The sequence below is a fragment of the Polaromonas jejuensis NBRC 106434 genome, assembly GCF_001598235.1.
Taxonomy (GTDB): Bacteria; Pseudomonadota; Gammaproteobacteria; order Burkholderiales; family Burkholderiaceae_C; genus Polaromonas; species Polaromonas jejuensis.
Window position 1 is genome coordinate 1 of the sequence record NZ_BCYO01000014.1, and the last position, 56,291, is coordinate 56,291.

Below are 56,291 nucleotides of genomic sequence, written 5' to 3' on the forward strand. Positions count from 1 at the left end.
TTCCTTGTTTTGTGCATGGGCGCTGCCCAGTGCGAGGGTGAGAAAGCCGGCCGAAGCCACGATTTTGTGCAGGAGATTCATGGGGTGCATCCAAAAACTAAAGGGGGAAGCGCTTGAAATGTCCCGCCAGGGGACGAAGAGCGTCGAGGTCTGAATTTTAGCGCCTGCAAGAGTCATGCCCGCTTGCTATGATAAATATAGCTGCTTGCGCCATCGCTGATCGGATTGAAGCCGGTTTCATTGTCAGATCTCAGGGCATCTTTTGGCGCAATTCCTGCTTTCGGCAGTGCGGCTACAGTGAGGCGCAGGGCCTGCCGGGCAAGCCTCTGTCAATGCAACACAGGAGCGCTCAGTCGCTGAGTATCGAGATGGGAGTCATTGATGCCTCGAGCCGTCGCCAGCTTCTGCAGCTGGCCGCCGCCAGCGCCGCCTCCCTGTGGCTGCCGCGCCGCGCCTGGAGCCAGGCCCCCTTCAGCCGCCACCCGTTCACCCTGGGCGTTGCCAGCGGCTCGCCCACGCAGGACTCGGTGCTGCTCTGGACCCGGCTGATGTCGCCCAGCCTGCAGGGCCAAGCCGTGACGGTACGCTGGGAAGTCGCGCATGACGAGCAGTTCAAGCGCATCGTGCAAAGCGGCCAGGCGCAGGCCCTGGCCGAACTGGCGCATTCGGTGCATGTGGAGGTGCAGGGCCTGGCACCGGACCGCTGGTATTTTTACCGCTTCATGGCGGGCGACGCCGTCAGCGCCATAGGCCGCACGCGCACCTTCCCGGCGCCGGACGCCGTGGTGGCGCGCATGCGGCTGGCCTATGCCTCGTGCCAGAACTGGCAGCACGGCTACTTCAGCGCCTACCGCCACATGCAGGATGAAAACCTCGATGCGGTGCTGTTTCTCGGCGACTACATCTATGAATACCCGAACAGCAAGACTTCGGTGCGGCCGGCCACCGGCGGCTGGGTGCTCACGCTGGATGATTACCGCGAGCGCTACGCCCTGCACAAGAGCGACCCCGATTTGCAGGCCATGCACCAGGCCTGCCCCTGGCTGCTGACCTGGGACGACCATGAAGTGCAAAACGACTATGCGGGCCTGCAGGAGGGCGACAGCGGAAGCGGCGTCCCTGACTTTGCCGCGCGCCGCGCCGCGGCCTACCAGGCCTTTTATGAGCACATGCCTATCCGCGCCTCGGTGCTGACGCAGGCCCTGGCGGGGCTGGCCACGGGCGCCGAAATGCGTATCTACAGCCGGCTGCACTATGGCCAGCTGGCCTCGTTTTACCTGCTGGACGCGCGCCAGTACAAGGACCCGCAGGTGTGCACGCGCGGGGCTAAAAAAGGTTCAAGCACCGTGAACCCGGCCAACTGCGCCGTCTGGAATGACCCCGCTCGCAGCTTGCTGGGCGCGCAGCAGGAAGGCTGGCTGGACGCCGAGTTCGGCAAAGCCGGCAGGCAATGGAATGTGCTGGGGCAGCAGTCGCTGATGGGCCAGCGGGATTTCCGGCCCGGTCCGGGCCAGCTTCTCTGGAACGACGGCTGGGATGGTTACAGCGCCGCACGCACACGCCTGACAGACGCATTGCGTAAAAATGCCGTCGCCAACCCGGTGGTGCTGGGCGGTGACGTGCATGAGAACTGGGTCGGCCATGTCAAGGCCGACTATGCCCGGGCGGACAGTCCCAGCATAGGCGTCGAGTTTTGCGGCACCAGCATCAGCTCGCGTTCGGCCGGCCATGAAAAGACCGCAGAGCGCCTCGCCGAGAACCCTCATTTCGTGTTTGCCGATGCCGAGCGCAAGGGCTATGGCGTGGTGGAGTTCACGCCCAAAGGGCTGACCACCCGCCTGCGCGTGGTAGACGATGTGAGGCAGGCAAAAACCGCCGTTGAAACCCTGGCCAGTTTCACCGTCCAGGCCGGGCAGCCCCATGTTGAACGGGTGTGAGGCGGGCGCCTGAAAATGCTGACGGAACCGGGCACTTGCACAAAGGTGGAATTGACAAAATATCTGTTCTGTGACTCACTTGTGGCTGTCTGGAGAGTGGCGCCGTACAGAGGCCAGACCCCCAAAAAAGTCTGAAGGAAAAGCCAAAAAAGAAGAGCCAAAGAGAAGGAGGGAAGACGCTTCATGAACCTGATGACATTGCTGATGACCGTGCTGGGTGTGTCCATTGGCGTACTGGCGGGCGCGCTGCTCAATGCCTGGTGGTTACGGCGCAAAGCCCGTGAAAAGCTGCTCATCCCCCCTCGATGGCCGCTGGCTGCGCGCGGTGTGGTGACGACCGACGAGCATCTGGTCTGGCATTGGCTGCGCGACACCTTTTATGACCATATCGTGATGGTCAAAATCCCGGTCCAGCGTTTCACCCTGCCGATCGAGAGGGAAAGAGGCCCTGACAGCAGTGAGCGGTGGCTGGATCTGCTCAACGGGGTTTACACGACCTTCACGGTTTGCAACACCGACGGCAAGGTGGTGGGCTGCGTGGACGTGCCCACCAAACGCGGCTTTAGCCGGGCCAACCGCGAATTGAAGGAAACGCTGCTGTCGGATTGCGCAATCGCCTACACCGTGGTCCGCAGCGATCGCCTGCCCGCCGGCAGCGCCATGCGGGCGGCCTTTCTGGGTGAAATTCCGGCGGCGCCGGTGCAGACGGTGCAGGAAGCGTGCGTTGGCGTCGACACCAGTTTTTACGCGGAAATTGACGCCTTTACCAGGCAGAAAATGAAAGCCGCCAGAGAGGCGGCGCTCAAAGAACTCAACCGGGACAACCAGGAGGCCGTTCCGCCGGCCAAAAACCGCAACGTCGGGTTTAACCCGGACGGCACGGGCACCATTCGGGACCTGGACAAGCCGGACCCGTTTGCCAAGCCCTGGGAAGATTCCTTTATCTATCCCGCCGACACCCGGCCGGCCCGGCTTGAGTAAGGGCCGCCCATGCACGCCCTGTGGCCCTACAAAGGGCCGCCAGCAAGGGCAGGCCATCGATTCCGGTCTTCCTGCCAAGGGGCTGCCGTCGTGAGCCGCTTGGGTCACACCCGGGACAAGATTTACAAGACCGTGGCGCGGCAGCTTCACGGAGTGGTGCCTTGCTGGGTGTGCGGCGAACATGTGGCGCCTGAGGCGGCGACCCTGGAGCATATCCGCCCCCTGAGTGAGGGCGGCAACAGCCACGCGGAGAACCTGGCCATCAGCCACGAGGTCTGCAATGGCCAGCGACACGCGACCGGTCGGGTGCCCACTTCGGCGACGTCACCGGGACAGGTGCTCAGGCGCAAGGCCACCGACCCTCTAGCGGGGCCTCCTTCATCTGAGGCCTTGCTGCCTCCTGCGGCGCCCTGATCTAAAAGCTAAAAGGCCGGGGGCTTACTTCAGCACTTCCAGCAGGCGGTCGAGCCCGCCCTCATTGATGGCGACCATGGCCTGCTCGCGCACCCTGGGCTTGGCGCGATAAGCCACAGAGAGGCCCGCCACGCCCATCATGGGCAGGTCGTTGGCGCCGTCGCCCATGGCAATGGCCTGCAGCGGATTGATGCCCAGCTTGCCGCAGGTTTCCAGCAGCATCTTGCGTTTTTCTTCGCCATCGCAAATGTCGCCCCAGGGCTGGTCCACCAGCTTGCCTGTGAGCCGGCCGTCGCTGATTTCCAGCACATTGGCGCGGGTGTAGTCGATGCCCAGTTCGTCGCGGATACGGTCGGCGAAAAAGGTGAAGCCGCCACTGACCAGCAGCACCTTCATGCCGACGGCCTTGCAGGCGTGCACCAGCTCTGCGGCGCCGGGGTTGAGCTTGAGGCGCTGGTGATAGACCTCGTCCATCTGGCTCAAGCTCACGCCCTTGAGCAGTGCCACGCGGCGGCGCAGGCTTTCCTTGAAGTCGGCGATATCGCCGCGCATGCTGGCCTCGGTAATGGCCGCAACTTCGGCTTTGCGGCCTACGGCATCGGCGATTTCATCCACGCACTCGATGTTGATGAGCGTGGAGTCCATGTCAAAGGCAATCAGCTTGAAGTCGCTGAGTTTCAGGTCTGGCGTGGCGACGCTAACGACGAGGCCGGGGGAGATTTCAGCAGGAGTCATGCGGGAGTGGTTTCCGTGGTGGGTTGTCCGAGTGAACGCAAGACATCGCGCACCATTTGCGCGCGGTCCTTGGGGTTCTCCAGCGCGCGCTCTATGCGCAGCTTGTCGTTGCCGGCCAGTTTGATGTGCCGGTTTTTCTGGATCAGATGCATGATGGCCATCGAGTCGATGGGCGGGTCTTTTTTGAACGTGATGTTGATCGCCCCTGAAGCGGCATCGACCTTGACCACGCCATAAGGCTTGGCAATCACGCGCAGGCGGTGCACGTCGATCAACGTCTGCGCCTGCGGCGGCAGCTTGCCGAAGCGGTCGACGATTTCTTCGAGCAGGTCGTCGATTTGCTCGGTCTTCCTGGCGGTTGCCAGCTTCTTGTAGAAGGAGAGGCGCAAATGCACATCGCCGCAATAGTCGTTGGGCAGCAGGGCCGGGGCGTGCAGGTTGATCTCGGTGGTGACGCTGAGCGGCGACAACAGATCGGGCTCGCGGCCGGCCTTGAGCGAGGCCACGGCCTCGCTGAGCATCTCGTTGTAGAGCTGAAAACCGACTTCCAGCATGTTGCCGCTCTGGTTTTCGCCCAGCACCTCTCCGGTGCCGCGAATCTCCAGGTCGTGCATGGCCAGGTAAAAGCCCGAACCGAGTTCCTCCATTTGCTGGATCGCCTCCAGGCGCTGGCCGGCCTGCTTGGTCAGGCCTTCGATGTCGGGCACCATCAGGTAGGCATAAGCCTGGTGGTGGCTGCGGCCGACGCGGCCGCGCAGCTGGTGCAGCTGCGCCAGGCCGAACTTGTCGGCGCGGCTCATGACGATGGTGTTGGCGCTGGGCACGTCAATGCCGGTTTCAATGATGGTGGAGCACAGCAGCAGGTTGTAGCGCTGGGCCACAAAGTCCTTCATCACGCGTTCCAGTTCGCGCTCAGGCATCTGCCCATGGGCAATCGCAATGCGCGCCTCGGGCAGGATTTCCTCGAGTTTCTGGCGCCGGTTTTCAATGGTTTCCACCTCGTTGTGGAGGAAGTAAACCTGTCCGCCGCGCTTGAGCTCACGCAGCACGGCTTCGCGGATCACGCCGTTGCTTTCGCTGCGCACAAAGGTCTTGATGGCCAGGCGGCGCTGCGGCGCGGTGGCAATCACGCTGAGGTCGCGCAGGCCTTCCAGCGCCATGCCCAGGGTGCGCGGAATCGGCGTGGCGGTCAGCGTGAGCACATCGACCTCGGCGCGCATGGCCTTCATGGTTTCCTTGTGGCGCACGCCAAAGCGGTGCTCCTCGTCAATGATCAAGAGGCCCAGGCGCTGAAACTTCACGTCCTGGCTCAGCAGCTTGTGGGTGCCCACCACGATGTCCACGCTGCCGTCGGCCAGGCCCTTGATGGCGGCGTTGATTTCCTTGCCCGAACGGAAGCGGCTCATCTCGGCCACCTTGACCGGCCATTTGGCAAAGCGGTCCACCAGCGTCTGGTAATGCTGTTCGGCCAGCAGGGTCGTCGGCGCCAGCAGGGCGACCTGCTTGCCGCCGGTGATGGCGATGAAGGCGGCGCGCAGGGCGACTTCGGTTTTGCCGAAACCGACGTCGCCGCAGACCAGCCGGTCCATGGGGCGCGGGCTGATCATGTCCTGGATCACCGCGTGGATAGCGGCGCGCTGGTCGGCGGTTTCCTCAAAGCCGAAGTCGTTGGCAAAGGCTTCATAGTCGCCGGGTGAGTAGCGGAAGGCATGGCCCTCGCGCGCGGCGCGGCGGGCGTAGATGTTGAGCAGCTCGGCGGCGGAGTCGCGAATCTGCTCGGCGGCCTTGCGCTTGGCTTTCTCCCACTGGCCGCTGCCCAGCTTGTGCAGCGGCGCCTCTTCGGCGCTCACGCCGGTGTAGCGGCTGATCAGGTGCAGCTGGCTGACAGGCACGTACAGCGTGGCCTTGTCGGCGTATTCCAGGTGCAAGAATTCTTGCAGCGAGGGCGTGCCGTCGGCGTTCTTCTCCTGTCCCAGGTCCATGTTGATCAGGCCGCGGTAGCGGCCTATGCCGTGGGCGCTGTGGACCACCGGGTCACCGACGTTGAGTTCGGAGAGATCCTTGATCAGCGCCTCGACGTCGCTGACCTGTTCCTGCTTTTTGTTGCGCCGGCGCGTGGTGACGCCTGCGGCAAACAGTTCGGTCTCGGTAACGAAGTCAAGGCCTTCTTCAAGCCAGCTGAAACCGGTGTTCAGCGCGGCGGTGGCAATGCCGAGTTTTTCTTCGCTGGCCTGGAAGTCTTCGAGGGAGTCAAATGCCGGCGGGCTGACGTTGCTGGCGCGCAGGAAGTCGAGCAGGCTTTCGCGGCGGCCATCGCTTTCGGCGAGCAACAGGACCCGATGGGCGGTATTGCCCACGTGGCTTTTGAAGCGGGCCAGCGGGTCTTCGGCGCCGCGCACCACGGCCATCTCGCCGAGTTTTTGAAACTGTGCGTTGTCGCCAATGTCTTGCACCGTGCTGCGGATCGCCAGTTGGGCGTAGTCGTTGGCGCGTGCATAAAACTGCTCGCTGCCCAGAAACAGCGCTTCGGGCGGCAGGGCGGGGCGGTCGGGCGCATCCTTGACCAGCCGGTAGCGGTCCCTGGTGTCCTGCCAGAAGCGCTGGAAGGCCGGCTCCAGCTCACCATGCAGCACCACCATCGCCTGTCGGCCCAGGTAGTCAAACACGCTGGCGGTTTCTTCGAAAAACAGCGGCAGGTAGTACTCGATGCCGGCCGTGGCGACACCATTGCCCATGTCCTTGTAGATGCGGCTTTTGGTCGGGTCGCCTTCCAGCAGTTCGCGCCAGCGCTTGCGGAATTTGGCGCGCGCGTCGTCGTCCATCGGAAACTCGCGGCCCGGCAGCAGGCGCACTTCGGGTACGGGGTAGAGGCTGCGCTGGCTGTCCGGGTCAAAGGTGCGGATGCTGTCGATCTCGTCGTCAAAAAGATCCACGCGATAAGGCACCGGGGAGCCCATGGGAAACAGATCAATCAGGCCGCCGCGCACGGCGTATTCGCCCGGGCTGACCACCTGCGTGACATGGCTGTAGCCGGCCAGCGTGAGCTGGGCTTTCAGCTTGGCCTCGTCCAGCTTTTGCTTGACCTTGAACTCGAAGGTGTAGCCGGCCAGAAAGCCGGGCGGCGCGAGGCGGTACAGCGCCGTGGTCGCCGGCACGATGACGACGTCGGCACCGGTTTCCTTGTCGCGCTGCTGGATCCGCCACAAAGTGGCCAGCCGTTCGCTGATCAGGTCCTGGTGCGGCGAGAAGGTGTCGTAGGGCAGGGTTTCCCAGTCGGGAAACAGCGCGCAGCGCAGGTCAGGCGCAAAAAAAGCGATCTCCTCCATCAGGCGCTGGGCCGTGGCGGCGTCCGACGTGATGATGGCGGTGAGCTTGCCGGCGGCTTTCTCGCGCTGGCCCAGGCGGGCCAGCAGCAGGGCATCGGCGGAACCGGCAGGCTGCGGCAGTGTGTAGCGTTTGCCGGAAACGAGTGTGGGTAGATGCATTAATCAGTGCGCCGTGAGGCTCGGTCAGGAGTCGGATCGGAGTCGAGTCAAGGGAGGAACAATCTCAAACCATTCGGAAAGTCGTGCGGCAAAAGCCCGGCACCCCAAACCATCCGGCGTGGGGTGCCTTCGCGGCTCAAAGGCTGATTTTAGAATCTATGATCAAGTCATGACGACAAGCCGCGCCAATATCCGCTCCGATGCCCGTTTTTTTGCCTTGATTCCTTGCGCCGGGCAGGGCAGCCGCGCCGGGGCGCCCTTGGCCAAGCAATACCAGGTGATCGCCGGCCAGGCCATGGTGTTGCACACGCTGGCTGCTTTTCAGGACGTTCCTGACTTGTCGCTAACGCTGGTGGTGGTCGCGTCCGGCGATCATTTCTTTGACCAGTTACCAGATCCATCATTTGATGTCGCCGCCTGCGGGGGGGGCAGCCGGGCCGAGAGCGTGCGCAATGGACTTGACGCATTGCTCCGGGCGGGTGCCGAGCGCCATGACTGGGTGCTGGTGCACGACGCGGCGCGCTGCCTGATCACCGCCGCGCAAATCCGGCAGTTGATTGAGGCCTGCGAACACGATGAGGTGGGCGGGCTGCTCGCGCACAAGCTGCCCGATACGCTCAAGCGCGAAGGCACAGTCGATAGGCAGGGGCGTGTCGCCGCCACGCTGGACCGCAGCGACAAATGGCTGGCCCAGACGCCGCAGATGTTCCGCATCGGCACCCTGATGCAGGCCCTGGAGGTGGCAGGCGGGGCCGTCACGGATGAATCCAGCGCCATGGAGGCCCTGGGCCTGGCGCCCAAGCTGGTGGCGGGCAGCGCGCAAAATTTCAAGGTGACCTACCCTGAGGACTTTGCGCTGGCCGAGGCGATCCTGCTGAACCGGCGCCGCGCGGGCTGATACCGCCGATCTGCTGAAAATAACGAACAACGCTTCCCATTTACGCGAAAGTCCTGTCATGAATGCCGTCCAGCCCACCCTTCAGCGCCCACCCTTCAGTATTGGCGAGGGCTGGGACACGCACGCGCTGGTGCCCGGGCGCAAGCTCGTCATTGGCGGGGTCGAGATTCCGCACCGCGCGGGCCTGCTCGGGCATTCGGATGCGGATGTGCTGTTGCATGCGATCACCGATGCGCTGCTGGGGGCGGCGGGGCTGGGCGATATTGGCAGCCATTTTCCCGACACGGATGCGCGCTTCAAGGGCGCGGATTCCGTCGTGCTGCTCAGTGAGGTCGGCCGCCTGCTGGCCGAGCGCGGCCTGCGCATCGGCAATATTGACAGCACCGTCGTGGCGCAGGCCCCCAGGCTCGCGCCACATATTGCGGCGATGCGCGCCCGCATTGCCGGGGCGCTGGGCCTGAATGAGGCCCAGGTCAATGTGAAAGCCAAGACCGCCGAGAAGCTGGGCCCGGTCGGGCAGGGCCTGAGCATGGAAGCCCGTGCCGTGGTATTGCTCTATTGACGCTACGTTTTTGATAGCTACTTGCGCTTGATCCGGCTGGGCCAGGGGCTTGTTTTTCCTGAATATCCGGTTTGGGGCGTGGTGCGGCGCCTCGGCGCGGCGCCCTCCGGTGACGCCTACGCCTTAACTCCTGCGCAGCTTGATATGGGCCGCCAGCCCGCCCGAGCCGGTGTTGGCCAGGCTGAACATGCCGCCCATGCGGTGAATGGTTTTTTCGACAATCGCCAGCCCCAGGCCGGCACCGGTGGCTGCCGTGCGCGCCGTGTCGCCGCGGAAAAACGGGCGTGTGAGCTTGGACAGCGCTTCCGGTGCCACGCCCGTGCCATGGTCGCGTAGCTTGACCAGCACCCATTGGTCGCGGCCCTTGGCGACGATATCGACCCGGGCCACGCCGGTTTCGGGCGTTTTGCCGTAACGCCTGGCGTTTTCAAGCAGATTGGAAATCACGCGGGACAGTTCGACCTGATCGGCCAGCACCATCATGCCATCCGGGATGCTCACTGCAACGCGCATGTCCTCGTAGTCGCCCACGGCGTACACCGCGGCGTCCACCACGGCATTGAGCGACACGGGCTCAAGCTGCGGCGGCTCGGGCCGGGCATAGTCCAGGAACTTGTCGATGATGGCATCGAGCTGGGCGATGTCGGCCGCCATGTGCTCGCGCGCGTCGGCGTCTGTCACGCTCATCTCGGTTTCCAGGCGCAGCCGGGCCAGCGGCGTGCGCAGGTCGTGCGAAATGCCTGCCAGCATGATGACCCGGTCCTGCTCGATTTTGGAGAGCTGCTCGGCCATGCGGTTAAAGCCGATATTGACCTCGCGAATTTCGCTGGTCGCCACTTTTTCATCCAGCAGGCTGGCGTCGAAGTCTCCGTCACGCATGCGGCTGGCCGCAAACGAGAGCTGCTTGAGCGGCCGGTTGATCAGGCGCGCGATGAAGGCCGCTCCGGCGAGCGACAAGGCGGCGGCGGTGATGAGCCAGATCACCCAGGTGCTGTTGCGCGTGGGGCCGACCTTGGACGGGTCGGTCAGCAGCCAGTAGGCGTCTCCATCAATGGCAAAGCCAACCCACAAGCCTCTCTCGCCATTGACGACGCTGGCGACAACGGTGCCACTGCCCAGCCGGGCCTTGAGTTCCGCGGAGATGCGCTCGCCCAGTTCATCACTCTCAAACAGCTCGAACTTGTCCTTGGGTTCGCGCGGCGTGATGCGCACGCGCTCTTCGTCGGCCAGGGTCTTGATCAGCGATACGCGGGCGATGGAGTCGGAGTAGCGCAGTGCGGCGCGGCTCAGATTGACGAGCGAGGCCAGTTGCTGCGCGCTCTGGATGGCCCGTGGCTCCGACTCCAGTGCACGGAAGGTTTGCAGCCAGGCCACGATGGAGCCGAACAGCAGCAGGGCCAGAAAGAAAAAGGTCCGCCAGAACAGGTTAAAGCCCCGGCGCGGGCGCATTTCCAGCGGCGCGGGAGCGGTTTCAAGTGGAATCGGGTTGGTGGCGTCCATAGGAGTAAGGTGCGGGCCTGACAGGCGGGAGGATGGACGTGGTTGCCGCGGGGCACTGGTTCAGCGGGGGCTCAATTACCCAGTCATTAGACAAGCTGGAGGGGAAGGCTTACCGCGCGGCCGGCAGAATGGCCAGGACCCTGGCTCAGTTCGTTCCGTCCGGCACAAAGACATAGCCAATGCCCCAGACGGTCTGGATGTAGCGGGGCACGGCAGCGTCCACCTCAATCAGCTTGCGCAGGCGCGACACCTGCACATCGAGACTGCGGTCAAAGGGCTCGAACTCGCGGCCGCGCGCCAGTTGCGCCAGCTTTTCGCGCGACAGCGGCTGGCGCGGATGCCGCACCAGGGTTTTGAGCATGGCGAATTCGCCGGTGGTCAGGGGCAGTTCCTCGCCGTTTTTGTGCAGGGTGCGCAGGCCCATGTCAAACGAGAACGGACCGAAGGTAATCACTTCCTGGTCGCTTGACGGTGCGCCCGGTACCTCGGCAGTGGGTCGGCGGCGCAGCACGGCATGGATGCGGGCCAGCAGTTCGCGCGGGTTGAAGGGCTTGGACAGGTAATCGTCGGCACCGACTTCCAGGCCGACGATGCGATCCACGTCTTCGCCCTTGGCGGTGAGCATGATGATGGGGGTGCGGTCATTGGCGGCGCGCAGTCGGCGGCAAATCGAGAGGCCGTCTTCGCCGGGCATCATGAGGTCCAGCACGATCAGGTCGACCGCGTCGCGCAGCATGATGCGGTTCAGTGCCTTGCTGTCTTCGGCGAGGATGACTTCAAAACCCTCTTGCGCCAGGTAGCGGCGCAACAGGTCGCGAATACGGGCGTCATCGTCAAGAATCAGGATTTTGTCGGCGCGGGCAGTGGTTTGAGCTTGAGTCATGGTCGTCAGGTAATTTGTAACATGGCCATTTTGAGGGCTGAAATCGCCTGTTGTCTCTTTTTTCACTCACTTTGACACAGTGTTACAAAATTTGCGCTTCAATGCAAGTGAAACACAGTGCGGATGTGCACCCTGTTTAGTCTCTCGGCGTTGTTCAGCACAAACCTTGAATGAAAAACTCCCGAAAATGGGCCGCCGAAGGGCTGGGACGGCCTCAGACAACAAGGAAAACCGCCTTTATGAAGCTCCTTCAACACATCGCTTCGTTCACCGCGTCGGGTTTGCTGGCGCTGGCTGCGGCAGGCGCCCAGGCGGCTGTGCCGGTCCAGCTTTCGGCGGCCCAGGCCAGGCATTTGCTGGTGCGCACGGGGTTTTCGCCGGACCATGCCGAGGTCGATGCATTGACAGGGCAGCCCACCCGGCAGGCCATTTCGGGCTTGATTCGCAAGGCGCAAACGGCCGGGCCGATTTATCCCCCGCCCGATTTCAGCGCGCAGCCGCCGCCCATTCCGTACCGGCTGCTCAAGAGCAAGGAGGAGCAGCAGGCCCAGCGCCAGCAGCAACTGCGCGAGGGGCTGGAACTCAAGACCTGGTGGATGCGCGAGATGATCGAATCCCGCACGCCGCTGCAGGAGCGCATGACGCTGTTCTGGCACAACCATTTCGCCACCTCGCAGCAAAAGGTCAACAGCTCGCAAGCCATGTGGCGGCAGCACCTGCTGCTGCGCGCGCAGGCGCTCGGCAATTTCCGCAGCCTGCTGCACGCCGTGGCCAAGGACCCGGCCATGCTGGTCTATCTGGACGGCGCCAACAGCCGCAAGGAAGCGCCCAATGAAAACTTTGCGCGCGAGGTGATGGAGTTGTTCACGCTGGGCGAGGCGACGCAGGGCGGCAATTACACCGAGCAGGACATCAAGGAGGCAGCCCGGGCTTTCACCGGCTGGAGCGTGGAGCGCGATGACTTCAGCTTCAAGTTCCGGCCCGCATTCCACGACACCGGCGACAAGACCGTGCTGGGCCGCCGCGGCAATTTTGACGGTGATGCGGCGCTGGATATTCTGCTGGAGCAGCCCGCCGCCGCGCGCTTTATCGTGGGCAAACTCTGGAAGGAGTTTGTCTCGCCAGTGCCTGACAACACGCAGGTCGAGCGCATCGCCCGGCGGTTTCGCGCCAGCGGCTATGACATTGGCATGGCCCTGAATGAATTGCTGCTGACGGATGCCTTCTGGGCCGAGGGCAACCGCGGCAGCCTGATCAAGTCGCCCGTCGACCTGGTGGTTGGCACCGTGCGGCAGTTTGACTTCAGCTATACCGACGTGATGCCTTTTGCGCTGAAAGCCGCGCAGCTCGGCCAGAACCTGCTGGTGCCGCCGAATGTGAAAGGCTGGCCCGGCCAGAACGACTGGATCAATGCCACGACTTTGCTGGAGCGCAAGCGCTTTACCGAGCAGCTCTTTCGCGCGGTCGAGCTCAAGGGCGAATCCAAAATGGCGCCCGTCGCCATGGGCCCGGGCGGGCGCTTGATAGAGGAATCTTCGGCGATACCGGCCCAGCGGCCCATGCAGCGGATGCAGGCCGAGTTTGCGGGCGGGCAGGCGGGCCGCGGCAGCAACCAGCAGGCGCTCAGGCTGCTGGGGCGCGACGGCATCATGCGGGTCGCCGAAGGCATGGCCAAAATCACCTTTGACCCGGACCGGTGGCTGGCGCAATACGGGGGCTACACCGACCGGGAACCTTCTGATGAGCTGAAAGCGCGTCTGGCCCAGACGCTGCTTGCGGTGCCAGCTACACAAACGATAGCGAATGGGACGGTCGGGGTGGCCTACCTGCGCAGCCTCACGCTGGACCCGGCCTACCAGCTCAAATAAGAAAGGATGCACGCCATGCAACGCCGACATTTTGTCAGCCTGGTTTCCAGCCTCACGGGCGCGGCCCTGCTGTCCGCCCATGCACCGGGCTGGGCCCAGGCGACGGCCCAGCGCGCGGCTTCCGCGGCAGATCGCATCCTGATTCTGGTGGAGCTCAAGGGCGGCAACGACGGCCTGAACACCGTCGTGCCCTATGCCGACAACAACTACTATCAGTTGCGCCCGGTGATTGCCATCAAGCGCGAGGAAGTGATCAGGCTCGACGCGCAAACCGGCCTGCATCCGGAACTCAAGGCCTTGCTGCCGCTCTGGGAAAAGGGCGAGCTGGGCATCGTGCAGGGCGTGGGTTACCCGCAACCCAATCTCTCGCATTTCCGCTCCATAGAGATTTGGGAGACGGGTTCCAAATCCAGCGAATACCTGCCGGACGGCTGGGTGACGCGCGGCCTGAAAGGCATGGCCGGCGCCGCCAATTTCACAACCGAAGGCGTGCTGATTGGCGGCAACGAGTTGGGCGCACTGGCCGGCGCCCGCGCCGTGAGCCTGAACAACCCGGAAGCCTTCGTCAACCAGTCCCGTTTGGCCCAGGGCGTGGAAACATCGCTGGCCAAGGGCAATCCGGCACTGCAATACCTGCTGCAGGTGGAAAGCGACATCAATCAGGCGGCACAGGGCTTGCGCGCTGAAAAATACAATTTCACCACCCCGTTTCCGCCCGGCGCCTTTGGCAATGGCGTGAAGGCCGCGGCCCAGGTGGTGGCTTCGCAAAAGGGCAGGGGCGGCGTGCCCGTCATCACGCTCACGCTGGGCAGCTTTGACACCCACCAGAACCAGCTGGGCACGCACGCCAACCTGATGAAGCAGCTGGCCGAAGGCATGGCCGCGCTGAAGGGCGCACTGACAGAACTGGGCGCCTGGGACCGCACCCTGGTGATGACCTTCTCGGAGTTTGGCCGTCGCCCGCATCAGAACCAGTCGAACGGCACCGACCACGGCACGCTGGCACCGCATTTTGTGGCCGGCGGTGCGGTGCGCGGCGGGCTCTATGGGCAGGCGCCCGACCTGGGCCGGCTGGACAGCACGCAAAATGCCCGCTATACCACCGACTTTCGCCAGCTCTATGCCACGGTGGCCAAAGACTGGTGGGGTGTGAATCCCGAGACGGTCACACGCGGACACTTTGAGCCGTTCAGCTTCCTGAAGGCCTGAGTCTTTCCGCTGTTTTTTTCTCTTCCTGTTTTTTCCTGTTGACTACCCGAAAGGTAAACCGCTTGATGCGTACTATAAAATTGATAGCTTCTTGTGCCCTTGCTGCCTGTGCTACAGGTCTGTTTGCTCAAAATATGCCGCGAGATATGTCGCATGAGTCACTGCAGAACGTGGCCCAGCTCTCCGCCAGCGGCTCGGTGGAGGTGCAGCAGGATTTGCTGTCAATTTCAATGAGCACCACACGTGACGGCAGCGACGCCGCGACGGTGCAAACCCAGCTCAAGCAGGCGCTGGATAGCGCGCTGGCGCTGGCCAAACAGGCGGCCGTTCCCGGCCAGATGGACGTGCGCACCGGCAATTTCAGCCTGTACCCGCGCTACGGCAAGGACGGCAAGATCAATGGCTGGCAAGGTACGACCGAACTGGTGCTGGAAGGCAAGGATTTTCCGCGCATCACCAGCATGGCCGGCAAGATCCAGAGCCTGACCCTGGGCCATGTCAGCTTTGCCCTGAGTCGCGAGCAGCGCGCCAGGGTGGAGGGCGAAGCCCAAACGCTGGCGATTGAGCGCTTCAAGGCCAAGGCCGGCGAGATCGCCAAAGGCTTTGGCTTTGCCGGTTATTCCCTGCGTGAGGTGTCCATCCAGGCCAACGATCAGGGCGTCGGTCCCCGTCCGCGCATGATGGCGATGCAGGCCAAGGCGGAGATGTCGGACGCACCGGTTCCCGTCGAAGCCGGCAAGACCGCGGTGCTGGTGAACGTCAGCGGCTCCGTGCAGATGAAGTAGGCGCAGTCAACGCGATGGGAGCACCGCTAGATCAGGCAGTGGCCTGGCGCGCCCTGCGCGCCACCACGGTGGCGCGCACCTGGTCGTAAGTCCAGTTGAAGACAAAGGTATAGGGCAGAAAAAACAGCGCAATTCCAATGTCCAGTACAAAGGCCTCCCACTGGCCTATGCCCAGCCACCAGGCGGCCAGGGGGACCACGGCCAGGAGCAGGCCGACTTCAAACAGCACCGAATGCACCGCGCGGGCCACCAGGGTGCGTTGAAAGCCCATGCGCTGCTGGGCCCGGTCAAAGAGGGCGTTGAACACCATGTTCCAGCTCATCGCGACCAGCGAGATCATCAGCGTCAGCAAGCCCATGTGCCCCAGCGAATAGCCGAGCAGCCAGGCGCCCAGCGGCGCGCAAATGGCAATCGCCAGCACCTCGAAGCCGAGGGCATGAAAAAAACGTTCCTTGGCTGATTTCTGAAGACTCATGACATGGCTTTGAATGGAATAAGGCCCTATTTTTATCGTTATTTTGGATGGTATGAAATCAATTACCATCTAAAAAATAGATGAGTAAGGAGGTCATGCCATGCGCCATTCCCCGGAAGCCCTGACGGCCTTTGCCGAAGCCGCGACCCTGGGTTCGTTCTCGGCCGCCGCCCGCAAACTGGGCAAAAGCCAGTCCACGGTCAGCAGTGCGATTGCAAACCTGGAAATCGACCTGGGGCTGACGCTGTTCGACCGCAGCAGCCGCAAGCCGACGCTGACCGGGCAGGGCCGGGTGGTGCTGGGCAAGGTGCAGGAAATTCTCGCCGCCAGCGACCGGCTGGACCGCTCGGCCAGCCAGCTGAGCGGCGGCCTGGAGGCCAGGCTCAGCGTGGTGTGGTCGGACACCTACCAGTCCGACCGCTTTGAAGAGATGCTGATGGCTTTTGAGCAGCGCTTTCCGGACCTGGAGTTTGAATGCCTGATCGCCGAACATGGCGACCTGGTGTCGCTGGTGCAGACCGGGCGCGCGCAGATCGGCGTGGTGGCTGCGCAAAACCTTTACCCGCCCGATGTCGGTTCGGCCATGATTGCCGAGCAGTCGGAGATCACGCTGTTTGTGGCCAGCACGCACCCGCTGGCCCGCCTGAAAGACATCACCCCCGAGGTCCTGGCCAATTTCCGCGAATTGCGGCTGGACACCTATCTGGCGCGTACCGGTCAGGCCCAGCCTTCGGCGCGCCGTGCCTGGTCGGCACCCAGCTACCTCATGCTGCTTGAAATGGCGGTGCTGGGCTTTGGCTGGGCCGCCATCCCGCGCTGGATGGTCACACGCTTCGCCGCGGACCGTCTGCACGAGCTGGATGCGCGCGGCTGGCCCAGGCGCGTTCCGGTGGACGCGGTGTGGTCGCGCCAGCGCCCCCTGGGCCGCGCCGGCACCTGGCTGCTGCAGGAAATGCTGGCGCCGCCCGTAGCGCCGCATTCATAGGGGAAATCTGCTTCCAGCCGGCGCGTAGCGGGCGCAGTCGGCTATGAATTTTGTAGCGGGATGCATGGCCCATAAAAAAGGCCTGCAGACCCGATGGGACTTGCAGGCCTGGTTTGGCACGCGCGCTGAGCGCCTGGCCGATCAGAAGCGGTAGCGCAGGCCCACCGTGGTGGCGCCCACGCGGTCGCGGCCACTGTTGACAAATTTCAGGTCATGCGAGTCGTACTGCAGCACGGCAGACAGCTGGGGGTTGAACGCATATTCGGCGCCCAGGCCATAGGACACGCCAAAGCCGCTCTCACTGCCGGAAGCGATGCCCGATGCGGGAACAGCGGACACATCGGTCCGGCCATAGGTGGTCCCCAATTTGCCCAACAGGTTGAACTGCGAGCTGAGCGGTAATTTTCCGACCAGGCTCAGGTTGAAACCTTCGGCCTTGGTCTGGCCGCCAGCCCGGCTGACTTTGCCGAAGTTGGTATAGCCCAGTTCCAGGCCCAGATTGCTGGTGAAATAGCTGCCGCCATAAAGGTTGTAGACGGTGTCATGCTTGTCAAACGGAAATCCCACGCCGCTGTTCAGTGAGTAGTCGGACCGGCCCGCGTTGAAGCCAATGTAGCCAGCACCGGGTGAGTACCAGGACATGGTGCTGCCGCTGCTTTGAGCCTGTGCACCTGCGGCAGCGGCCAGGGCGGCGATTGCCAGAGCGCTTGCGCAAAGGGTTCGGGTCAATGATTGCATGCTGCTTCCTTCAGGATTGAATGTGTAAAACAATGCCTCAGCCAGAGGGACCGCTCTTATTGTGCGACTTCCTGTGGACTTCCGGCCCCCAATTTAAGTTCCCGCTGTTGGCCGGGCTGTGAGCGCAAAAAGTAAATTCCTGTAGGACAAACGGAAATATTGCGTTTCTGCGATGCGTGTCTTTGCAGGGTGTGCCGCCTTGCAAGGGGCCATCTGTTCCGGCGCGAAGCCTGCTGCTAAAGTCGGGTGATGCAGCTCATCACCCATCTGCCTGGAAGCAGCGCCCTGGTCTTCGATTCACCCCACAGCGGCACCAGCTATCCGCCGGATTTTTTATACGCCTGCGCGATGCCGACTTTGCGCCAGGCCGAAGACACGCATGTGGAAAAACTCTATGACTTCGCACCCGCGCTGGGCGTGCACTGGATAGAAGCGCATTTTCCGCGCAGCTACCTCGACGCCAACCGCAACACCACCGAGATGGACGTCACGCTGTTTGACGAACCCTGGCCCGGGCCGGTGGAGACCGATCCCAAAATACTGTCCAAGGTCCGCCTCGGCAAGGGGCTGATCTGGCGCACCACCGACGATGGCGTGCCGATTTACGATCGCAAGCTCAGCGTGGCGGAGGTGCAGGCGCGCATTGCGCAATGCTGGGAGCCCTACCACGCCGCCGTGGCGCAAGCCATTGATGCCGCGCATCTGGCGCATGGCTACAGCATCCATATCAATTGCCATTCCATGCCGGCCGTGGCTTCGAGCAGCGCTACGGATTTCCCGGGCGAAAAGCACGCCGACTTTGTGGTGGGAGACCGCGAAGGCTCCACCGCCAGCGTGGCCCTGTCCAGACTGGTTTGCGGGTATCTGACCGCACTGGGCTACCAGGTGGCCTACAACCATCCCTACAAGGGCGTGGAGTTGGTGCGCCGCTACGGCAATCCGGCCCAGCAGCGGCACAGCATACAGCTGGAAGTCAACCGCAAGCTCTACATGAACGAAGAGACGCTGGCGATAACGCCGGGTTTTGAATCGCTCAAGGCGCATTTGCGCTCGCTGGTTGATCTGCTGCTGAAAACCGACCCGCGCGTGCTTTGAGTTTTCAGACCGGCGGCATCCCGTGCAAATAGGGGTGTTTGCGGGACATCTTGGGGACCCGTGCGGTCCATGTGTTTGGCGGTTTTGAGAGGGCTTGGGTTCACAATGGACAAACTTGATTGCGTGGTGATTGGCGCCGGCGTGGTGGGGCTGGCGGTAGCGCGGGCCCTGGCTTTGCAGGGCCGGGAGGTCATGGTGCTGGAAGCGGCCGATGCGATTGGCACCGGCACCAGTTCACGCAACAGCGAGGTCATTCACGCCGGCATCTACTACCCGCAGGGCTCGCTCAAGGCCCGGCTCTGTGTTGAGGGCAAAGAGCTGCTCTACGCCTACTGTGCCGCGCGCGGCATAGGCCACAGTCGCTGCGGCAAGCTGATTGTGGCCACCGGCGATGCGCAGCTGGCGCAGCTGCAGGGCATCATCGCCAAGGCCGCCGCCAACGGCGTGCATGACCTGGTGCTGCTCACGCGTGAAGAGGCGAGGGCGCTGGAGCCGCAGCTCGAATGCGTGGCGGCGGTGCATTCACCCAGTACGGGCATTGTGGACAGCCATGCCCTGATGCTGGCGCTGCAGGGCGATCTGGAGAACGCCGGCGGTCTTGTGGTGCTGAATTCGCCACTGGCCCAGGCGCAATTTGCGCAAGATGCTATTATTTTGATAGCTGAAGACGGCACGGAACTGCAGGCCAGCACCGTGGTCAACGCTGCGGGCCTGCAGGCGCAGGCCCTGGCCAGTCGCTTCGCCGGGCTGGCGCCGAAATTTGTACCACCCAGCCATTACGCCAAGGGCAATTACTTCACCCTGTCGGGCCGCTCACCGTTCTCACGGCTCATCTACCCGGTGCCCGAGGCCGCGGGCCTGGGTGTTCATCTCACGATTGACTTGGGGCGCCAGGCCAAGTTCGGCCCCGACGTGCAGTGGGTCAACTCGCCCGACGACCTGGTGGTGGACCCGGCGCGTGGCGATGCCTTTTACGCCGAGGTGCGCAAGTACTGGCCTGCGCTGCAGGACGGAGCCCTGATTCCTGGTTATGCGGGTATGCGCCCCAAAATCCAGGCGCCCGACGAGCCGGCCAAGGATTTTCTGATCCAGGGGCCGGCCGAGCACGGCGTGGCCGGGCTGGTCAACCTCTTCGGCATTGAATCGCCGGGCCTGACCAGTTCGCTGGCGATTGGCGATTACGTCAGCCGGTTGCTGTAAAAAAGAACCGCTTACTGTGCGACCCAGCCGCCATCCATGTTCCAGGCCACGCCGCGCACGTTGTTGCCGGCCGGTGAGCAGAAGAACAGTGCCAGCGCGCCCAGTTCCTCGGGCGTCGTGAATTGCAGCGAAGGCTCTTTTTCACTGAGCAATTGCGCGGTGGCCGCTTCGTTGGAGATGCCACCCGCCGCGACCTTGGCGTCCAGCTGTTTTTGTACCATCGGCGTCAGCACCCAGCCCGGGCAGATGGCATTGCAGGTCACGCCGCTGGTGGCGTTTTCCAGGGCGGTGACCTTGGTCAGGCCCACGATGCCGTGCTTGGCGGCCACATACGCCGATTTTTCGGCCGAGCCGACCAGGCCGTGCACCGAGGCAACGTTGATGATGCGGCCCCAGCCCTTGCCGTTGTCGGCGGACTGCATGGCGGGCAGGGCCAGGCGGGTGGCATGAAAGGCGCTGCTCAGGTTGATGGCGATCACCGCGTCCCATTTTTCAACCGGAAAGCTTTCGATGCGGGCGACATGCTGGATGCCGGCGTTGTTGACCAGAATGTCGACCCGGCCAAACTGGACGGCGGCAAACCTCATCATGTCTTCAATCTCGGCCGGCTTGCTCATGTCGGCGCCGTGGTAGGCCACTTTCACGCCCAGCGCTTCAATTTCTGCCTTGGGGCCTTCCACATCGCCAAAGCCGTTGAGGACGATGCTGGCACCCTGTGCGGCCAGCGCCTTGGCGATGCCCAGGCCGATCCCGCTGGTCGAGCCGGTGACGAGGGCTGTTTTACCTTTGAGCATGAAGTTTCTCCGGATGATTTACGATGCCATCAGCGCGCTGCAAAGAGTGCGCCCCAAAAAATCTCAAGCAATTATCAAGCCTTATCCAGTCTTTTACGCGGACCACCTGCCCATGACCCAACCCAGCCTGAACCATGTCAACTGTCTGGATGCCGCCGGTGGCCACCGCATGGCCTATTGGCAGTGGGGCCAGCCCGAGAGTTCCCATGTGGTGGTGTGCGTGCATGGCCTGTCCAGGCAAGGGCGCGATTTTGACGTGCTGGCGCAGGCTTTATGCGAGCAGGCTGGCATGTCAGCGCAAGGCCCCGGCGGGATTCGCGTGATCTGCCCCGATATCGCCGGCCGGGGTGAAAGCGACTGGCTGAAAGACCCGATGGGCTACCAGGTGCCGGCCTATGTGGCTGACATACTGGCTTTGCTGGCGCAGTTGCACGCCGCGTCGCCCATCACCACGCTGGACTGGGTGGGTACCAGCATGGGCGGGCTGATTGGCATGGCGGTGTGCGGCCAGCCCGGCTTGCCACTGCCCGTTCCGGTGCGCCGGCTGGTGCTGAACGACGTCGGGCCCGCCATCGAGTGGCAGGCGATTCTGCGGATTGGCGCCTACCTGGGGGAGTCCGGGAATTTCAACACCGTGCAGGAGGCGGCGGATGCCATGTGGACCGTCTCCCAGGGCTTTGGCCCGCACACGCCAGAACAATGGCTGGCGCTGTCGCGCCCCATGCTCAAACCCGTGTCGCAAGCCGCTGGCAGCCCCTTGCGGCTGCACTACGACCCGGCGATTGCGGTGCCCTTCAAACTCGCGACCGAGGCCTCCGCGCGTGAGGGCGAGGCCATGCTCTGGCAGCTGTACGACAACATCACCGCCCGGACCCTGCTGATACGGGGCGCGCTATCGGACTTGCTGAGCCCGGAAACGGCCCGGGCCATGACAGGGCGCGGCCCGCATGCCCGGCTGATTGAGTTTGAAGGCATAGGGCATGTGCCCACGCTGATTGCAAAGGATCAGGTCGCGGCCGTGACGGAGTTTCTCCTGGCTTGATGCTGGATCAACTTGACTGAATTTTCATGAAAAGCAATATGCTGGGGCCAGACGCCCCAAGGGCCTCTCAGGGCGCTAGCGCCTCCATCGTGACGGCCACGGCAGACAGCCTGCCGGAACAGCCGCATGCGCTGGCGCGGGCGCGGGCTTTTGCCGAGCCGCTGATTGCCAGTGAAGCGCTGGACACCGGCGAGAACATCCTGGCCCACGCCGACGCGGTGGTGGGCATCCTCAAGGCGATTGGCGGCTCGGAAGCCATGCAGGCCGCCATCTACCTGGTGCATTCCTGCCAGCACCTGAACAAGCCGCAGGAGGTGATTGCCAAGGCCTTTGGCGCCAGCTATGCCGCGCTGGCGGTCGAAACCACCAAGCTGGTCTATGTGCAGCGCCAGGCCCGCGCGGCAGGCGCCGATGCGCAACTGCTGGACGATCCCGCCGCGCAGACGGAGAACGTGCGCAAGATGCTGCTGGCGTTCTCGCGCGATTTGCGGGTGGTCATGCTGCGGCTGGCCTCGCGCCTGCAGACCCTGCGCTATTACGCCGCCACACGGCAGTCCGCCCCGGCCGCGCTGGCCCACGAGTCGCTGCATGTGTTTGCGCCGCTGGCCAACCGCCTGGGCATCTGGCAGCTCAAATGGGAAATGGAAGACCTGGCCTTCCGTTTTCTGGAACCCGATACCTACAAGCAAACGGCCAGGCTTCTTGATGAAAAGCGCGTGGAGCGCGAAGGCTTCATGGAGGCCCTGCGCGCGCAACTGGAACGCGAACTGAACCAGAACGGCATTGCCGCCCTGGTGCAGGGCCGGCCCAAGCACATCTACAGCATCGTCAAGAAGATGCGCGGCAAGTCGCTGGACTTTGAGCAGGTGTTCGACATCCGCGCCCTGCGCGTGATCGCCGCTGATGTGAGCGGCTGTTATGCCGCGCTTGGTTTCGTGCATTCGCGCTTCACGCCGATTGAGGGCGAGTTTGACGACTACATCGCCAAGCCCAAGCCCAATGGTTACCAGTCCCTGCACACCGTGGTGCGCGATGAAGCGGGCAGGGCGGTCGAAGTGCAGATCCGCACACAGGCCATGCACGACCATGCCGAGCACGGCGTGGCGGCGCACTGGGCCTACAAGGAAGCCGGCACCAAGGGCTACAGCGGCGTCTCGGCCAGCAGCGAATACGACGCCAAGATTGCCGTGCTGCGCCAGTTGCTGGCCTGGGAGCGCGACCTGTCGGGCCCGGCGGCGCAGCGAGCGAGCGAGGCCAAGCAGGGCTTGTTTGAAGACCGCATTTACGTGTTGACGCCCGATGCCGCCATCGTGGAGCTGCCGCAAGGCGCCACTGCCGTGGACTTTGCCTACAGCGTGCACACCAGCCTGGGACACCGCTGCCGTGGCGCGCGCATTGATGGGGGCATGGTGCCGCTTAATACGCCGCTGCAAAACGGCCAGACGGTGGAAGTGATCACGGCCAAGGAAGGGGGGCCTTCGCGTGACTGGCTCAATCCCGAACTAGGCTTCCTGTCCAGCAATCGTGCGAAATCCAAGGTGCGTGCCTGGTTCAACGCCCTGGCCATGGAACAAACCGTGGCCAAGGGCCGTGAAGCGGTGGAGAAACTGCTCCAGCGCGAAGGCAAAACCGCCATGAAGCTGGATGACCTGGCGCTACAGCTGGGCTTCAAGGCGGCGGACGACCTGTTTGAAGTCGTGGGCAAGGATGAGTTGTCCCTGCGCACCATTGAAAACATGTTGCGGCCGCCCGAGCCCGTGCTGTCGCAGGACGACTATGTGCTTGCCAAAAAAGCGCGCCAGCCCGGCAAGTCCAGCCAGCGCGGCAAGGGCAATGTGCTCGTGGTGGGCATCGATTCGCTGTTGACCCAGCTGGCCCGATGCTGCAAACCGGCTCCGCCCGATGAGATCCTCGGCTTTGTGACCAAGGGCAAGGGCGTCAGCATTCATCGCAGCGACTGCAGCAATTTCCGCAACATGGCCAGCGGCAGCCCCGACCGGGTCATTGAGGTGGAGTGGGGGTCGCCGAAAACGCCGGACGGCGCGGTCTACCCCGTGGATGTGGCTGTGGAAGCGGCCGACCGGCAGGGCTTGCTGCGGGATATTTCCGAGGTCTTCACCAAGGAAAAAATGAACGTGATCGGTGTGCAGACGCAGTCGGTCAAAGACAACCGTGGCGGCACGGCGTGGATGACCTTCACGGTGGAAGTGGCGCAATCGGGCCGGCTCAATCAGGTGCTGGGCATCGTCGCCGACGTGCCGGGAGTGCGATCGGCCCGAAGACGCTGAGGGCCATGCGTTTATTTGCGACAATTTTTGCAGGCCGGGCAAGACCTGCGTTTTGCCCTGCTACAATAGCCGGATCGAACAGTATTTAGGCGCGTAGCTCAGCTGGTTAGAGCACCACCTTGACATGGTGGGGGTCGTTGGTTCGAGTCCAATCGCGCCTACCAAATGAACCCTTGTAATTCAATGAATTACAAGGGTTTTTTGTTGGCTGCTCATCCTCTGATCGAATGCAGAGAGGCGTTAGAAGGCGTTAGAACGGGCTGGTTTGTCACAGTAAGCTGTCATAGTTTCTAAGTTCTCAGATTGTCTTGTCGTGGCTGGTCATGCCTCGATAAATTCATAGCATGAGCACATGCCGACGAACACCTCTCCCAGCGCCTGCATGTGGCGCACGGTGGGGCCGAGGCGGGCGTCTACGATGGCCTGCATGGCCAGCGCCGTCTTCGATGTAGTCACTCTCGAAGTCGGGCAGCGCGTCGCGCAGGTACTTGAAATCGACCAGCCGGCCGTTGACGGCCGCGCCTATGGCGAAGCCCATGCCCATCCTGGTTAGGCCGTCCCGAACTTGGTATCGAATTCAATGCCGACTTTTTGAAGCAAAGGCGTTGGCAACAATCCGCCGGCGCAGACAATCACCGCATCATTGCGGTAGCGATGAACGGCGCCGTCGTGCTCGATCTCCACCTCGTGATCGGCAATGCGCTTCACTCTGGAACTCAACAGCACTTGTATGCGACCGGCCTTCTGCTGCTGCTCCAACAGCATGCGGTTCTTTTGCTTGACGCGTGAGAACGCCTCGCTGCGGTAGGACAGCTGCACATCGGTGCCCTCCTGCTCGGAGAGTGCGATGGCCGCTTCCAGTGCACTGTCGCCTCCGCCGACCACCAGCACCGTCTGGCCCTGATACTGAGCCGGATCAATGAGCCGATAGGTCACCTTGGCGGACTCTTCGCCGGGCACTTCCAGCTTGCGCGGCGTGCCGCGGCGTCCCATGGACAGCAAGACGCTGCGCGTGACATGGCGGCCGGTGCTCGTGCGCACCACGAAATTGTCGCCATCCCGTTCAATGCCCTCCAGGCATTCGCGGAAGGAAATCTGGAGATTGGTTTTCTTCACCACATCGAGCCAGAAAGCAAGCAGCTTTTCCTTTTGCACCTCATTGAACTTCACGTTGCCCACTAGGGCGAGCTTGACAGGGGCCGTCATGGCGATCTTGTGCCGCGGGTAGTGATAGACCGCCCCGCCCAGAGAGTCTTCCTGCTCGATCAGCTTATAGCGAAGCTTGTGCTGCATGGCCGAAAGGCCGGCTGACAGACCCGCAGGCCCGCAACCCACGATCACCACGTCGTGATCAGCTTGCCCGTTGGCTCTCTTGCGGATCGACTCCATGGCCTGCCGCCCCTGTTCCGCAGCCTTGCGGATCAAGCCCATGCCCCCAAGTTCGCCCGCCACGAAGATGCCGGACACATTGGTCTCAAACTCCGGGCTGATGTTCGGAATGTCAATGCCTCTTTTTTCAGTGCCGAACACCAGCTTGATCGCGTCGACAGGACAGGCGGCCAGACAGGCGCCATGTCCGATGCAGGCCGCCGCGTTCTTCAAAACGGCCTTCCCGTTGACAATGCCGAGCGCGTCCTCGGGACAAGCCTTGGCGCAAGCGCCCGACCCCATGCAGCGCGCCGGGTCAATGACGGGATGCAATGAGGGCGGCTCGTTCATGCCGCTGTCGATGGCCTGTTGCAATTCCTCGGCGTGCGCTACGTGAATGCGGCGATGCCGCAACAGGTACAGAACAATGAAAACGCCGACGACGGCGACATAAAGGTAGATATATTTCAAAACGAAGCATTCCCAACATGAGGCAGTCCCCACGGGGCCTGCCAATAGCCGCTACTGTGCAGCAATTTCCGAAATCTTGGGCTGAAGTGTCGATAAAACCCTCGAATTTCACCTGAAAACCAGAAGCAGTCCCTACTGCGCGACAATTTTTGAAATTTCGACCTTCAGGGCGGTCGCGCCGAGGTTGACCGGACCTGCCTCGCCCGACAAATCACCTTTCTGGGGCATCGCTTCCCCGGTTTTACTGATCCTGGCACCAATGACCACGCTGGTGGCGCCGGACAACCGGGCCACCGGCGACATGGAGAGGCTGTCATCCAGCGTGAAATGCAGCGGCAGGTCCTTGACCTTTTTACGCAGGATCGCCAGCGGCATGCCTCGCCCATCGGCGGCCCGCGCAAAGATGAATACCGTATCCTCAGGCGCGGCCTGGCGGCCCAGGGCAGGCGAGAGAAATACCGTGCCGCTGACCGTCTTGCCTGGCGGCGCCAGGGGAGGCTGCCCGGCGGCTGCGGCCTGGCTGGCCGCGAGGCGACCCAGTTCGCGTGCTTGCACGAGGCTGGACTGAGCCTGCAGCACAAGGTCGCTGTCGCCCGGCCCGAACGCCACCACCTGTTCCCAGTGCCTGACGGCGCCGGCGTAGTCCTTGCGGTTGAACGCATCGGTACCGGCCAGAGACAGCGCCTTGAGGTTGCGCGGGTCCAGCTTGAGCGCCTTGTCCACCCATTTCATCGGTTCCCCCGCCAGCGACCGGTCGTTGATCACCGCCAAGGCGTCGGCATAGTCGGCCAGCAGTTGGGCATGGTCAGCGCGCAAGGCGACGGCGCGCCGATAGGCGTTGAGCGCTTCGGCATGACGGCCGAGTACCGTGTACGAGCGGGCCAGCATGCCCCAGCCCTCCGCGTCCTGCGGCTGCGCCTCCAGCCGGGCCGCGAGCTTGTCGGTCATGGCCGCGATCTGGTCCGCATCCATGGGATGCGGCTGGCCGTCGGGGTCGGGGCTTGTCGCGGCCGGCTCCGACTGAACGACCGGCTCCCCGCCCCACCGGGCAGGCGAGCCCATCCACCAATAGCCCGCGCCTGCGATCGCCAGCACCAGCCCGGCCAGAACGGCCAGTGTTCGACGGGGGAGCCTTTCGGGCACAGGCGGCTGACCCGGCGGATTGCCCGCTCCCGCTGCGCCGGGGGCAACCTGGCCCGCGGCGTCCGAGGCAAGCACCAGGTCCAGCAGTCGGCGCTCCAGCGTCGCCTTGCTTTCCTCGTACTGGGGGGCCGGCAAGACACCGGCATCATGCAGCTCCTTGAGTTGCAGGAGCTGCCGTCGGAGGGTGAGGATGCTGTGGTTCATGAGGAACAAGCTGAAATGCGCGGGGTCAGCGCGTGGCACTGGGGCCGGGCGGCTCATCGGTGGCGTCGGTTTCGTCGGCCTCGAACAACTCGGGGGGCATGCGGCTGCGCCGCCGCAGAACCGCAAACAGCGCGGCCAGACCACCCAGCAGCAGCAGGGCGGGCCCGAACCACAGCAGCAGCGTGGCTCCCTTCAAGGGCGGCCGGTAAAGAACAAAATCACCATAGCGTGCCGTCATATAGTCGATGACCTGCTGCTCGCTGTCGCCGCGCCTGAGCATCTCGCGCAACTGATCGCGCAAATCCACGGCCAAGCCGGCCTGGGAGTCGGCGAGGGTCTGGTTCTGGCAGACAAGGCATCTCAGTTCGGCGGCGATCCGCAGCATGCGCGCCTCGAGGACCGGATTGTCAGCAGCCGGCAGCGCCTCCTTGGCCGCGGCAACGCCAAGGAAAAGGGCCAAGACCAGCAGCGCAATCAGCTTAGCCATTGAGTTGCCTCACCAGCGGTTCGACGCGGGTGCGAATCACCTCGGGCGTCAGGGGCCCGATGTGTTTGAGGCGCACCACCCCCGCGCGGTCAATGATGAAGGTCTCCGGCACGCCGTATACCCCCCAGTCAATCCCGGCGCGCCCATCCTGGTCAAAGAGCGAGGCCTCGTACGGATTGCCGAAACGCGCCAGCCATTGCTGCCCCGCCGCGCGGCCATCCTTGTAATTGAGGCCATACACAGGCAGCAGCCTGCGCCCCGCGAACTCCACCAGCAGCGGATGCTCCACGCGGCAGGCCACGCACCAGGATGCCCACACGTTGAGCATCCAGACCTTGCCCAGCAAGTCATTGCGCTGGATGACCTGATGCGGGTCATCCAGCCGGCTGAGCGAAAAACCGGGGGCGGGCTTGCCAATCAGGGGGGAGGGGACTTCCTTGGGATCGAGCCTCAGTCCGGCTGCCAGTAAAGCAACCAGCCCGAAGAAGATGCCCAGCGGAATGAGGAACTTCAGACTTTTCATGCGCTCGTCCCCGGCACCAGCCCAGCCGGCTGCACCTGTTCGCTGCGCTTTTTGGCGCGGTAGCGGCGGTCGGTTGCGGCCAGCAAGCCGCCCATCGCCATCACCAGACAACCGCCCCAGATCCAGTCAACGAAAGGCTTGACATAGACCCGCACAATCCATGCCCCCCCTTCCACAGGTTCGCCCAGCGAGACGTAGAGATCACGCGTCAGGCCGGTGGCGATGGCGGCCTCGGTCATCGGATTCTGTTGCACCCGGTAAACGCGCTTTTCCGGGCGCATGTCCTTGAGCCGGTGGCCGTTTCGGCTGACCTCCACCAGACCCTGCATGGCCGTGTAATTGGGCCCGGCGATCTCCCGCACGCCCCTGAACACAAAGGTGTAGCCGCTGACCGTGGTGCTGTCGCCCACGTCCATCTTCACGTCGCGCTCCATCTCGTAGGTCTTGACCATGACCACGCCGAAGCAGAAAAACGCCACGCCCAAGTGGGCCAGCATCATGCCCCACCTGGCACGCGGTATCTGGACGAGGCGGCGCGGCACATCCTTGAAGGCGCCGCCAGTGGGGCTCACTGTCTCCCACAGATCCGTGAGGATTGAGGCGACGATCCAGAAGGCCATCCACAAACCCAGGGTGGCCACCAGCGAGATGCTGCCCGCCAGCCAGCCTGTGGCCAGCGCGACCACCACGCTGACGCCAGCCGCCCAGCGAAGCCGTCGAGCCAGATCCGGCAGTTCGGCCTGCTTCCAGCGTGCCAAGGGACCAATTCCCATCAGGAAAACCGTGGGCGCCATCAGCGGCATGAACACCGAGTTGAAATACGGCGGCCCCACTGAAATCTTACCCATGGCCAGCGCATCGAGCAGCAGGGGATACAGGGTTCCGAGCAGAACGGCCCCAGCGGCCACCAGCAGCAGCACGTTGTTGCCCAGGAGCATCGTCTCGCGTGAAGCCACTGCAAAACGGGCTCCCAGCCCCACTTTGGGCGCACGCCAGGCATACAGCGCCAGCGAGGCCCCCACGGTCACCGTCAGGAAGCACAGGATGAAGAGCCCCCGCCGGGGATCAGTCGCAAACGCGTGGACCGACGACAGCACCCCCGAGCGAACGAGGAACGTCCCCAGCAGCGATAGCGAGAACGCCATGATGGCCAGCAGCACCGTCCACGATTTGAAGCTCCCGCGCTTCTCCGTCACCGCCAGTGAATGGATCAATGCCGTACCGGTCAGCCAGGGCATGAAGGAGGCGTTCTCCACCGGGTCCCAGAACCACCAGCCGCCCCAGCCCAGCACATAATAGGCCCACCAGCTGCCCAAGGCGATGCCAATCGTCAGAAACATCCAGGCCACGGTGGTCCAGGGACGTGTCCAGCGGGCCCAGGTCGCGTCCAGGTTGCCACCGATCAGGGCCGCGATGGCAAACGCGAAAGCCACCGAAAAACCCACGTACCCCATGTACAGCAAAGGGGGATGGAACACCATGCCCGGATCCTGCAGCAGGGGATTCAGGTCCTGGCCGTCGGCCGGCACGGGGAACAGGCGCTCAAACGGGTTGGATGTGGCCAGCGTGAACAGCAGAAAACCGACGCCCACCAGTCCCATGACCGCCAGCGTCCGGGCCAGCACCGGCAGCGGCAGATGGCGGCTGAAACTCGCCACCGCCACCATCCAGGTGCACAGCATCAGCACCCACAGCAACAGGGATCCCTCGTGTCCGCCCCAGACGGCCGCGACGCGGTAGGCCAAGGGCAGGGCTGAGTTGGAGTTGGAGGCGACATAGAGCACCGAAAAGTCGTGCCGCACAAACGAAGCCGTCAGGCAGGCAAAGGAGAGCACCACCAGCGTAAATAGCAGGTAGGCCGCCGGTCGCGCCAATGCCATCCATGCCACGTTCGAGCGGGCCGCTCCCGCCAGAGGCAAAGTGCTCAGGATGACCGCGACGCCCAGCGCAAGCCACAGCAGGAAATGGCCGAGTTCAGGAATCATCGGCCTGGCTCCGTCACCGTCGCCGCCTGGGCGTTGACCTTGGTGGCGCGCCGCAGCGCTTCGACCGCTTCGGGCGGCATGTAGTTCTCATCATGCTTGGCCAGCACTTGGCGGGCCTCAAACACGCCGTCACGCAGCTGGCCCTGCGCTACCACGCCCTTGCCCTCCTTGAACAGGTCCGGAAGGATGCCCTGGTAGCGCACCCGCACCGACTTCGCGGTATCGGTCACGACGAAGCTGACAGCGACGCCCTCGCGCTTCACACTGCCTGCCTCCACCAGCCCTCCCACGCGAAACGTCCGCCCCGAGGGGACTTCACTCGCAGCGATCTGGGACGGCGAGTAAAAGAAAATCAGGTTGCTTTGAAAGGCATTCAATACCAGCGCTGCCACTGCGCCCAAGGTGGTGATCACGCCAACGGCGATGGCAAGGCGCCGATGACGGGGTTTCATGTCACGCGCCCCTCTGGATGGGAACCGCCGGTGTCACCCAGGGCCCGCCGGTGCCGGCGCAGCGCCAGTAGCGGCTCGCACACCATCAACACCAGGACCATCGCGTAGGCGCCCCAGACATACAACCCGTAGCCTCCCAAGGCCAGAAATTCGCCGACGCTGTTCCAGTTCATGCCGACACCTCCCGGGATTGGCGCCCCAGTTTGGCGACCCACTCGGCCTCTCCCTCTCGTTCCAGAACTATGGCGCGTGTTCGCTGGAATACAACCGCGAAGGCATAAGCCCAGCAAGCCGCGGCCATGAGCAGCAAGGCGTTGAGCATGGTATCGGCCATCCTGGGGGCGGCCGTCACGCTGATGGTGGTCCCCTGGTGCAGCGTGTTCCACCAGCGCACCGAGAAATAAATGATGGGCACGTTGATCGCGCCAATCAGAACCAGCAGAGCCCCGGCATGATCACCCCTGCGCACGTCGTCGATCGACTCCGTCAGCGCCATGTAGCCAGCATACAGGAACAGCAGGATCAATTCCGAGGTCAGCCTGGCATCCCAGACCCACCAGGTGCCCCAGGTCGGCTTGCCCCACAGCGCGCCTGTCCACAAGGCGAGAAACGTGAACATCGCGCCCGTGGGAGCGATGGCGCGCGCCACCATGGACGCGAGTCGGGCATTCATCGTCCAACCAACGACGGCCCAGCCGGCCATGACCAGGTACAGGAGCATGGACATCCAGGCGGCCGGAACGTGAATGAAGATGATCCGGTACGCCTCCCCTTGCGTCGCATCGGTCGGCGCCACGAGAAAGCCGACGTACAGTCCCGCCAGCGCAAACAGGACGGCAGCCGCCCACAGCCCAGGCAGCAACCTGCCGCTGAGCGTGTAGAAGCGCGACGGCGCGGCAAAAGCGAAAAAGCGGATCGGGGTGGGCATGCCTGGATCGGTTCTTCAAAGCGTCAACCGTACATCACGATGTCGAGATACGCAAGGCCGCCGCCGTGGCCGGGGGGGCCGCCAGCAGCGCCAACAGGAGCAGGGCTGCCAACAGCGACAAATGGCCTTGGGCGGAAAGCCCCGCGTCGACCATGACCACGGCCCCGGCGCCAAAAATCAGCACGGGAATGCACAAAGGTAAAACAAGCAACAAAATCAATGCACCGCCGCCCCGCAAGCCCAGCGTCAGTGCCGCCCCCACGCTGCCGAGCAGGCTCAGCACAGGCGTGCCCAAGAGCAGGCTCAACGCCATGATCGCAATGGCCTGCGGCTGCATGTCGAACAAAAGACCGAGGACCGGGCTCGCGACGACGAGCGGAAGCCCGGTCAGCAGCCAGTGCGCCAGCGCCTTGCCGGCGGCAATCAGCATGATGGGTTGGCCGCAAAGCAGCATCTGGTCCAGCGAGCCGTCCGCGTCATCGGTGGCGTAAAGGGTGTTGAGCGAGAACATCGCTGCCAGCAGCGCGCAGACCCACACCACACCCGGCGCGGTCTGCCGCAGCATGGAAGGTTCCGCTCCCACGCCGAGCGGAAACAGGCTGGCGGCGATCAGGAAAAACGCCAGCGGAAGCAGCGCCTCGACACGTCGTCGCCCGGCCAGCTTCAGATCCCGCGCCGTGACCAGCCAGAGGCCATTGGCGCTCATCGACCCCCCACGCCCGATAATGCCGGGCTGCCCCCCAAGGGGGCTGAGTGCCGCGGCTCCAAGCCTCCTGCCCGCGCAGGCCTGGACGGCACGAAGAACTGCTGCGTCTCGCAGCAGTGCGGCCTGCAAGGCCGAGCTTGCTTGAAGCGGTTCTGCGCGGCGCTCATGCGCGCCGTTCCGTGTCCAGTACCAGCTGCCGGACCGGCCGCACCGGCAAGGTCGGTGGCACATGGGAGGTCAACAGCACGCCGCCGCCTCGCGCGAGGTGTTCCTCCAGCAGTCCTTCGACAGCTTGCACCCCGGCGGCATCCAGCGCATCAAACGGCTCATCGAGCAACCAAAGCCCTGCCACCCGCTCCAGTGCCAGTCGGGCCAGTGCCACACGGCGGCGCTGGCCCTGCGACAGGGTGCGAACCATGGCGTGGCACCGGTGGTCCATGGCCAGCCGGCGTAAGGCCGACATTACGGCAGCCGGGGAACTCTCCCGACCGTGCAGGCGAGCGAGAAAACCAAGCGCCTCGAAGGCCGTCAGGTCGTCCTTGAGGGCGTTGGCGTGGCCGATATATACCTGTTGCCGCCGCAGCGCCTGCGGATCGCCGTGTGTCGCCGCGATCACATGGCCCGCGTCGGGCTGCAGCAGGCCCGCCACAATGCGCAGCAGGCTGGTTTTGCCGCTGCCGTTGGGGCCGCGTAGCCACAGTGCCTGCCCGCGCCCGACTTCAAAGCAGAGCGCTTTGAAAAGCCATTCGCCGCCACGCCGGCAGGCCAGGTCGGCCGCCTTGAGAAGAGGCTCTCCCGGCGGCTCAGAAGTCGTAGCGGACCCCGATGGAGTAAAAGGCGTTGCTCGAAGACTCCTGGCGGGTGCGAGAACTCGATTTGGATCGCTCATAGGACAACTCGGACTCCAGTGAAACCTTCTGCAGCACACGGTAAGTGACGCGTAGTCCCGGTGTCCAGCGGGTAATCGTGGTGGCAGTGTTGTCGGTTTGGCGGTAGTACCTCAGCGAAGGCTCCAGCTGCCATTTGTCGTCCAGACTGCTCAGGTTGTTGTAGGACAGCAAGTTGCCACGGAAGGTCGGTCCCCGCAGATGGCTTGCATTGAAGACATGCGTGTCGCGCGCGGAGTACAGGTTGGTGCCGATCAGTTGTCCGCCCACGCTCCAGATATTGCCGGTGCTCGGGCTGCCGCTGGGGAAAATAACCGGGACCGGCCTGACCTCTCCCACCTTGGTCAGGCGGATGTCGCCGCCAATCTGCCAGTTGGGGCTCACCGGTGTCGTGACCCCCGCCAGCGCCTGCGTCTGGTACGCCGTGATGCCCTTGACCTGGTCGCGCAGGGTCGTGATCGGTGTCGTGGCAAGCAGATCCTGCAGGCGCCGGGCGGGCGTGAGCAAGGTGGGGTCCTGGAAAAACAGGATGTTGCCCAGCGACAGCACCGGCGTGGCACGCCGGTCGTACAGAAAGTTGAACACCGTGTTGTCGGGCAACTGCCAGGTGCCCTGCAGCGTGGCGATGTTGATGCCGTGCAGGACGGTGTCGTAGTCGATCTGCGCGGAGGCGGACACGCCGCCGCTGAAATACCGCAGCTCGGTGCCTATGGCCCGGCGGTCCACTTCGCCATCGATGGTCTGCTGGTTGAAGTACAGGCTGCCATTGATCTCGCTGGTCAACTGCTCGGCATCGACCCAGACGCCGAACATGCGTCTGCGTGTGTCGAGCAACTCATCGCTGGGCGCACCGGCCATGGCATTGATTTTCCATTTCGGGGCGAATTGATAGCCGGCCTGCAGGCCGTCGAAACGGTACAGCACGCCACCGCCGGTAGGGGATTGGCGTCCGACCCGAAAGCTGGTGCCGTTGACCAGGGAGCGCCGGTCGAAATACAGGGCGGACAGTCGGTTCCTGTTGGGCCGGTTGGCCCTCAGGTCGTTGGTGTGGGTGTCGCGGAACACGAAACGCATGTCGGTTTCGTCATCACGGTAGCGCCAGTTGAGGTCGGCCGTGGTCTGTACCTGGCTCTGGGTGGTGCCCGAAATGGTGTTGTCGCTTTGCAGCTCGGGCAGAGCGCTGATGGGCGAGTCGAGAAACTCCTGCGTGCGAACCTTTGATTTTCCGCCGTAATAAAAGGCAGACAAGGAGCCGCTCCAGCTGGACAGGGGCTCTGCGGCCGGCTTGCCGGCCGGCGCCTCGGGGGCCGGCTGCGCAATTGTTGCGAGCAGTTGGCGGACACGGTCGCTGTCCTGCCCGGTCGGGTAGAGCGTCAGGAAAAGCTCAAGCTCGCCGCGCGCGCGCGCGGTGTCGCCCAGCTTCAGTCGCGATTGGGCAATGAGTTCCTGCGCCCTGCGCGAGGAGGCATTGGGAGGCAGGCTGAGCAACTGGCCCAGCAGTTCTACCGCAGCCGCGTGGTCGCCACGGTCATGGGCTGACTCGGCGTCCGCCAGCAGCGCTGCCGCCTTGGCGTCGACCTCCGCCGCGCTCAGGGCGCCGGGCTCGCCCGCCGCCGCACCGGCAGCCGGTGGCACGGTCACGATGACCGACTTCGGGAACCGCCGCAGCAAGACGCGGCGTGCATTTTCGGCTTCCTGCAGGGTCGCAAAATACCCGAGGTTGGTGTCATGAACGGTTTGTCCGTCTGCGGAACGGGTCGAGGTGAAGATCTCAAAGCCCCGCAAACTGGCGGGCAGGGCGGCTGTCGGCTTGCCGGGCTCGGCGGAACTCTGCAGCGTGATGGAGTAGCGTCGCGCGGCGCCCGTCGCAGGAGTCAGCCTGGCCACGACGGGAGGCGGGGGCACCGCGTCGGCCAGCCCCTCCAGAACGATCTCCAGGCTCTTGCCTCCGCGTCCGGCACGAACGTGGAAACGGGTGGGCGGGCTGAATCGAATCACCAGCTTGCGGTTCAGATTGCTGGGGTCCACGGTTTCGTCCAGGATCACCATCCGCGGCAGGCCATCCCCGCCGACCACCTTCTTCTGACCGGCAATCAGGCTTAAGAGCTCCCGCGACGGCAGCACATCGTAGAAGGCTTGGGCGAGGTCACCCGCGCGCGCCGTGATCACGCGCCGGTACTGGATCGGCGTCACGAATCGGATCTCGGCAATCGCATGGGCTCCTTCGCGGCGGAACTCGACGTCCTCGATCAACTGCGCATTGGCCACTGCGGAAAGACACAGCAGGAAGCTGGCCGTTACGTATTGTCGAATCATTGCTTTCATGGTTATCTTGTTGTCGTCTAGTTCTTGTCTTGTGGTCCCGTTTCAGGCAGCACCCGAACAGCCTTGCGTCAGGCCTCGCCCGCGGCAAGGAGATGAAACCTCATTTCCAGTTGCGAAACGCCGCCCCTACATTGCCCACCGGTCGGTGGCAGCCGGACTCCGAGCAGTCGATGGCCGGCGGCGTCTTGGTTTTGTGCGTCAGCGCCTGCCTTTCCATGTTGCCCAGGTAATTGCTTCCCGTGGCGTGACACGACTTGCACCAGCCCGCGCCACCGCCCAGACTGGCGCCGTGATTCATCCGCACCCCGGCCCAGTTGGCGGTGCTGGCATGACAGGCATTGCAGTCCATGCCGGCGCCGTTGAGCAGCTGCGATTCAGGGATGTGATTGGCCGGCTTGGCCAAAGCCCCGGTGACCCCCTGGGTGGTGTAGTTGCCGTTGTGACAGGACTTGCAGGCACTCGTGGTCACCACGCTGTGGTTCATGGCGACGGCGGTGGCGAAACTCGCCTGCGAGCGGTGGCAAGCGTCGCATCTGGCCAGGCCCGTCGTCACCGGAATGTGCGTGGCAGGTTTTCCCCTCGCTCCGGTCCCGGTGTGACAGGTGTCGCAGGTGCCGGTCCCCACCGCGTTCGCGGGCGAGTGCGTAAACTGCACGGCAAGCCAGTTGCTACTGGACCGGTGACAGAGCTCGCAAGCCGTCACCCCGACATGCCAAGGTGTATTCGGCTTGCCGACGGCCGGTGGGTAGCTGCCGTTGTGGCAGCTTGCGCACTGCGTGCTGACCGGCACATTGCTGTGGAACCTCGCTGGTGTCCACGCGGCGAAGCCTCCCTTGTGACAAGTGTCGCAGTTGGTGATGGCCACACCCGCCACCGTCTGATAGGGAATGTGGTTGGCCGGCCTTCCCGGGGCCGTGATGCCGTTGTGGCAGGTGGCGCACGTGCCTGCCACAACGCCGCTGTGGTTGAAGCGGGCGCCGGTGAACGTCTGGGTGTTGTGACAGCTGTCGCAGTTCATCTGGGTGGGGATGTGGCGCGGCGGCTTGACGGTGTTGGAGCGGGCGTGTCGCAGGCCGCTGGTGTGGCAGCTGGCGCAGTCTTTGGGCGTCCCCTTGAACACCCCGTCGATGTGGCAGGACTCACAACGCTGCGCGGTATGGATGCCGACGAGAGGGAAACCCGTCGTGAGATGGTCAAAGTTGCGTGGAGGACTCTGGGCCAGGGCCTGCGGGCCGACGCAGGCGAACACGATGACCCCTGCCCAGCTGAACAGCAGCGCCATCACGCGCGCCCGGCTGATTGCTTGCTTCATGGGAACCTCCGTTCGGCCGGCGCCCGGATCACCGATTCCGGGGGCCGTCGGCTCGCATGGTAACGCTCCCCCCATTGCGCCGCCGTTAGCGTTGGTAACTGGTCGGCCGGCGCAAGGGATGATGGCGTGATCCGCCCCCGAATCTTTTTCCAGTTCTCCGCCACATGGCACTGTTCGCAACGCATGCCGAACTGCCCATCATGGGCATCGTCTCCGCGGTGGCAGGCGCTGCAGTTCGTTCCCGTCGGCGCCACATTCCTGCCCTGGGGCGCTACCTGTTGATGGCAGCGCTCGCAAGCCACTTTGCGATGTGCGCCGTCCAGTCGGAATGGGGTGCGCTTGTCGTGGTCGAACTCCCAGATCGGCCAGCCGCGCGCGTTATGGCAGGTTTCGCAGCGCACGCCGAACTTCAGTTGGTGCTTGTCAACTGTCTTGTGGCACGCATAGCAATCACGGGACGCCTCTTTGAAGCGCGTGGTGGGGTGGCAGTTCTTGCATGTGACCGTCAGGTGGCGCCCGGTCAGCGGGAAGCGCGTGAGACTGTGGTCAAATTTTTCCACCTTCCAGCTGTTGTCGTTGTGGCACTGCTCGCATCGTCTGCCCAGCTGGCCTTCATGCTTGTCGTTTTTCTTGTGGCAGCTGTAGCAGTCCAATGGCGTGTTTCGAAAGCTGCGCGGGTCCTGGTGGCAGGCGCTGCATTTGAGCAGCTTTTCGGAATGGGCGTTGCGCAATGAAAATCGGGTGCGGTCGTGGTCGAAACGGCCAGCGGTCGTTTTCCAGCTGCGCTCGGTGTGGCAGTCCGCGCAGTTCGTGCCCAGCGTTCCCACGTGCCTGTCGTCCTTTTTGTGGCAAGCGATGCAGTCCTTGGGCGCCTCCTTGAACATGGTGCTCTTGTGGCAGTTCTTGCAGTCGACTTGGAGATGCTTGCCTAGCAGCGGAAAGCTGGTCTGGTCGTGGTTGAATTTGGCGGCCTCTTTCCAACCGCGTTCGCTATGGCAGCTGCCGCAGTCGCGACCCAGCGATTCCTTGTGCTTGTCGTCCTTGCGGTGGCAGGCGATGCAGGTGCGCGGCGTGTCCTTGAAGATGTTGTTCCGGTGGCAACTGGCGCACTTGACATCGGCGTGCTTGCCGGTCAGCGCAAAACGGGTTTTGTCGTGGTCAAACCGTGTTTCCTTCCAGCTGGACTCGGTGTGGCAGTCGGCGCATTTGGCCCCCAGGGCGCCCTTGTGCGCATCGTCCTTTCGGTGGCAGGCGATGCAATCCGCCGGCGCATCGCGGTATTTCTTGCCCGCCCCATGGCATTTTTCGCATTCGACCTGCTGGTGTTTGCCGCGTAGCGCGAAATCCGTCTGCTTGTGGTCAAACTGCTTCTTGTCCAGCGATACGATCTGAGCATTGCGGCCCTTGTGATCGGTATGGCAAGTGTTGCAGGCCTGGGGCTTGATGCGCCCGTGAAAGCCGGTTTTGGCGCGGACGTCAGCCCCGATGTCCTTGTGGCAGCTCATGCACAAACCATCCTGGGCCTTGCGGTCGAACTTGACATGGCACTGCGCGCAATCGTTCTCCCACTTGGCGTGCGGCTGGATGAGCTTGCCCGGCGCAAGGATGGACTCAATGCCTTGGGCCAAAACGACGGGCGTGAGCGTCCAGCCCGACAGCGTTGCCAAGAACCACAGTAACGTCTGAAGAGCGAGAAGCCTGCATAAGTTCAGCCATCGTCTCAACCCACCCCCTGCTCAATATGCGTGAACGGCAACTACGTGCACGATTACGCTGATAACCAGCAAGTAAACAAACGGAATGTGCGCCACATGCCACAGCGAAACCAGGCGCTCATAAGCCGTATATTGCGCTACACGCACCACGGAGGTCAAATGTCGCCGCACGAGCTTGCCGGCCAGCCGCTCGCGCTTGGCCAGGTTCCTGGGCTCCCAGCCGGCCGTCTTGGCCATTCCGCGCAGCGGCGGCCGGATATCGGCCATGCAGGCCCGATAGGTGAGCCACTGTTTGACCGGCAGCCAGAACACCCGGCGCAGACAAGTCAGCGCATTCGGTCGGACACTGATTTCTCCGTCGGCAAAGGCCTTCAGCCGTTGCGCCACCGCCGGCGCAAAACGCAGCAGGGAGCTTGCTTCGCGCTGATGCAGTCCCGCGCTGACTTCCAGGTCATGCAGACTGGTCCGCTCGCCGTGCAGCCCACGGTTGACCCGCGCGTAGAGGAAGCGACCGACCACGCCGCTCAGCGCCACGAGGACCATGCTGTACAGCGCGACCGCTGCGTTCAACGATCGCGCCTGGAATGTGGAATGCAGCAGGATCAGCAGCGGCCCGAAGACACCGAAGCCCATGTGAACCCAGAACCACCATTTCACCCGGCCCCAGCCCTGCGCGAAGCGGAAATGCTTGCGCAATGGGTAGCTGAACAGCAGCAACATCATCACGCCACCGGCCACGCCCAGCCAGTAACCGATGTCATCGCCGGACTCGAAGTAACCCAGGCGGCTAATCCGCCATGCTCCCCAAGTCAGCCCGATCAGGATGAAATAGACCATCATGTCACTGGCCAGCAAACGGCCAGTGGTCCGGGCAGAAACCTCGGTGGGGATGGAGGACGGTGATAGGGACGCTCGATTCATTGTTGTTCGCAAGCCTGTTCATTGGGGTTTTCACTCCAATGCATCAGGCACGCGGACCGACCGCATCCCTAGGGGTGATGAAGATGAGGAGTGTTTGTGTGAAGAAGCCTCCATATGATGTGCATATGAAAGCTTTTGCGTTAAGAAGAAAGCATAGCACTGACCTGCTGTAAGAATATAGGTCGTTGGGGTAACCGTTTGTCAGGGATGGTCTGCACAACTCCAGGTGCAGTTACCCGATGTGAGACAGTATCTGCATGAAACAGATAAGCCTTGGCACCACGGGATTCGAGCTGTTCAACAAGAGGACGCGCAAATGTGAGTGACCTTGCCTCGAAACGTGGATCCCATATTGGCAGCCCCCGCCACCCTATTCGCCTGATGGTGGGCCTGCAACTGCTCAAGCACAGCAGCAATCTGTCTGACGAGGAAGTTGTGGCCATCTGGGTGGAGAGCCCGTACTGGCAACACTTCTGCGGCGCACAGTACTTCTGTCACAACTTTCCCATCGAGCCGAGCCTGATGACAGGCTTTCGCAAACGCCTTGGTGAATCATTCATCCCGGGCCTGACGTGAGTGCGGGCCTGGCTGCGGTTTTGGGGCTAAATCTGGGGCTAATGGGGCGTTTCCAGGCGGTTTGTGAAGGGCCTTCTACACTCTGTACGGGGATGCCCGGAGGGTGGTTCGAGTCCAATCGCGCCTACCAAACATAGCCTTGAAATCTGCATGAATATTGCGGTTTCAAGGCTTTTTTGTTTCTGCGCTCATTCGTTGATCAAGGGACCGCCACAATCTTTGGCATTCTGCCTGCATTAAGCCCCCTGGTTGTTGGGCATGGAGCCAGCTGTCACCCCGGCCGTTGTGCCTTTTCTCCCCTTCATTGATCGCAGGGTAAACCAAGGGATTTGTGTGCAGCCGGACTTCTTAGAATGTATCGAATCCTGTCGCTTTGACGCAGGTCGTCATTCAGAGGAGTAGTTCGTGCATAAAATCAAATCCACCCGTCCGAAATCCAGCGGGTCATCTGTGCCAGACAGTCCGCCTGTAGGTCCCATTTCTGGCGACAAGGCTGGGGCGCCTCGGATCATCAAAAAGTACCCGAACCGGCGACTCTACGACACCGAAACGTCGACCTACATCACGCTCACCGAGATCCGGCAACTGGTGATGGACAGCGCGCTGTTTGTGGTGCGCGATGCCAAAACCAATGAAGACCTGACACGCAGCATCCTGCTGCAGATCATTCTGGAAGAAGAAACGGGTGGCGCACCGATGTTTACCGAAGCCGTGCTGGCCAATATCATCCGGTTTTATGGCAATGCGATGCAGGGCTTTATGGGGGCCTACCTGGAGAAAAACGTCCAGACCTTCATGGACCTGCAGGTCAAAATGGCCGAACAGTCCAAGGGCTTGAGCCCGGAAATGTGGGCGCAGTTCATGAATGCGCAGTCGCCCATGATGCAGGGCATGATGGGCAACTATGTGGAGCAGTCCAAGAATGTCTTTACCCAAATGCAGGAGCAGATGCAAAAGCAAAGCGAGCAGCTTCTGTCGGCATTTGGCCTCAAGCGCTGATCACGGGCTGGTGGCCGCAGGCCCGTTCAGGGCCATACAAGGCCTTACAACCCTTATCTGGCCTGCTCTGAGACAATAGGGGTTATGAGCGATGTTCTTTCCCCGATCCCCCTTTCTCCCGGTTCCGCTGTAAAACCCACGCCGCGCGTGGGTTTCGTCAGCCTGGGTTGCCCCAAGGCGCTGACCGACTCCGAGTTGATCCTTACGCAACTCAGCGCCGAGGGTTACCAGACCTCCAAAACCTTCGAGGGCGCGGATCTGGTGATCGTCAATACCTGCGGTTTCATCGATGATGCCGTCAAGGAAAGCCTGGACACCATTGGTGAGGCGCTGGCCGAAAACGGCAAGGTGATCGTCACAGGCTGCCTGGGTGCCAAGGCCGGCGAGGGTGGCGGCAATCTGGTGCGTCAGATGCACCCCAGCGTACTGGCCGTGACCGGCCCGCATGCGACGCAAGAGGTCATGGATGCGGTGCACCTGAACCTGCCCAAGCCGCATGACCCGTTTATTGATCTGGTGCCGAATGCCTTTGGCGTTGCCGGTATCAAGCTCACACCCAAACACTATGCCTACCTGAAGATCAGCGAAGGCTGCAACCATCGCTGCACCTTCTGCATCATTCCATCCATGCGCGGCGACCTGGTGTCCCGGCCCATCGGCGATGTGCTGAACGAGGCGCGTGCCTTGTTTGAGGGCGGTGTCAAGGAACTGCTGGTGATTAGCCAGGATACTTCTGCCTACGGTGTGGATGTGAAATACCGCACCGGTTTCTGGGATGGCAAGCCGGTCAAGACCCGTATGCTGGAGCTGGTCCAGGCGCTTGGAGAGATTGCCGAGCCCTACGGCGCCTGGGTGCGTTTGCACTATGTGTATCCCTACCCGAGCGTGGATGAAGTATTGCCTCTGATGGCCACGGGCAAGGTGTTGCCTTATCTGGATGTGCCTTTGCAGCACAGCCATCCGGATGTGCTCAAGCGCATGAAGCGGCCGGCCAGTGGCGAAAAAAACCTGGAGCGCATTGCGCGCTGGCGCGAGATCTGCCCCGAGATTGTGATCCGCAGCACCTTCATTGCCGGCTTTCCGGGAGAGACCGAAGCCGAGTTCGAGCACCTGCTGGATTTCATGCGTGAGGCCAGAATTGACCGTGCCGGTTGTTTTGCCTATAGCGCGGTGGAGGGGGCGACGGCCAACGACATTCCCGGCATGTTGCCGCTGGAATTGCGCGAAGAGCGGCGTGCCCGCTTCATGGCCGTAGCCGAAGCAGTCTCCAGCCAGAAGCTGCAGCAGCGCGTGGGTGCCACCATGCAGGTGCTGGTGGATTCCGCTCCGGCGCTGGGCCGAAAAGGCGGTACCGGTCGCTCTTATGCCGATGCGCCGGAGATCGATGGTGTGGTCAAGCTGCTGCCGCCCGAGAAAATCAGCAAGACACTGAAGGTCGGTGAATTTACCCGGGCCCGCATTGTCGGCGTCCAGGGCCACGATCTGGTGGCGCTGCCCATCTAAAGGTTTTGAGAATCAAGAGGCTTCGGCTACCCTGTGATTTTTGACAGGGCGGTGCGAAGCCTTTTTGTTTTGATGGAATACGTTTTTTGTAAACGCATGCGGAAAAACAAAAAGGCCACTGTTTTCACAGTGGCCTTTTATCTCTTCTGAGTGTTTTTGGTGCCCGGGAGAGAACTCGAATCTCCACATCTTGCGATACACGGACCTGAACCGTGCGCGTCTACCAATTCCGCCACCCGGGCATGCATGCAGTGTACCATCACCTGAACGCCTTTACGGGGAGGAGCTTTGAAATATTTCAAATTTCTGGCGAAATTTCAATGCGCTGAGACAGCGCTCGCAGGCCCTGCGCCGAAATCCCCGAACCATCCGGATCTTCATCAACGGCCTCATGGATTGGCGACACATGGTTTTCATTGATCGCGGCTAGTATCAGGTCCAGTATGCTTCTGAAAAACTGAATCCTGGCGAGCCAATAGCCTATATTCAAGTCCGTGGTTCAACAAGGTGTTGTTCATGGCATCTCAAGAAAAGAGACTTCTTATCAAAACAATTCATTCAACCTCTGCTGTATCGTCCGGACTTCTCGCTGAATTCGAGGGGACGGTTTCCGGCCATCGTGACGGCCATGGTTTTGTTCTGCGCGATGACGGCGAGGCTGATATTTATCTGCCGCCCAACGAAATGCGTGCGGTGCTGCACAAGGACCGTGTCAAGGCGCGCATCGTGCGCCATGACCGGAAAAACCGCCCCGAAGGCCGGGTGACCGAGATCATTGAACGCTCGTCCAACCCCATCATCGGCCGCCTGTTGCTGGAAAGCGGTGTCTGGCTGGTTGCACCCGAGGACAAACGCTACGGCCAGGATGTGCTGATTCCGAAAGGCGCGACCGGCAGCGCCAAGGCCGGCCAGGTCGTGGTGGTTCAGCTGACCGAGCCGCCTGCGCTGTTTGGCCAGCCCGTGGGCCGCGTCAAGGAAGTGCTGGGTGAAATCGACGACCCGGGCATGGAAATTGAAATTGCCGTGCGCAAATACGGCGTACCGCATGAATTCAGCGATGCGGCACTGGCCCTGGCCCGCACCTTGCCGGATGCGGTGCGGCCCGCCGACAAGAAACATCGCGTGGACCTGACCGACGTGCCGCTGGTCACCATTGACGGTGAAGATGCCCGCGACTTTGACGATGCGGTGTACTGCGAGCCGGCCAAGGTGGGGCGCGGCAAGGGCTGGCGCCTGCTGGTGGCCATTGCCGACGTCAGCCATTACGTGGAGACCGGCAGCGCCATCGACATCGATGCCTACGACCGGGCCACCAGCGTGTATTTCCCGCGCCGCGTGATCCCCATGCTGCCGGAGAAACTCTCCAACGGCCTGTGCTCGCTCAACCCCAATGTCGAGCGCCTGTGCATGGTGTGCGACATGCTGGTCAACGCCAAGGGCGAGATTCACGCCTACCAGTTCTACCCGGCCGTGATGTTCAGCCAGGCGCGTTTTACCTACACCGAAGTGGCCGCGATACTGGCCAATACGCGGGGCCCGGAAGCTGCGCAGCGCAAGGCGCTGGTGCCGCATCTGCTGGATCTGCATGATGTCTACCAGGCCCTGCTCAAGGAGCGGGGTGAGCGCGGTGCGGTGGATTTTGAAACCACCGAAACCCAGATTGTTTGCGATGAAGCCGGGCGTATCGAAAAAATCATGCCGCGCACCCGCAATGCGGCGCACCGCCTGATCGAGGAAGCCATGCTGGCGGCCAATGTGTGCTCGGCCGATTTCATCGCGCAGAGCAAGCATGTGGGCCTGTTCCGCGTGCACGAAGGTCCGACGCCCGAGAAAATGGAGATGCTGCGCAACTACCTCAAGGCAAGCGGCATCGGCATGACCATCAGCGATGACCCGCAACCGGGCGAGTTCCAGCGGATTGCCCTGGCCACCAAAGACCGGCCGGACGCGCAGCAAATCCATTCCATGCTGCTGCGCTCCATGCAGCAGGCGATTTACACGCCCATGAACGGCGGTCATTTTGGTTTGTCCTACGAGGCCTACACGCACTTCACGAGCCCGATCCGCCGTTATCCTGACCTGCTGGTGCACCGCGTCATCAAGGCGATCCTGAAGAAGACCAAGTACCAGCTGCCGGTGTTGCCCACGCCGGGCGAGGCGGTAGCCAAGCTCTCCAAGCGGCTGGCCTCCCGTGTCCAGGAACCCAGCGAAAAGCCCAGGAAAGCCAGCGCTGACCAGCTGGCCTGGCAGGCTGCCGGCCTGCATTGCAGCGCCAACGAGCGCCGCGCCGACGAGGCCAGCCGGGACGTCGAGGCCTGGCTCAAGTGCAAGTACATGCGCGAGCATCTGGGCGAGGAATTTGGCGGCGTGGTGACAGCGGCGACCGGCTTTGGCATCTTTGTGACGCTGGACGCCATGTATGTGGAAGGACTGGTGCACATCACCGAGCTGGGCGGCGAATACTTCCGCTTTGACGAAGCGCGCCAGGAGCTGCGCGGCGAGCGCACCGGCATCCGCTATGCGATCGGCACGCGGGTCCGGGTGCAGGTCAGCCGCGTTGACCTCGATGGCCGCAAGATTGACTTCCGTCTGGTGAACGAGGGTGAGGCACTGCTGGGCCGGGCCATGAAGGACAAGACCGGTGGCCATTCGGCCGAGCTGCCCGCCCAGGAGCGCGCTGGCAGCACTGCAGGTGCGCGTGCCGGCAAAGGCGGCGGCAGGGGGGCAGGCAAGCGTTCGGAGCCGCGCCTGGAGGGTCATAGCGCCAGTCCGGCCAGCAAGGACAGAACGGCTAACGGAGCGCCCAGGTCGCCGATTCAGGCGCTCAAGGCCGCGGTCAAGAAATCAGCCAGCAATGCCAGCCGCAAGCAGGGCAAAAAGCCCCGTCGCTAGGATGATCCTGACGCCTGTTTCCCCTTTTATTTGCAAGTACAGGACGCTATGCTGACCCGGATTTTGGCCTTTTTGCTGGAGACTGTTTTTTTCGTGCTGATTGCCTCGGCGCTGCTGCGTGCCTGGATGAACTGGGTGCGGGTCAACATGATCGCGCAGCCGGGGCGCTTTGTCATGGCCCTGACCGACTGGCTGGTCAAGCCGATGCGGCGCCGCCTGCCCAAGTCCCTGGCCCAGTCGCGGGTGGACTGGGCGAGTGTGTTCGGCGCGGTCTTGCTGGCACTGGCCTATGCCCTGTTGTGGGGGCTGCTGTTTGGTCTGCTGCTGGGCGCTGCCGACTTCAGTTTTGCCCCAACGGCCTTGCTGACCATGCTGGCCTTTGCCCTGAAGATGCTGGTTCGGGTGACGCTGCAAACCCTGTTCATTCTGGTGCTGGGTTATGCCATCCTGTCCTGGGTCCAGCCCGGCTCACCGGCCTATGGCTTGCTGGGCCGCCTGACCGAGCCCTTGCTGACGCCACTGCGCCGCGTGATCCCCACGGTGGGCGGTGTCGACCTGTCGGCGCTGGTGCTGCTGGTGGTGCTGCAAATCGGCATGATGGTATTCGTCTAGGGCTGGTTTAGGGCCTTTTAAAGCGCGGCCAGCGCTGACGCCGTCAGGGCCTGTCCGGGCCGCTGGCTCGCCCACGCATCGGCCCGGCGGCCATGCGCAAACACCGCGCCGCAGGCCGCCTCAAACGCCTCCAGCCCGCCGGCCATATAAGCCCCCAGCATGCCGGCCAGCACATCGCCGGTGCCGGCCGTGGCCAGCAAGGCATTACCGCTGGCGTTGACCATGGTTTCGCGGCCCGGGGCGGCGATGACGGTTCCCGAGCCCTTGAGCGCCACCACGCACTGAAACCGTTGCGCCAGCTCTCTGGCGGCCGCCAGGCGGTCGGCCTGCACCGCCGCGGCCGTGCTGCCCAGCAGTCGCGCGGCCTCCAGCGGATGGGGCGTCAGCACCGTGCTGTAGGCGCGGCCATGCCGGGCCTTCAGCTGGGTTTGCAGTTGCGTATCGTTGGCGATGGCATTGAGGGCGTCCGCATCCAGCACGGCCCGCGCCGCCGTTGACAGCAGCTTGGCGATGACGCTTTTGACGGCTTCGCCGCCACCGCAGCCGCAGACCACGACCTGGCGCTTCAAATCCAGGGCGTCGGGTGCGCGGAACATGAGTTCGGGTTGCAGCAGGTCCACGGTCGGACCGGCCTGGCCGAGCAAGGCCACAAACACCCGGCCCGCGCCGGCATGCAGGGCCGCGCGGGCGGCCAGCAGGGCCGCGCCTGTCATGTGCGTCGTGGCCGCGGTGCCGGATTGGCCACCCAGAACGGCGACATCGCCAAAACTGCCTTTGTGGCTGGCGTGCGCGGCCTTCCGGCGCGGCGGCTGGGCCGCGCGGTCCGCGCCCAGCAGCCAGGCGCAAGGCTCCGGCGTGGCTGCGGGCTTGACCCCCAGGTCATCGAACCACACCTGGCCAGCGCCGTCCCGGCCGCTGGCCGTGAACAGCCCGGCCTTCAGCGTCAACAGGCTTAGGGTGAAAATGCCTGCAGCCCTTTCCGGATGGGCACAAGCAGCTATTGATTTGGTAGCGACTGCTGAAGACGAAAAACCCGTGTCGGCATCCAGTCCGGTCGGCACATCCACCGCCAGCCGCAACGCCTGGCTGGCCTGCATCAGCGCCAGCCACTGCCGCATCAGCGCGCTGCCGGCGCGGTGGGGGTCCAGCCTCGCGCCGATGCCTAGCAGGGCGTCTATGCAGACATCAAAATCCTGCGGCGCCTCGGTCGCCAGGGTCACGCCGGCGGCCAGGGCGCGCACACGGGCGGCCTGGGCGTCCGGCGGTTCGGCCTTGCCGCCGGGCAGCCCGGTCCAGGTCACGAGCACCGTTTTGCCCCACTGGTGCAAATGCAGCGCGGCCTCAAAACCATCGCCCCCGTTGTTGCCGGGCCCGCAGGCGATCCAGATGCGCTGGGCATGGGGCGCGAGCGCCAGCGCCAGGCGCGCCACGGAAAGACCGGCCCGCTGCATCAGCGTGTGCGGCGGCAGGCTGGCCGCGGCCTGCTGTTCAATCTGCCGGGTTGCGGCCACGCTGTAAAGCGGCAGGCTGAGGGCGCTGGAGATTTTTTGCATCAGACGATTGTGGGCTCTTATGGCACTTTCAGCTGATGTGCCATCAGAAAGAGAAAGGCGAGCAAGAACGTGTGGCCGAGGCGGCGCGTTCAGCGCAGGCGGCCGGCGTCCAGGCCTTCCATGTCGATCTCCGCGGGCCTGTCCGCCATCAGGTCGGCCAGCGCCCGCGCACTGCCGCAGCTCAGGGCCCAGCCGCTGGCGCCATGGCCGAGGTTGAGCCAGAGGCCGGGGATGCCGCTGTTGCCGACGATGGGCGGCCCGTCGGGCAGCATGGCGCGCGCGCCTTTCCACTCCTGCACGCTGCCGTGGGCATTGGCGTGCTGCGTGGCGCCGGGAAACCAGTCCTGCAGGACCTTGTACAGGGTCTGGATGGCGGCGGCGCGCTTGCGTTCCGGCGAGCCGCCGATTTCCGCGCCGCCGGCCACGCGCACGCGGTTGCCCAGGCGGGAAATGGCCACCCTGTAGCGCTCGTCCATCAAGGCGCTGCGCGGTGCGTTCAAGGGTTCGCGAATCGGTGCGCTGAGGGAGTAGCCATGGACGGCGGCCAGGGGAATCTTCAGGCCCAGCGGCCTGAGGAGTGGGGCCGAGGCCAGGCCGGCACACATCACTAGCCGGTCAAAGGCGCGCGGCAGGTTTTCGCCTGCTATCAAAATACTAGCTGGCTGCGCCCGTTCCAGTTGGGCTACCGTCGTATTGAATTGGAAATTGACGCCGATGCGCTGGGCTTCGTTCTTCAGCAGCAGCGCAAACTGCCGGCAGTTGGCCACTTCGCCCTCGGCCAGCTGCACGGCGCCCAGAAATTCGGTGTCGGGGTTGAGGGCGGGCTCGATCTGCCGCACCTCCACGGGACTGATCTGCCTGAAGGCCACGCCGGCGTCGCGCAGCCGCTGCAGGCCGGGCTCGATCAGCTGGCCGTCCTTTTCCGAACGCAGCAGCAGCATGTAGCCGGGGCTGCGCTCGTAGTCGAGTTGCAGCTCGGCCGTCAGCTGGTGCAGCCTTTCGCGGCTGTAAAACGCCAGGCGCCGCAGCCGCGCGTGGTTGGCCAGATAGGTTTCCGGCTGGCAGGCGTGAAACCACTTCCACATCCAGGCCAGCTCGCGGGCCGACAGGGGCAGGCCGAGCTTGAGCGGCGCATGGCGGCTAAGGAGCTGGCCGAGCAACTTGCCGGGCATGCCGGGCGCTGCCCAGGGCGTCACGTCGGCGGGCGCGACGATGCCGGCGTTGGCAAAACTGCTTTCTTCGGCCGCGGCGCTCCGGCGCTCAAAGACGGTGACTTCGTGCCCGTCCACCGCCAGTTCATAGGCGGTGGTGATGCCGATGATGCCGGCGCCAATGACGGCGACTCTCATGCGGCGACCCCGGTCGGGGCGGTGCCGGGTGGGAAGTCGGGCGGGATGAGGTTCTTCATCGTTTCAATTCGTTTGATTTGTGCATAAAATGGCCTGCCAGCCCAATGGTAGAAGGCGCAGCAGGCTATTAATTTTGTAGCGAATGGTGGAGTGCGGTTTCCACCTGGCAGGCCAGGTCCAGCAGCGTGTCGTCGCGCAGCGCCGCGTGCCAGAGCATCAGGCCCACGGGCAATTGGTCGGGCGTGTGGCAGGGCAGTGAAATCGCGCAGCCGTCCAGCATGTTCACCACGGCGGTGTTGCGCAGCAGCAGCCCGTTGATGCGGAAAAACTCGTCATCATCTTTCAGCACGCTGGCAATGGACGGCGCCACGATGGGCACGGTGGGCGAGAGCACGGCGTCAAAGGCGCTCAGGCGGGCCTCCATGCGCGCCATCCAGGCTTGGCGTGCCGCCAGCAAGTCGATGTAGTCGGCGGCGCTCATGCGGGCTCCCCGCAGAATGCGTTGCGCCACCCGGGGGTCGTATTCGGCCTGGTGTCTGGCAATCAGGGTCCGGTGCCAGGCGTAGCTCTCGGCGGCCGACAAGCCGCCGGTGGCGTTGATCCCGGCCAGATCGCCGATTTCTTCCAGCGCAATTTCCTCGATGCGCGCACCGGCCTGGCGCAGCACCCGCAGGCTGCGCTCGAAGGCCTGGGCCACGCTGACGCTCAGCCCGTCCTGCATTTGCGTGCGTGCCACCGCGAAGCGGCAGGATGACAGGGGCTTGCCCGCGAGTTCCACGCGGCGCGCCGCCAGCACCTCGTGCACGGTGATGGCGTCGCGGACCGAGCGCGTCAGGGCGCAGACGGTGTCCAGGCTGGTGGACAGCGGCAGGGCGCCTGCGGTCGGCACCAGGCGCGCCGTGCTTTTGAAACCCACAATGCCGCACAGCGCGGCGGGGATGCGGATGGAGCCGCCGGTGTCGGAGCCCAGGCCTACCAGGGCGGCGCCCGTGGCCACGGAAACGGCGGCGCCTGAGGAGGAGCCGCCGGGAATCCGCGCGGTGTCCGGATCGGCCGGGTTGGCGGGGGTGCCGTAATGCGGGTTGATGCCGACGCCGGAAAAGGCAAACTCCACCATATTGGTGCGCCCGGCGATCACGGCGCCGGCCGCGCGCAATCGCGCCACGGCCGGGCAGTCCGCACGGGCTGCGGCCGCGCCGATCAGCACCGTCGAGCCGGCCAGGGTGGTTTGGCCCGCGACGTCAAACAGGTCCTTGACCGAGACCGGAATTCCGGCCAATGGCCGTTGGGGGTCGCTAAAGGCCGCGGGGGGCGGCACTTCGGCCTCAAGCAGCGGGCTTTGCGCCGGCCCCGGCATGAAGACATGGCGGCAAGCGTCGCTTTGGGCGACGGCCGCCGCCCGCTGGAAGATTTCTTCGGGGCTGGTCTGGCCGGTTTGCAGGGCCTGGCGGGTGGCCTGAAGGTCGCCGGGTGGGGGGAGCTGGCTCATGGGCGGGGGATGTTATACTCGAATGGCTTTGTGAATGACGATTTTGTTGTTTGCAAGGTAAATCGCAAATCAGCCACTCATCAAGGTGCTGCCCGGAATGTTTCCGGACAGTAAGCGCTGATTTTAGACACAACCTTTGGAGTTTTATATGTCGACAAGCATGCGTGAAATGCTGGAAGCTGGCGTCCACTTTGGTCACCAAACCCGCTTCTGGAATCCCAAGATGGCCCCTTACATTTTTGGCCATCGCAACCGTATTCACATCATCAACCTGGAAAAATCGCTGCCGATGTACCAGGACGCGATGAAGTTCGCGAAACAGCTGTCCGCCAACCGCGGCACCATCCTGATGGTGGGCACCAAGCGCCAGGCGCGTGAAATCGTCGCCGCCGAAGCGCAGCGCGCCGGTGTGCCTTATGTTGACCAGCGCTGGCTGGGCGGTATGCTGACCAACTTCAAGACGGTCAAGACCTCGATCAAGCGCCTGAAGGAAATGAAGGCCCAGCAGGAAGCCGGCCTGGATTCCATCAGCAAGAAGGAACAGCTGACCTTCAAGCGCGAAATCGAAAAGCTCGAAAAAGACATTGGCGGCATTCAGGACATGAACGCATTGCCGGATGCCATCTTCGTGATCGACGTGGGTTTCCACAAAATCGCGGTGCTGGAAGCCAAGAAGCTGGGCATCCCCCTGATTGGCGTGGTTGACTCCAACCACTCGCCTATCGGCATTGACTACGTGATCCCCGGTAACGATGACTCGTCCAAGGCCGTGGCCCTGTATGCCCGTGGTATCGCCGATGCGATCCTGGAAGGCCGTGCCGATGCCATGAACAACGTCGTCAAGGCGGTGTCGGCTGAAGGTTCGGATGAATTTGTGGAAGTGGAAAACGCCGCAGCCTGATAGCTTTGGCGCTGCGCCGGACGCGAAAAAGGGGCTCGCGTAGCCCCTTTTTCACAACCTGAAGATACGAAGAGCGGGGCGGGTGCGAGCTTTGCATCTGCTCGAAGTCAATACGACAAACGGAGAATCAAAAAATGGCTATTACTGCAAGCATGGTCGCTGAACTGCGCGCCAAGACCGACGCCCCCATGATGGAGTGCAAAAAGGCACTGACCGAAGCCGAGGGCAATTTTGAAAAGGCCGAAGAAATCCTGCGCGTGAAACTGGGTAGCAAGGCCGGCAAGGCCGCTTCCCGCGTGACGGCTGAAGGCGTGGTGGCCCTGGCCCGCGAAGGCGATGTCGCCGCGCTGGTCGAAATCAACTGCGAAACCGACTTCGTCACCAAGAACGACAGCTTCCTGGCTTTTGCCAATGCCGTGGCTGAAGGCATCGTCAAGCACAACCCTGCCGATGTGGCTGCCGTTGGTGGCCTGCCGCTGGCCATGGAAGGTTTTGGCCCGACGCTGGAAGACGTGCGCAAGGGCCTGATCGGCAAGATCGGCGAAAACATGAGCGTTCGCCGTTTCAAACGTTTCGCGGGTGGCTCCGTGGCTTCTTACCTGCACGGCACGCGCATCGGTGTGGTCGTGGAGTTTGACGGCGACGAGACCGCCGCCAAGGATGTCGCCATGCATGTGGCAGCGATGAAGCCTGTGGCCTTGTCCAGCGCTGAAGTTCCCGCCGAACTGGTCGCCAAGGAGCGCTCCGTGGCTGCCGCCAAGGCCGCTGAAGATGCCGCCGTTGCGCAAGCTGCCGGCAAGCCTGTCCAGTCCGATGAAATCGTCGCCAAGCGCATCGAAGGCGGCGTTCAGAAGTACCTGAAGGAAGTCAGCCTGTACAACCAGACTTTCGTCAAGAACGACAAGCAGACGGTTGAGCAGATGCTTAAAGAGAAGGCCACCAAGGTCAAGTCCTTCACGCTGTTCGTGGTGGGCGAAGGCATTGAGAAAAAGGTTGACGACTTCGCTGCTGAAGTCGCCGCCCAGGTCGCCGCAGCCAAGTCTGCGTAAGCATTTCAGTCCAGCCGGAAGGCCGCTAAACTTTACAACCAACCCAACCACGAAAGCCCTCACATGCCAGCCTACAAGCGGATCTTGTTAAAACTGTCAGGTGAGGCCTTGATGGGGGATGATGCCTTTGGCATCAACCGCGCCACCATCGTGCGCATGGTGGAAGAAATTGCCGACGTCACCCGCATGGGTGTCGAAGTGGCGGTGGTGATTGGCGGCGGCAACATCTTCCGCGGTGTGGCCGGCGGCTCGGTCGGCATGGACAGGGCCACCGCCGATTACATGGGAATGCTGGCCACGGTGATGAATGCCCTGGCCTTGGGCGACACCATGGACAAGGCCGGCCTGATCGCCCGTGTCATGTCGGCCATTGGCATCGAGCGCGTGGTCGAGCCTTATGTCCGCCCCAAGGCCCTGCAGTACCTGGAAGAGGGCAAGGTCGTTATTTTCGCGGCCGGCACCGGCAACCCGTTTTTCACCACCGACACGGCGGCCGCTTTGCGCGGCGCTGAAATCGGTGCTGAAATCGTCCTGAAGGCCACCAAGGTCGACGGCGTGTACACCGCGGATCCGAAGAAGGACCCGTATGCCACACGTTACGGCAGCATCACTTTTGATGAGGCCATGGGCAAAAACCTCGAAGTCATGGACGCCACCGCCTTTGCGCTGTGCCGTGACCAGAAGCTGCCCATCAAGGTATTCAGTATTTTCAAGCACGGGGCGCTCAAGCGCGTGGTGCAGGGCGAAGACGAAGGAACCCTGGTTCACGTCTGACCTTGGCCATGGTCCGTGCGCTGCACTTTTGCGCACCCTATTTGCACCTAGAAATCCGGAGATTCGATCATGAGCATTGTTGAAGTCAAGCAGCTTGCCGAACAAAAGATGCAGCAGTCCGTGGAATCGTTCAAGCACAACCTGACGAAAATCCGCACTGGCCGCGCCAACCCGGGCTTGCTCGACACCGTGCAGGTGGAGTATTACGGCTCCATGGTGCCTATCAGCCAGGTGGCCAACGTGGCCTTGCTGGATGCCCGCACCATCAGCGTCTCGCCCTGGGAAAAAGGCATGGGCGCCAAAATCGAAAAAGCCATTCGCGATTCCGATCTCGGGCTGAATCCCGCATCGCAGGGCGACCTGATCCGCGTTCCCATGCCGGCCATGACCGAAGAGCGCCGCAAGGAATTGACCAAAGTCGTGCGCGCCGAAGGCGAGCATGCCAAGGTGGCCATTCGCAACCTGCGCCGCGATGCCAATGACGGTGTCAAGAAGCTGGTCAAGGACAAGCTGGCCTCCGAAGATGACGAGCGCCGTTCGCAGGACGAGATCCAGAAGTTCACCGACCGTTTCATTGCCGAGGTCGACAAACTGGTCGCCGGCAAGGAACAAGACATCATGGCGGTTTAAACATAGTGCCCCCACGCTTGTCACTTCGTGTACTGCGCTGCCCTCCGAGGGGGCCGTGCTTGCTTGGGGCGGCCCGGCGCGGCGCGCCCTGGCTCGCGCGCTGACCCTTACCCATGGCCACCACTCCCCGTCCTCTCGTCCCGCACCATGTGGCCATCGTCATGGACGGCAATGGCCGCTGGGCGACCAAACGCTTTTTGCCGCGCATCGCCGGCCACAAGCAGGGCGTTGACGCACTGAGCCGCTGCGTCAAGGCCTGCCTGGAGCGCGGCATCGGCGTGCTCACGGTCTTTGCCTTCTCCTCTGAAAACTGGAACCGCCCCTCGGACGAAGTGTTCGGGCTGATGGAGCTCATGGTCCTGTCCTTGTCCAGGGAAGTTCCCCGCCTCAATGCCAATGGTGTGCAGCTTCACTTCGTGGGCGACCGCCAGCGGCTTTCCGAAAAAGTCCAGGCGGGTCTGGCACAGGCAGAACTCGATACGGCGGGCAATCGGCGCCTGATTCTCAACGTGTGCTTCAACTACGGCGGCCGCTGGGATATTGCCCAGGCCGCCCAAAAGCTGGCCAGCCGCGGCGAAGCCATCACCGAGCGCTCGCTCGATGGTGCGATGGCCCTGGCGCATGTGCCGGATCCCGATTTACTGATTCGTACCGGCGGCGAACTGCGCATCAGCAATTTTTTGCTGTGGCAGGTGGCGTACTCCGAGCTGCATTTCACTGACAAGCTCTGGCCCGAATTTGACGAGGCGGCGCTGGACGAAGCGATTGCCGTCTTTCGCACCCGCGAGCGCCGCTTTGGCAAGACCTCGGCGCAGGTCAGCGGGGATAAGCACAACCAGAATGACAAGGCCGCCTGATGCTGAAGCAGCGTGTGATCACGGCGATTGTCCTGCTGGCCATATTGTTGCCGGCGCTTTTTTACAAGACGCCGGTTCCTTTCTGCGGCGTGGCCCTGGTGTTGATTGCCGCCGGCGGCTGGGAGTGGGGGCGTCTGAATAAACTGGGGCAAATCGCCTCTGTCGGGCTGGCCGTGGTTTGCGTGATGGCCTGCGGCATGTCCTGGTACGGCGGCTGGCTGGCAAAGCCCTTGCCCATGCTCTGGGCTGGCGCGGGTGCGCTCTGGGTGCTGGCCGGTGGCTGGCTGCTGCGCAACGGTGTGGCGGGTTGGCCCCGCATTCCGAAGGCGCTGCGCGTGGTCGGCGGTCTGCTGGCCTTGTGGCTGGCCTGGCTCGCCATTGCGCGGGCGCGTGTGGTGGGGGTCGAGTTTTTACTCTCGGTGCTGCTGCTGGTCTGGGTGGCCGATGTCTTTGCCTACTTTGCCGGCCGCGCCTTCGGTGGGCGCTTCAGCAAGGGCAAACTGGCGCCGTCCATCAGTCCCGGCAAAAGCTGGGAAGGTGTGTGGGGCGGAATGGCCGGTGTGGTCGTGCTTTCGCTGGCCTGGGTTTCGCTCGGCGGATCCGGCTCCGGCTTTCTGGCGGGACAGACGCTTTACAGGCGTCTGGCCGAGCAGCATGGCATCGCGGTGATGCTGTTGGCGGTCATCTTTCTTGCGGCCATGAGCGTGGTCGGGGATCTGGTCGAGTCGCTGATCAAACGCAGCGCGGGCGTGAAAGACTCCAGCGGCCTGTTGCCAGGCCACGGCGGGGTGCTGGACCGCGTGGACGCCTTGTTGCCCACCTTGCCGCTGGCGCTGATGCTGGCCACTTTCTAGGTTTGTTGCATGAATTTCAAGAAGCAGCGCGTGACGGTTCTGGGTTCCACGGGCTCCATCGGCGTCAATACCCTGGATGTCATTGCCCGCCATCCTGAGCGTTTCGAGGTGTTTGCGCTCAGCGCCGCGACCCAGGTCGACCTGATGCTGGCGCAGTGCGCGCAATTCAAGCCGCAGTACGCCGTGATGGTGAGCGAGCCGCAGGCCCGCCTCCTGGCTGAAAAAATCAAGGCAAATGGGCTGGCTGTCCAGGTGCTATGGGCGCCTGATGCTCTTGAAATGATAGCGTCTCACGAATTGGTGGACACCGTGATGGCCGCCATTGTGGGGGCTGCCGGTTTGCCGCCCTGCATGGCGGCGGCCAAGGCGGGAAAGCGCCTGTTGCTGGCCAACAAGGAGGCGTTGGTGGTGGGTGGCGAGGTGTTCATGCGGGCCGTGCGCGCCGGCGCTGCGCAGCTGCTGCCCATAGACAGTGAACACTCGGCCATTTTTCAGTCCTTGCCGGAAGATCCTGCGACCTGGATGGAGCGGGTCGAGAAAATCATACTGACCGCCTCGGGCGGCCCGTTTCGGACCCGGGAGCCTGCCAGCCTGCGTCATGTCACGCCCGATGAAGCCTGCGCGCACCCGAACTGGGTAATGGGCCGCAAGATCTCGGTGGATTCGGCCACCATGATGAACAAGGCCCTGGAGGTCATTGAGGCAAAGTACCTGTTTGGCCTGGCGCCGCAGCAAATTGAGGTGGTGATTCACCCCCAGAGCATCATTCACTCCATGGTGCAGTACCGTGACGCCTCGGTCGTCGCGCAACTGGGAACGCCTGACATGCGGGGCCCGATCGCCTATGGTCTGGCATGGCCGGACCGGATCACCTCGGGCGCCAGGGCGCTGGATTTTTCTGCCTTGGCCGCGATGACTTTTGAGCGGCCGGATGATGCGCGCTTTCCCGGCC

At 63.2% G+C, this 56,291-nt stretch carries 50 protein-coding genes and 2 tRNA genes (1 of these 52 running past the window's edge); 26 read left to right on the forward strand and 26 right to left on the reverse strand.

The features are described from left to right. The first annotated feature begins 368 nt into the window (after positions 1-368). From PJE01S_RS15530 to PJE01S_RS24575, 3 genes are all read left to right on the forward strand, one after another. The gene (locus PJE01S_RS15530) at positions 369-1,937 is read left to right on the forward strand and encodes an alkaline phosphatase D family protein (RefSeq protein WP_068834554.1); all 1,569 of its coding nucleotides are present in this window, start codon (positions 369-371) and stop codon (positions 1,935-1,937) included. Between the two features lie 183 nt (positions 1,938-2,120). Beyond that, positions 2,121-2,918, forward strand: coding sequence for a hypothetical protein (locus PJE01S_RS15535; RefSeq protein ID WP_068834555.1), 798 nt, complete (start codon positions 2,121-2,123; stop codon positions 2,916-2,918). Between the two features lie 90 nt (positions 2,919-3,008). Further along, positions 3,009-3,332 (forward strand): HNH endonuclease, encoded by a 324-nt coding sequence (locus PJE01S_RS24575; protein ID WP_084389594.1) that lies wholly within the window; start codon positions 3,009-3,011, stop codon positions 3,330-3,332. Positions 3,333-3,356: 24 nt separating this feature from the next. Here PJE01S_RS24575 and serB read toward each other — a convergent pair whose 3' ends face one another. Together serB and mfd are read right to left on the reverse strand one after the other, a co-directional pair. Further along, complete coding sequence (serB, locus tag PJE01S_RS15540; protein WP_068834556.1) at positions 3,357-4,067, reverse strand: phosphoserine phosphatase SerB; 711 nt, start codon at positions 4,065-4,067, stop codon at positions 3,357-3,359. After that, entirely contained in the window at positions 4,064-7,552 is a 3,489-nt protein-coding gene (gene mfd, locus PJE01S_RS15545) for a transcription-repair coupling factor (protein WP_068834557.1), read from the reverse strand. The genes serB and mfd overlap by 4 nt, the downstream gene beginning before the upstream one ends. Positions 7,553-7,721: 169 nt before the next feature. On the opposite strand from mfd, the gene ispD reads away from it, so the two are divergent. Together ispD and ispF are read left to right on the forward strand one after the other, a co-directional pair. Further along, on the forward strand, positions 7,722-8,450 hold the full coding sequence (gene ispD / locus PJE01S_RS15550) for a 2-C-methyl-D-erythritol 4-phosphate cytidylyltransferase (protein WP_068834558.1): 729 nt from the start codon (positions 7,722-7,724) through the stop codon (positions 8,448-8,450). Positions 8,451-8,508: 58 nt separating this feature from the next. After that, complete coding sequence (ispF, locus tag PJE01S_RS15555; protein WP_068834559.1) at positions 8,509-9,012, forward strand: 2-C-methyl-D-erythritol 2,4-cyclodiphosphate synthase; 504 nt, start codon at positions 8,509-8,511, stop codon at positions 9,010-9,012. A 123-nt stretch (positions 9,013-9,135) separates the two neighbouring features. On the opposite strand, the gene PJE01S_RS15560 is transcribed toward ispF, so the two are convergent. After that, entirely contained in the window at positions 9,136-10,512 is a 1,377-nt protein-coding gene (locus PJE01S_RS15560) for a sensor histidine kinase family protein (RefSeq protein ID WP_068834560.1), read from the reverse strand. A 145-nt stretch (positions 10,513-10,657) separates the two neighbouring features. Beyond that, a complete protein-coding gene (ompR, locus tag PJE01S_RS15565) occupies positions 10,658-11,395 on the reverse strand; it encodes an osmolarity response regulator transcription factor OmpR (RefSeq protein ID WP_068834648.1) in 738 nt (245 codons plus the stop codon). 239 nt (positions 11,396-11,634) lie between these two features. On the opposite strand from ompR, the gene PJE01S_RS15570 reads away from it, so the two are divergent. From PJE01S_RS15570 to PJE01S_RS15580, 3 genes are all read left to right on the forward strand, one after another. Then, complete coding sequence (locus PJE01S_RS15570; RefSeq protein ID WP_068834561.1) at positions 11,635-13,263, forward strand: DUF1800 domain-containing protein; 1,629 nt, start codon at positions 11,635-11,637, stop codon at positions 13,261-13,263. A gap of 15 nt (positions 13,264-13,278) precedes the next feature. Continuing rightward, the gene (locus tag PJE01S_RS15575; protein WP_068834562.1) at positions 13,279-14,472 is read left to right on the forward strand and encodes a DUF1501 domain-containing protein; all 1,194 of its coding nucleotides are present in this window, start codon (positions 13,279-13,281) and stop codon (positions 14,470-14,472) included. 65 nt (positions 14,473-14,537) lie between these two features. Further along, positions 14,538-15,257 carry an SIMPL domain-containing protein gene (locus PJE01S_RS15580; protein ID WP_068834563.1) on the forward strand — a complete coding sequence of 240 codons (720 nt, stop codon included), beginning with the start codon at positions 14,538-14,540 and terminating at the stop codon, positions 15,255-15,257. 31 nt (positions 15,258-15,288) lie between these two features. Here the strand turns inward: PJE01S_RS15580 and PJE01S_RS15585 are convergent, their stop codons facing one another. Next, positions 15,289-15,732 carry a multidrug/biocide efflux PACE transporter gene (locus PJE01S_RS15585; protein WP_068834564.1) on the reverse strand — a complete coding sequence of 148 codons (444 nt, stop codon included), beginning with the start codon at positions 15,730-15,732 and terminating at the stop codon, positions 15,289-15,291. A 100-nt stretch (positions 15,733-15,832) separates the two neighbouring features. Here PJE01S_RS15585 and PJE01S_RS15590 point away from each other — a divergent pair, with 100 nt between their 5' ends. Beyond that, positions 15,833-16,717: a LysR family transcriptional regulator gene (locus PJE01S_RS15590; RefSeq protein ID WP_068834565.1), complete on the forward strand. Its 885-nt coding sequence runs from the start codon at positions 15,833-15,835 to the stop codon at positions 16,715-16,717. A 141-nt stretch (positions 16,718-16,858) separates the two neighbouring features. Here the strand turns inward: PJE01S_RS15590 and PJE01S_RS15595 are convergent, their stop codons facing one another. Continuing rightward, complete coding sequence (locus tag PJE01S_RS15595) at positions 16,859-17,455, reverse strand: outer membrane beta-barrel protein (protein ID WP_068834566.1); 597 nt, start codon at positions 17,453-17,455, stop codon at positions 16,859-16,861. A 249-nt stretch (positions 17,456-17,704) separates the two neighbouring features. Here PJE01S_RS15595 and PJE01S_RS15600 point away from each other — a divergent pair, with 249 nt between their 5' ends. Further along, complete coding sequence (locus PJE01S_RS15600) at positions 17,705-18,550, forward strand: N-formylglutamate amidohydrolase (protein WP_068834567.1); 846 nt, start codon at positions 17,705-17,707, stop codon at positions 18,548-18,550. A 105-nt stretch (positions 18,551-18,655) separates the two neighbouring features. Beyond that, positions 18,656-19,750 (forward strand): NAD(P)/FAD-dependent oxidoreductase, encoded by a 1,095-nt coding sequence (locus PJE01S_RS15605; RefSeq protein WP_068834568.1) that lies wholly within the window; start codon positions 18,656-18,658, stop codon positions 19,748-19,750. Between the two features lie 11 nt (positions 19,751-19,761). Here PJE01S_RS15605 and PJE01S_RS15610 read toward each other — a convergent pair whose 3' ends face one another. Next, complete coding sequence (locus tag PJE01S_RS15610; protein WP_068834569.1) at positions 19,762-20,544, reverse strand: 3-hydroxybutyrate dehydrogenase; 783 nt, start codon at positions 20,542-20,544, stop codon at positions 19,762-19,764. Positions 20,545-20,656: 112 nt separating this feature from the next. On the opposite strand from PJE01S_RS15610, the gene PJE01S_RS15615 reads away from it, so the two are divergent. The 3 genes from PJE01S_RS15615 to PJE01S_RS15625 all read left to right on the forward strand — a co-directional run bounded on the left by PJE01S_RS15615 (position 20,657) and on the right by PJE01S_RS15625 (position 24,038). Beyond that, positions 20,657-21,586: an alpha/beta fold hydrolase gene (locus PJE01S_RS15615; protein ID WP_068834649.1), complete on the forward strand. Its 930-nt coding sequence runs from the start codon at positions 20,657-20,659 to the stop codon at positions 21,584-21,586. A 26-nt stretch (positions 21,587-21,612) separates the two neighbouring features. Next, positions 21,613-23,874, forward strand: coding sequence for a RelA/SpoT family protein (locus PJE01S_RS15620; protein WP_068834570.1), 2,262 nt, complete (start codon positions 21,613-21,615; stop codon positions 23,872-23,874). An 87-nt stretch (positions 23,875-23,961) separates the two neighbouring features. Further along, positions 23,962-24,038, forward strand: a tRNA-Val gene (locus PJE01S_RS15625). 157 nt (positions 24,039-24,195) lie between these two features. On the opposite strand, the gene PJE01S_RS26200 is transcribed toward PJE01S_RS15625, so the two are convergent. The 15 genes from PJE01S_RS26200 to PJE01S_RS15690 all read right to left on the reverse strand — a co-directional run bounded on the left by PJE01S_RS26200 (position 24,196) and on the right by PJE01S_RS15690 (position 39,220). Further along, positions 24,196-24,330 carry a hypothetical protein gene (locus PJE01S_RS26200; protein WP_281178616.1) on the reverse strand — a complete coding sequence of 45 codons (135 nt, stop codon included), beginning with the start codon at positions 24,328-24,330 and terminating at the stop codon, positions 24,196-24,198. 93 nt (positions 24,331-24,423) lie between these two features. After that, positions 24,424-25,713, reverse strand: coding sequence for an NAD(P)-binding domain-containing protein (locus PJE01S_RS26205; protein ID WP_068834571.1), 1,290 nt, complete (start codon positions 25,711-25,713; stop codon positions 24,424-24,426). Positions 25,714-25,845: 132 nt separating this feature from the next. Further along, positions 25,846-27,060 (reverse strand): c-type cytochrome biogenesis protein CcmI/CycH, encoded by a 1,215-nt coding sequence (locus tag PJE01S_RS15635; RefSeq protein ID WP_157090354.1) that lies wholly within the window; start codon positions 27,058-27,060, stop codon positions 25,846-25,848. Between the two features lie 25 nt (positions 27,061-27,085). After that, positions 27,086-27,547: a cytochrome c-type biogenesis protein gene (locus tag PJE01S_RS15640; RefSeq protein ID WP_068834573.1), complete on the reverse strand. Its 462-nt coding sequence runs from the start codon at positions 27,545-27,547 to the stop codon at positions 27,086-27,088. Next, entirely contained in the window at positions 27,540-28,070 is a 531-nt protein-coding gene (locus tag PJE01S_RS15645) for a DsbE family thiol:disulfide interchange protein (protein WP_068834574.1), read from the reverse strand. Before PJE01S_RS15645 ends, PJE01S_RS15640 begins: the two co-directional genes overlap by 8 nt. Then, on the reverse strand, positions 28,067-30,055 hold the full coding sequence (locus PJE01S_RS15650; protein WP_068834575.1) for a heme lyase CcmF/NrfE family subunit: 1,989 nt from the start codon (positions 30,053-30,055) through the stop codon (positions 28,067-28,069). Before PJE01S_RS15650 ends, PJE01S_RS15645 begins: the two co-directional genes overlap by 4 nt. Beyond that, entirely contained in the window at positions 30,052-30,507 is a 456-nt protein-coding gene (ccmE, locus tag PJE01S_RS15655; RefSeq protein ID WP_068834576.1) for a cytochrome c maturation protein CcmE, read from the reverse strand. Before ccmE ends, PJE01S_RS15650 begins: the two co-directional genes overlap by 4 nt. Continuing rightward, a complete protein-coding gene (gene ccmD, locus PJE01S_RS24580; RefSeq protein ID WP_084389587.1) occupies positions 30,504-30,680 on the reverse strand; it encodes a heme exporter protein CcmD in 177 nt (58 codons plus the stop codon). The genes ccmE and ccmD overlap by 4 nt, the downstream gene beginning before the upstream one ends. After that, positions 30,677-31,435, reverse strand: a complete 759-nt coding sequence (ccmC, locus tag PJE01S_RS15660; RefSeq protein ID WP_068834577.1) for a heme ABC transporter permease CcmC — start codon at positions 31,433-31,435, stop codon at positions 30,677-30,679. The genes ccmD and ccmC overlap by 4 nt, the downstream gene beginning before the upstream one ends. 34 nt (positions 31,436-31,469) lie before the next feature. Beyond that, positions 31,470-32,141 carry a heme exporter protein CcmB gene (gene ccmB, locus PJE01S_RS15665; RefSeq protein WP_068834578.1) on the reverse strand — a complete coding sequence of 224 codons (672 nt, stop codon included), beginning with the start codon at positions 32,139-32,141 and terminating at the stop codon, positions 31,470-31,472. Positions 32,142-32,304: 163 nt separating this feature from the next. Beyond that, positions 32,305-33,030 (reverse strand): heme ABC exporter ATP-binding protein CcmA, encoded by a 726-nt coding sequence (gene ccmA, locus PJE01S_RS15670; protein ID WP_084389588.1) that lies wholly within the window; start codon positions 33,028-33,030, stop codon positions 32,305-32,307. Then, positions 32,945-35,353, reverse strand: a complete 2,409-nt coding sequence (locus PJE01S_RS15675; protein WP_157090355.1) for a tetratricopeptide repeat protein — start codon at positions 35,351-35,353, stop codon at positions 32,945-32,947. The genes ccmA and PJE01S_RS15675 overlap by 86 nt, the downstream gene beginning before the upstream one ends. Positions 35,354-35,453: 100 nt before the next feature. Further along, on the reverse strand, positions 35,454-36,665 hold the full coding sequence (locus PJE01S_RS15680; RefSeq protein ID WP_068834580.1) for a cytochrome c3 family protein: 1,212 nt from the start codon (positions 36,663-36,665) through the stop codon (positions 35,454-35,456). Then, entirely contained in the window at positions 36,662-38,332 is a 1,671-nt protein-coding gene (locus PJE01S_RS15685) for a cytochrome c3 family protein (protein WP_068834581.1), read from the reverse strand. Before PJE01S_RS15685 ends, PJE01S_RS15680 begins: the two co-directional genes overlap by 4 nt. Positions 38,333-38,401: 69 nt before the next feature. Beyond that, a complete protein-coding gene (locus PJE01S_RS15690) occupies positions 38,402-39,220 on the reverse strand; it encodes a hypothetical protein (RefSeq protein WP_157090356.1) in 819 nt (272 codons plus the stop codon). A 399-nt stretch (positions 39,221-39,619) separates the two neighbouring features. Here PJE01S_RS15690 and PJE01S_RS15695 point away from each other — a divergent pair, with 399 nt between their 5' ends. From PJE01S_RS15695 to rimO, 3 genes are all read left to right on the forward strand, one after another. After that, positions 39,620-39,877 (forward strand): transposase, encoded by a 258-nt coding sequence (locus PJE01S_RS15695; RefSeq protein ID WP_157090357.1) that lies wholly within the window; start codon positions 39,620-39,622, stop codon positions 39,875-39,877. 450 nt (positions 39,878-40,327) lie between these two features. Further along, positions 40,328-40,876: a polyhydroxyalkanoate synthesis repressor PhaR gene (gene phaR / locus PJE01S_RS15700; protein ID WP_068834584.1), complete on the forward strand. Its 549-nt coding sequence runs from the start codon at positions 40,328-40,330 to the stop codon at positions 40,874-40,876. Between the two features lie 84 nt (positions 40,877-40,960). Continuing rightward, positions 40,961-42,379 (forward strand): 30S ribosomal protein S12 methylthiotransferase RimO, encoded by a 1,419-nt coding sequence (gene rimO / locus PJE01S_RS15705; RefSeq protein ID WP_068834585.1) that lies wholly within the window; start codon positions 40,961-40,963, stop codon positions 42,377-42,379. Between the two features lie 157 nt (positions 42,380-42,536). On the opposite strand, the gene PJE01S_RS15710 is transcribed toward rimO, so the two are convergent. Further along, a tRNA-Leu gene (locus tag PJE01S_RS15710) sits at positions 42,537-42,621 on the reverse strand. A gap of 274 nt (positions 42,622-42,895) precedes the next feature. On the opposite strand from PJE01S_RS15710, the gene rnr reads away from it, so the two are divergent. Both rnr and PJE01S_RS15725 read left to right on the forward strand, forming a co-directional pair. Then, complete coding sequence (gene rnr, locus PJE01S_RS15720) at positions 42,896-45,271, forward strand: ribonuclease R (protein ID WP_068834651.1); 2,376 nt, start codon at positions 42,896-42,898, stop codon at positions 45,269-45,271. 48 nt (positions 45,272-45,319) lie between these two features. Next, positions 45,320-45,883, forward strand: a complete 564-nt coding sequence (locus PJE01S_RS15725; RefSeq protein WP_068834587.1) for a YggT family protein — start codon at positions 45,320-45,322, stop codon at positions 45,881-45,883. A gap of 17 nt (positions 45,884-45,900) precedes the next feature. Here the strand turns inward: PJE01S_RS15725 and PJE01S_RS15730 are convergent, their stop codons facing one another. From PJE01S_RS15730 to PJE01S_RS15740, 3 genes are all read right to left on the reverse strand, one after another. Continuing rightward, complete coding sequence (locus tag PJE01S_RS15730; RefSeq protein WP_068834588.1) at positions 45,901-47,436, reverse strand: NAD(P)H-hydrate dehydratase; 1,536 nt, start codon at positions 47,434-47,436, stop codon at positions 45,901-45,903. An 89-nt stretch (positions 47,437-47,525) separates the two neighbouring features. Further along, complete coding sequence (locus PJE01S_RS15735; RefSeq protein ID WP_068834589.1) at positions 47,526-48,785, reverse strand: D-amino acid dehydrogenase; 1,260 nt, start codon at positions 48,783-48,785, stop codon at positions 47,526-47,528. A 127-nt stretch (positions 48,786-48,912) separates the two neighbouring features. Beyond that, a complete protein-coding gene (locus PJE01S_RS15740) occupies positions 48,913-50,274 on the reverse strand; it encodes an amidase (RefSeq protein ID WP_068834590.1) in 1,362 nt (453 codons plus the stop codon). A 148-nt stretch (positions 50,275-50,422) separates the two neighbouring features. On the opposite strand from PJE01S_RS15740, the gene rpsB reads away from it, so the two are divergent. The 7 genes from rpsB to ispC all read left to right on the forward strand — a co-directional run. Continuing rightward, complete coding sequence (gene rpsB, locus PJE01S_RS15745) at positions 50,423-51,175, forward strand: 30S ribosomal protein S2 (RefSeq protein ID WP_068834591.1); 753 nt, start codon at positions 50,423-50,425, stop codon at positions 51,173-51,175. Between the two features lie 134 nt (positions 51,176-51,309). Further along, on the forward strand, positions 51,310-52,224 hold the full coding sequence (tsf, locus tag PJE01S_RS15750) for a translation elongation factor Ts (protein ID WP_068834592.1): 915 nt from the start codon (positions 51,310-51,312) through the stop codon (positions 52,222-52,224). A gap of 63 nt (positions 52,225-52,287) precedes the next feature. Next, a complete protein-coding gene (gene pyrH, locus PJE01S_RS15755; RefSeq protein ID WP_068834593.1) occupies positions 52,288-52,998 on the forward strand; it encodes a UMP kinase in 711 nt (236 codons plus the stop codon). A gap of 69 nt (positions 52,999-53,067) precedes the next feature. Next, a complete protein-coding gene (gene frr / locus PJE01S_RS15760; protein WP_068834594.1) occupies positions 53,068-53,628 on the forward strand; it encodes a ribosome recycling factor in 561 nt (186 codons plus the stop codon). Positions 53,629-53,741: 113 nt separating this feature from the next. Further along, complete coding sequence (gene uppS / locus PJE01S_RS15765) at positions 53,742-54,485, forward strand: polyprenyl diphosphate synthase (protein WP_068834595.1); 744 nt, start codon at positions 53,742-53,744, stop codon at positions 54,483-54,485. Continuing rightward, positions 54,485-55,339 carry a phosphatidate cytidylyltransferase gene (locus tag PJE01S_RS15770; RefSeq protein ID WP_068834596.1) on the forward strand — a complete coding sequence of 285 codons (855 nt, stop codon included), beginning with the start codon at positions 54,485-54,487 and terminating at the stop codon, positions 55,337-55,339. The genes uppS and PJE01S_RS15770 overlap by 1 nt, the downstream gene beginning before the upstream one ends. 9 nt (positions 55,340-55,348) lie before the next feature. After that, a protein-coding gene (ispC, locus tag PJE01S_RS15775) for a 1-deoxy-D-xylulose-5-phosphate reductoisomerase (RefSeq protein ID WP_068834597.1) crosses the window boundary here: on the forward strand, positions 55,349-56,291 show its 5' portion. 245 nt of this gene lie beyond the right edge of the window; only the first 943 of its 1,188 coding nucleotides appear in the window; it begins with the start codon at positions 55,349-55,351; its stop codon lies off the right edge, out of view.

What these genes read in the sequence shown, in the direction of transcription:
- PJE01S_RS15530 (WP_068834554.1), top strand. Translation starts at nt 369, where the DNA reads ATGGGAGTCATTGATGCCTCGAGCCGTCGCCAGCTTCTGCAGCTGGCC.
- PJE01S_RS15535 (WP_068834555.1), top strand. Translation starts at nt 2,121, where the DNA reads ATGAACCTGATGACATTGCTGATGACCGTGCTGGGTGTGTCCATTGGC.
- serB (WP_068834556.1), bottom strand. Translation starts at nt 4,067, where the DNA reads ATGACTCCTGCTGAAATCTCCCCCGGCCTCGTCGTTAGCGTCGCCACG.
- mfd (WP_068834557.1), bottom strand. Translation starts at nt 7,552, where the DNA reads ATGCATCTACCCACACTCGTTTCCGGCAAACGCTACACACTGCCGCAG.
- ispD (WP_068834558.1), top strand. Translation starts at nt 7,722, where the DNA reads ATGACGACAAGCCGCGCCAATATCCGCTCCGATGCCCGTTTTTTTGCC.
- ispF (WP_068834559.1), top strand. Translation starts at nt 8,509, where the DNA reads ATGAATGCCGTCCAGCCCACCCTTCAGCGCCCACCCTTCAGTATTGGC.
- PJE01S_RS15560 (WP_068834560.1), bottom strand. Translation starts at nt 10,512, where the DNA reads ATGGACGCCACCAACCCGATTCCACTTGAAACCGCTCCCGCGCCGCTG.
- ompR (WP_068834648.1), bottom strand. Translation starts at nt 11,395, where the DNA reads ATGACTCAAGCTCAAACCACTGCCCGCGCCGACAAAATCCTGATTCTT.
- PJE01S_RS15570 (WP_068834561.1), top strand. Translation starts at nt 11,635, where the DNA reads ATGAAGCTCCTTCAACACATCGCTTCGTTCACCGCGTCGGGTTTGCTG.
- PJE01S_RS15575 (WP_068834562.1), top strand. Translation starts at nt 13,279, where the DNA reads ATGCAACGCCGACATTTTGTCAGCCTGGTTTCCAGCCTCACGGGCGCG.
- PJE01S_RS15580 (WP_068834563.1), top strand. Translation starts at nt 14,538, where the DNA reads ATGCGTACTATAAAATTGATAGCTTCTTGTGCCCTTGCTGCCTGTGCT.
- PJE01S_RS15585 (WP_068834564.1), bottom strand. Translation starts at nt 15,732, where the DNA reads ATGAGTCTTCAGAAATCAGCCAAGGAACGTTTTTTTCATGCCCTCGGC.
- PJE01S_RS15590 (WP_068834565.1), top strand. Translation starts at nt 15,833, where the DNA reads ATGCGCCATTCCCCGGAAGCCCTGACGGCCTTTGCCGAAGCCGCGACC.
- PJE01S_RS15595 (WP_068834566.1), bottom strand. Translation starts at nt 17,455, where the DNA reads ATGCAATCATTGACCCGAACCCTTTGCGCAAGCGCTCTGGCAATCGCC.
- PJE01S_RS15600 (WP_068834567.1), top strand. Translation starts at nt 17,705, where the DNA reads ATGCAGCTCATCACCCATCTGCCTGGAAGCAGCGCCCTGGTCTTCGAT.
- PJE01S_RS15605 (WP_068834568.1), top strand. Translation starts at nt 18,656, where the DNA reads ATGGACAAACTTGATTGCGTGGTGATTGGCGCCGGCGTGGTGGGGCTG.
- PJE01S_RS15610 (WP_068834569.1), bottom strand. Translation starts at nt 20,544, where the DNA reads ATGCTCAAAGGTAAAACAGCCCTCGTCACCGGCTCGACCAGCGGGATC.
- PJE01S_RS15615 (WP_068834649.1), top strand. Translation starts at nt 20,657, where the DNA reads ATGACCCAACCCAGCCTGAACCATGTCAACTGTCTGGATGCCGCCGGT.
- PJE01S_RS15620 (WP_068834570.1), top strand. Translation starts at nt 21,613, where the DNA reads ATGAAAAGCAATATGCTGGGGCCAGACGCCCCAAGGGCCTCTCAGGGC.
- PJE01S_RS15635 (WP_157090354.1), bottom strand. Translation starts at nt 27,060, where the DNA reads ATGAACCACAGCATCCTCACCCTCCGACGGCAGCTCCTGCAACTCAAG.
- PJE01S_RS15640 (WP_068834573.1), bottom strand. Translation starts at nt 27,547, where the DNA reads ATGGCTAAGCTGATTGCGCTGCTGGTCTTGGCCCTTTTCCTTGGCGTT.
- PJE01S_RS15645 (WP_068834574.1), bottom strand. Translation starts at nt 28,070, where the DNA reads ATGAAAAGTCTGAAGTTCCTCATTCCGCTGGGCATCTTCTTCGGGCTG.
- PJE01S_RS15650 (WP_068834575.1), bottom strand. Translation starts at nt 30,055, where the DNA reads ATGATTCCTGAACTCGGCCATTTCCTGCTGTGGCTTGCGCTGGGCGTC.
- ccmE (WP_068834576.1), bottom strand. Translation starts at nt 30,507, where the DNA reads ATGAAACCCCGTCATCGGCGCCTTGCCATCGCCGTTGGCGTGATCACC.
- ccmD (WP_084389587.1), bottom strand. Translation starts at nt 30,680, where the DNA reads ATGAACTGGAACAGCGTCGGCGAATTTCTGGCCTTGGGAGGCTACGGG.
- ccmC (WP_068834577.1), bottom strand. Translation starts at nt 31,435, where the DNA reads ATGCCCACCCCGATCCGCTTTTTCGCTTTTGCCGCGCCGTCGCGCTTC.
- ccmB (WP_068834578.1), bottom strand. Translation starts at nt 32,141, where the DNA reads ATGAGCGCCAATGGCCTCTGGCTGGTCACGGCGCGGGATCTGAAGCTG.
- ccmA (WP_084389588.1), bottom strand. Translation starts at nt 33,030, where the DNA reads ATGAGCGATCCAAATCGAGTTCTCGCACCCGCCAGGAGTCTTCGAGCA.
- PJE01S_RS15675 (WP_157090355.1), bottom strand. Translation starts at nt 35,353, where the DNA reads ATGAAAGCAATGATTCGACAATACGTAACGGCCAGCTTCCTGCTGTGT.
- PJE01S_RS15680 (WP_068834580.1), bottom strand. Translation starts at nt 36,665, where the DNA reads ATGAAGCAAGCAATCAGCCGGGCGCGCGTGATGGCGCTGCTGTTCAGC.
- PJE01S_RS15690 (WP_157090356.1), bottom strand. Translation starts at nt 39,220, where the DNA reads ATGATGGTCTATTTCATCCTGATCGGGCTGACTTGGGGAGCATGGCGG.
- rimO (WP_068834585.1), top strand. Translation starts at nt 40,961, where the DNA reads ATGAGCGATGTTCTTTCCCCGATCCCCCTTTCTCCCGGTTCCGCTGTA.
- rnr (WP_068834651.1), top strand. Translation starts at nt 42,896, where the DNA reads ATGGCATCTCAAGAAAAGAGACTTCTTATCAAAACAATTCATTCAACC.
- PJE01S_RS15725 (WP_068834587.1), top strand. Translation starts at nt 45,320, where the DNA reads ATGCTGACCCGGATTTTGGCCTTTTTGCTGGAGACTGTTTTTTTCGTG.
- PJE01S_RS15730 (WP_068834588.1), bottom strand. Translation starts at nt 47,436, where the DNA reads ATGCAAAAAATCTCCAGCGCCCTCAGCCTGCCGCTTTACAGCGTGGCC.
- PJE01S_RS15735 (WP_068834589.1), bottom strand. Translation starts at nt 48,785, where the DNA reads ATGAGAGTCGCCGTCATTGGCGCCGGCATCATCGGCATCACCACCGCC.
- PJE01S_RS15740 (WP_068834590.1), bottom strand. Translation starts at nt 50,274, where the DNA reads ATGAGCCAGCTCCCCCCACCCGGCGACCTTCAGGCCACCCGCCAGGCC.
- rpsB (WP_068834591.1), top strand. Translation starts at nt 50,423, where the DNA reads ATGTCGACAAGCATGCGTGAAATGCTGGAAGCTGGCGTCCACTTTGGT.
- tsf (WP_068834592.1), top strand. Translation starts at nt 51,310, where the DNA reads ATGGCTATTACTGCAAGCATGGTCGCTGAACTGCGCGCCAAGACCGAC.
- pyrH (WP_068834593.1), top strand. Translation starts at nt 52,288, where the DNA reads ATGCCAGCCTACAAGCGGATCTTGTTAAAACTGTCAGGTGAGGCCTTG.
- frr (WP_068834594.1), top strand. Translation starts at nt 53,068, where the DNA reads ATGAGCATTGTTGAAGTCAAGCAGCTTGCCGAACAAAAGATGCAGCAG.
- uppS (WP_068834595.1), top strand. Translation starts at nt 53,742, where the DNA reads ATGGCCACCACTCCCCGTCCTCTCGTCCCGCACCATGTGGCCATCGTC.
- PJE01S_RS15770 (WP_068834596.1), top strand. Translation starts at nt 54,485, where the DNA reads ATGCTGAAGCAGCGTGTGATCACGGCGATTGTCCTGCTGGCCATATTG.